The organism is Idiomarina sp., assembly GCF_048260185.1.
In the GTDB taxonomy this organism is placed as follows: domain Bacteria; phylum Pseudomonadota; class Gammaproteobacteria; order Enterobacterales; family Alteromonadaceae; genus Idiomarina.
Genome location: NZ_JBLXHB010000005.1, coordinates 1 through 57,099 on the forward strand (window position 1 = coordinate 1; position 57,099 = coordinate 57,099).

The 57,099-nt window shown below is 47.8% G+C and carries 58 protein-coding genes (1 of these 58 only partly in view); 42 read left to right on the forward strand and 16 right to left on the reverse strand.

Annotation, left to right across the window (positions count from 1 at the left end):
- Positions 1 to 70: hypothetical protein (locus tag ACN0RF_RS11135; protein WP_317498017.1), on the forward strand; the 70-nt coding region annotated here is incomplete at its 5' end.
- A 208-nt stretch (positions 71 to 278) separates the two neighbouring features.
- Positions 279 to 1,034: an amino acid ABC transporter substrate-binding protein gene (locus tag ACN0RF_RS11140; RefSeq protein WP_417439056.1), complete on the forward strand. Its 756-nt coding sequence runs from the start codon at positions 279 to 281 to the stop codon at positions 1,032 to 1,034.
- Here ACN0RF_RS11140 and glsA read toward each other — a convergent pair.
- The 3 genes from glsA to uvrA are packed head-to-tail and all read right to left on the reverse strand — an operon-like array spanning position 1,031 to position 5,221.
- A complete protein-coding gene (gene glsA / locus ACN0RF_RS11145; RefSeq protein WP_011233613.1) occupies positions 1,031 to 1,987 on the reverse strand; it encodes a glutaminase A in 957 nt (318 codons plus the stop codon). The genes ACN0RF_RS11140 and glsA overlap by 4 nt on opposite strands.
- Positions 1,977 to 2,384 (reverse strand): acyl-CoA thioesterase, encoded by a 408-nt coding sequence (locus tag ACN0RF_RS11150; RefSeq protein WP_417439057.1) that lies wholly within the window; start codon positions 2,382 to 2,384, stop codon positions 1,977 to 1,979. The genes glsA and ACN0RF_RS11150 overlap by 11 nt, the downstream gene beginning before the upstream one ends.
- Positions 2,385 to 2,395: 11 nt before the next feature.
- On the reverse strand, positions 2,396 to 5,221 hold the full coding sequence (gene uvrA, locus ACN0RF_RS11155; RefSeq protein WP_417439058.1) for an excinuclease ABC subunit UvrA: 2,826 nt from the start codon (positions 5,219 to 5,221) through the stop codon (positions 2,396 to 2,398).
- 116 nt (positions 5,222 to 5,337) lie between these two features.
- Here uvrA and ACN0RF_RS11160 point away from each other — a divergent pair, with 116 nt between their 5' ends.
- The 5 genes from ACN0RF_RS11160 to ACN0RF_RS11180 all read left to right on the forward strand — a co-directional run bounded on the left by ACN0RF_RS11160 (position 5,338) and on the right by ACN0RF_RS11180 (position 10,088).
- Positions 5,338 to 6,714: an MFS transporter gene (locus ACN0RF_RS11160; protein ID WP_417439059.1), complete on the forward strand. Its 1,377-nt coding sequence runs from the start codon at positions 5,338 to 5,340 to the stop codon at positions 6,712 to 6,714.
- A gap of 44 nt (positions 6,715 to 6,758) precedes the next feature.
- Positions 6,759 to 7,331 carry a single-stranded DNA-binding protein gene (gene ssb / locus ACN0RF_RS11165; protein WP_417439060.1) on the forward strand — a complete coding sequence of 191 codons (573 nt, stop codon included), beginning with the start codon at positions 6,759 to 6,761 and terminating at the stop codon, positions 7,329 to 7,331.
- Between the two features lie 168 nt (positions 7,332 to 7,499).
- On the forward strand, positions 7,500 to 7,988 hold the full coding sequence (locus ACN0RF_RS11170) for a MarR family transcriptional regulator (protein ID WP_034818727.1): 489 nt from the start codon (positions 7,500 to 7,502) through the stop codon (positions 7,986 to 7,988).
- The gene (locus ACN0RF_RS11175; RefSeq protein ID WP_417439061.1) at positions 7,985 to 9,046 is read left to right on the forward strand and encodes an HlyD family secretion protein; all 1,062 of its coding nucleotides are present in this window, start codon (positions 7,985 to 7,987) and stop codon (positions 9,044 to 9,046) included. Before ACN0RF_RS11170 ends, ACN0RF_RS11175 begins: the two co-directional genes overlap by 4 nt.
- Positions 9,047 to 9,059: 13 nt before the next feature.
- Positions 9,060 to 10,088 carry a DUF2955 domain-containing protein gene (locus ACN0RF_RS11180; protein WP_417439062.1) on the forward strand — a complete coding sequence of 343 codons (1,029 nt, stop codon included), beginning with the start codon at positions 9,060 to 9,062 and terminating at the stop codon, positions 10,086 to 10,088.
- Between the two features lie 89 nt (positions 10,089 to 10,177).
- Here the strand turns inward: ACN0RF_RS11180 and ACN0RF_RS11185 are convergent, their stop codons facing one another.
- Positions 10,178 to 11,410 (reverse strand): adenosine deaminase family protein, encoded by a 1,233-nt coding sequence (locus ACN0RF_RS11185; RefSeq protein WP_417439063.1) that lies wholly within the window; start codon positions 11,408 to 11,410, stop codon positions 10,178 to 10,180.
- Between the two features lie 100 nt (positions 11,411 to 11,510).
- Between ACN0RF_RS11185 and ACN0RF_RS11190 the strand changes: the two genes are divergently transcribed.
- The 28 genes from ACN0RF_RS11190 to tldD all read left to right on the forward strand — a co-directional run bounded on the left by ACN0RF_RS11190 (position 11,511) and on the right by tldD (position 43,277).
- Entirely contained in the window at positions 11,511 to 12,092 is a 582-nt protein-coding gene (locus tag ACN0RF_RS11190) for a thymidine kinase (protein WP_011233622.1), read from the forward strand.
- An 86-nt stretch (positions 12,093 to 12,178) separates the two neighbouring features.
- Positions 12,179 to 13,213, forward strand: coding sequence for a dihydroorotase (gene pyrC / locus ACN0RF_RS11195; protein WP_417439064.1), 1,035 nt, complete (start codon positions 12,179 to 12,181; stop codon positions 13,211 to 13,213).
- 130 nt (positions 13,214 to 13,343) lie between these two features.
- Complete coding sequence (locus ACN0RF_RS11200) at positions 13,344 to 14,255, forward strand: Type II secretory pathway component (RefSeq protein ID WP_417439065.1); 912 nt, start codon at positions 13,344 to 13,346, stop codon at positions 14,253 to 14,255.
- A complete protein-coding gene (locus ACN0RF_RS11205) occupies positions 14,252 to 14,860 on the forward strand; it encodes a PilN domain-containing protein (RefSeq protein WP_417439066.1) in 609 nt (202 codons plus the stop codon). The genes ACN0RF_RS11200 and ACN0RF_RS11205 overlap by 4 nt, the downstream gene beginning before the upstream one ends.
- Entirely contained in the window at positions 14,853 to 15,488 is a 636-nt protein-coding gene (locus tag ACN0RF_RS11210; protein WP_417439067.1) for a Type II secretory pathway component, read from the forward strand. The genes ACN0RF_RS11205 and ACN0RF_RS11210 overlap by 8 nt, the downstream gene beginning before the upstream one ends.
- A complete protein-coding gene (locus tag ACN0RF_RS11215) occupies positions 15,481 to 15,822 on the forward strand; it encodes a Type II secretory pathway component (RefSeq protein ID WP_417439068.1) in 342 nt (113 codons plus the stop codon). Before ACN0RF_RS11210 ends, ACN0RF_RS11215 begins: the two co-directional genes overlap by 8 nt.
- Positions 15,819 to 17,495, forward strand: coding sequence for a pilus (MSHA type) biogenesis protein MshL (gene mshL / locus ACN0RF_RS11220; RefSeq protein ID WP_417439069.1), 1,677 nt, complete (start codon positions 15,819 to 15,821; stop codon positions 17,493 to 17,495). The genes ACN0RF_RS11215 and mshL overlap by 4 nt, the downstream gene beginning before the upstream one ends.
- A 10-nt stretch (positions 17,496 to 17,505) precedes the next feature.
- Positions 17,506 to 18,414 (forward strand): ExeA family protein, encoded by a 909-nt coding sequence (locus ACN0RF_RS11225; protein ID WP_417439070.1) that lies wholly within the window; start codon positions 17,506 to 17,508, stop codon positions 18,412 to 18,414.
- Positions 18,411 to 19,484 carry a tetratricopeptide repeat protein gene (locus ACN0RF_RS11230; RefSeq protein WP_417439071.1) on the forward strand — a complete coding sequence of 358 codons (1,074 nt, stop codon included), beginning with the start codon at positions 18,411 to 18,413 and terminating at the stop codon, positions 19,482 to 19,484. Before ACN0RF_RS11225 ends, ACN0RF_RS11230 begins: the two co-directional genes overlap by 4 nt.
- A complete protein-coding gene (locus ACN0RF_RS11235; protein ID WP_417439072.1) occupies positions 19,481 to 21,196 on the forward strand; it encodes a GspE/PulE family protein in 1,716 nt (571 codons plus the stop codon). The genes ACN0RF_RS11230 and ACN0RF_RS11235 overlap by 4 nt, the downstream gene beginning before the upstream one ends.
- A complete protein-coding gene (locus ACN0RF_RS11240) occupies positions 21,196 to 22,434 on the forward strand; it encodes a type II secretion system F family protein (protein WP_417439073.1) in 1,239 nt (412 codons plus the stop codon). The genes ACN0RF_RS11235 and ACN0RF_RS11240 overlap by 1 nt, the downstream gene beginning before the upstream one ends.
- Positions 22,434 to 22,883: a Type II secretory pathway component gene (locus ACN0RF_RS11245; RefSeq protein WP_417439074.1), complete on the forward strand. Its 450-nt coding sequence runs from the start codon at positions 22,434 to 22,436 to the stop codon at positions 22,881 to 22,883. The genes ACN0RF_RS11240 and ACN0RF_RS11245 overlap by 1 nt, the downstream gene beginning before the upstream one ends.
- 76 nt (positions 22,884 to 22,959) lie before the next feature.
- A complete protein-coding gene (locus ACN0RF_RS11250) occupies positions 22,960 to 23,553 on the forward strand; it encodes a prepilin-type N-terminal cleavage/methylation domain-containing protein (RefSeq protein WP_417439075.1) in 594 nt (197 codons plus the stop codon).
- 31 nt (positions 23,554 to 23,584) lie between these two features.
- Positions 23,585 to 24,106, forward strand: coding sequence for a type II secretion system protein (locus ACN0RF_RS11255; RefSeq protein ID WP_417439076.1), 522 nt, complete (start codon positions 23,585 to 23,587; stop codon positions 24,104 to 24,106).
- A 53-nt stretch (positions 24,107 to 24,159) separates the two neighbouring features.
- Positions 24,160 to 24,594 carry a prepilin-type N-terminal cleavage/methylation domain-containing protein gene (locus ACN0RF_RS11260; protein WP_417439077.1) on the forward strand — a complete coding sequence of 145 codons (435 nt, stop codon included), beginning with the start codon at positions 24,160 to 24,162 and terminating at the stop codon, positions 24,592 to 24,594.
- Complete coding sequence (locus ACN0RF_RS11265) at positions 24,584 to 25,105, forward strand: type IV pilus modification PilV family protein (RefSeq protein ID WP_417439078.1); 522 nt, start codon at positions 24,584 to 24,586, stop codon at positions 25,103 to 25,105. Before ACN0RF_RS11260 ends, ACN0RF_RS11265 begins: the two co-directional genes overlap by 11 nt.
- Positions 25,105 to 25,923 (forward strand): prepilin-type N-terminal cleavage/methylation domain-containing protein, encoded by an 819-nt coding sequence (locus ACN0RF_RS11270; protein ID WP_417439079.1) that lies wholly within the window; start codon positions 25,105 to 25,107, stop codon positions 25,921 to 25,923. The genes ACN0RF_RS11265 and ACN0RF_RS11270 overlap by 1 nt, the downstream gene beginning before the upstream one ends.
- 130 nt (positions 25,924 to 26,053) lie before the next feature.
- Positions 26,054 to 26,347, forward strand: coding sequence for a hypothetical protein (locus ACN0RF_RS11275; RefSeq protein ID WP_417439080.1), 294 nt, complete (start codon positions 26,054 to 26,056; stop codon positions 26,345 to 26,347).
- Between the two features lie 2 nt (positions 26,348 to 26,349).
- Positions 26,350 to 30,657, forward strand: coding sequence for a DUF6701 domain-containing protein (locus tag ACN0RF_RS11280; RefSeq protein ID WP_417439081.1), 4,308 nt, complete (start codon positions 26,350 to 26,352; stop codon positions 30,655 to 30,657).
- A 197-nt stretch (positions 30,658 to 30,854) separates the two neighbouring features.
- Positions 30,855 to 32,714 (forward strand): SUMF1/EgtB/PvdO family nonheme iron enzyme, encoded by a 1,860-nt coding sequence (locus ACN0RF_RS11285; protein WP_417439082.1) that lies wholly within the window; start codon positions 30,855 to 30,857, stop codon positions 32,712 to 32,714.
- Positions 32,715 to 32,773: 59 nt separating this feature from the next.
- Positions 32,774 to 33,817, forward strand: a complete 1,044-nt coding sequence (locus ACN0RF_RS11290; RefSeq protein ID WP_011233642.1) for a rod shape-determining protein — start codon at positions 32,774 to 32,776, stop codon at positions 33,815 to 33,817.
- A 3-nt stretch (positions 33,818 to 33,820) separates the two neighbouring features.
- Entirely contained in the window at positions 33,821 to 34,678 is an 858-nt protein-coding gene (gene mreC, locus ACN0RF_RS11295; protein ID WP_417439084.1) for a rod shape-determining protein MreC, read from the forward strand.
- On the forward strand, positions 34,675 to 35,160 hold the full coding sequence (gene mreD, locus ACN0RF_RS11300) for a rod shape-determining protein MreD (protein WP_417439085.1): 486 nt from the start codon (positions 34,675 to 34,677) through the stop codon (positions 35,158 to 35,160). The genes mreC and mreD overlap by 4 nt, the downstream gene beginning before the upstream one ends.
- Complete coding sequence (locus tag ACN0RF_RS11305) at positions 35,160 to 35,756, forward strand: Maf family protein (protein ID WP_417439086.1); 597 nt, start codon at positions 35,160 to 35,162, stop codon at positions 35,754 to 35,756. The genes mreD and ACN0RF_RS11305 overlap by 1 nt, the downstream gene beginning before the upstream one ends.
- Positions 35,746 to 37,215 (forward strand): ribonuclease G, encoded by a 1,470-nt coding sequence (gene rng, locus ACN0RF_RS11310; protein ID WP_417439087.1) that lies wholly within the window; start codon positions 35,746 to 35,748, stop codon positions 37,213 to 37,215. Before ACN0RF_RS11305 ends, rng begins: the two co-directional genes overlap by 11 nt.
- 5 nt (positions 37,216 to 37,220) lie before the next feature.
- A complete protein-coding gene (locus ACN0RF_RS11315) occupies positions 37,221 to 41,090 on the forward strand; it encodes a YhdP family protein (protein ID WP_417439088.1) in 3,870 nt (1,289 codons plus the stop codon).
- On the forward strand, positions 41,062 to 41,859 hold the full coding sequence (locus ACN0RF_RS11320) for a carbon-nitrogen hydrolase family protein (protein WP_417439276.1): 798 nt from the start codon (positions 41,062 to 41,064) through the stop codon (positions 41,857 to 41,859). Before ACN0RF_RS11315 ends, ACN0RF_RS11320 begins: the two co-directional genes overlap by 29 nt.
- On the forward strand, positions 41,856 to 43,277 hold the full coding sequence (tldD, locus tag ACN0RF_RS11325; protein WP_417439089.1) for a metalloprotease TldD: 1,422 nt from the start codon (positions 41,856 to 41,858) through the stop codon (positions 43,275 to 43,277). The genes ACN0RF_RS11320 and tldD overlap by 4 nt, the downstream gene beginning before the upstream one ends.
- A gap of 15 nt (positions 43,278 to 43,292) precedes the next feature.
- Here tldD and yjgA read toward each other — a convergent pair whose 3' ends face one another.
- Positions 43,293 to 43,808: a ribosome biogenesis factor YjgA gene (yjgA, locus tag ACN0RF_RS11330; RefSeq protein WP_417439090.1), complete on the reverse strand. Its 516-nt coding sequence runs from the start codon at positions 43,806 to 43,808 to the stop codon at positions 43,293 to 43,295.
- 54 nt (positions 43,809 to 43,862) lie between these two features.
- Here yjgA and pmbA point away from each other — a divergent pair, with 54 nt between their 5' ends.
- A complete protein-coding gene (gene pmbA / locus ACN0RF_RS11335) occupies positions 43,863 to 45,209 on the forward strand; it encodes a metalloprotease PmbA (protein WP_417439091.1) in 1,347 nt (448 codons plus the stop codon).
- A gap of 12 nt (positions 45,210 to 45,221) precedes the next feature.
- Here the strand turns inward: pmbA and mgtE are convergent, their stop codons facing one another.
- Genes mgtE through ACN0RF_RS11390 form a run of 11 tightly spaced genes read right to left on the reverse strand, consistent with a single transcriptional unit; the run spans position 45,222 to position 53,296 of the window.
- On the reverse strand, positions 45,222 to 46,583 hold the full coding sequence (gene mgtE / locus ACN0RF_RS11340) for a magnesium transporter (RefSeq protein ID WP_051018712.1): 1,362 nt from the start codon (positions 46,581 to 46,583) through the stop codon (positions 45,222 to 45,224).
- Between the two features lie 2 nt (positions 46,584 to 46,585).
- On the reverse strand, positions 46,586 to 46,861 hold the full coding sequence (locus ACN0RF_RS11345) for an HPr family phosphocarrier protein (RefSeq protein ID WP_011233653.1): 276 nt from the start codon (positions 46,859 to 46,861) through the stop codon (positions 46,586 to 46,588).
- Positions 46,854 to 47,705, reverse strand: a complete 852-nt coding sequence (rapZ, locus tag ACN0RF_RS11350) for an RNase adapter RapZ (RefSeq protein WP_011233654.1) — start codon at positions 47,703 to 47,705, stop codon at positions 46,854 to 46,856. Before rapZ ends, ACN0RF_RS11345 begins: the two co-directional genes overlap by 8 nt.
- Entirely contained in the window at positions 47,696 to 48,166 is a 471-nt protein-coding gene (gene ptsN, locus ACN0RF_RS11355) for a PTS IIA-like nitrogen regulatory protein PtsN (RefSeq protein WP_011233655.1), read from the reverse strand. The genes rapZ and ptsN overlap by 10 nt, the downstream gene beginning before the upstream one ends.
- Before the next feature lie 3 nt (positions 48,167 to 48,169).
- On the reverse strand, positions 48,170 to 48,457 hold the full coding sequence (gene hpf, locus ACN0RF_RS11360) for a ribosome hibernation promoting factor (RefSeq protein ID WP_011233656.1): 288 nt from the start codon (positions 48,455 to 48,457) through the stop codon (positions 48,170 to 48,172).
- A gap of 27 nt (positions 48,458 to 48,484) precedes the next feature.
- On the reverse strand, positions 48,485 to 49,945 hold the full coding sequence (locus ACN0RF_RS11365) for an RNA polymerase factor sigma-54 (protein ID WP_417439092.1): 1,461 nt from the start codon (positions 49,943 to 49,945) through the stop codon (positions 48,485 to 48,487).
- 21 nt (positions 49,946 to 49,966) lie between these two features.
- Positions 49,967 to 50,692 (reverse strand): LPS export ABC transporter ATP-binding protein, encoded by a 726-nt coding sequence (lptB, locus tag ACN0RF_RS11370; RefSeq protein ID WP_011233658.1) that lies wholly within the window; start codon positions 50,690 to 50,692, stop codon positions 49,967 to 49,969.
- A 1-nt stretch (position 50,693) separates the two neighbouring features.
- Positions 50,694 to 51,236, reverse strand: a complete 543-nt coding sequence (lptA, locus tag ACN0RF_RS11375) for a lipopolysaccharide transport periplasmic protein LptA (RefSeq protein WP_417439093.1) — start codon at positions 51,234 to 51,236, stop codon at positions 50,694 to 50,696.
- Entirely contained in the window at positions 51,205 to 51,768 is a 564-nt protein-coding gene (gene lptC / locus ACN0RF_RS11380; protein WP_417439094.1) for an LPS export ABC transporter periplasmic protein LptC, read from the reverse strand. Before lptC ends, lptA begins: the two co-directional genes overlap by 32 nt.
- Complete coding sequence (gene kdsC, locus ACN0RF_RS11385) at positions 51,765 to 52,319, reverse strand: 3-deoxy-manno-octulosonate-8-phosphatase KdsC (protein WP_011233661.1); 555 nt, start codon at positions 52,317 to 52,319, stop codon at positions 51,765 to 51,767. Before kdsC ends, lptC begins: the two co-directional genes overlap by 4 nt.
- On the reverse strand, positions 52,319 to 53,296 hold the full coding sequence (locus tag ACN0RF_RS11390; RefSeq protein ID WP_414018941.1) for a KpsF/GutQ family sugar-phosphate isomerase: 978 nt from the start codon (positions 53,294 to 53,296) through the stop codon (positions 52,319 to 52,321). The genes kdsC and ACN0RF_RS11390 overlap by 1 nt, the downstream gene beginning before the upstream one ends.
- Positions 53,297 to 53,452: 156 nt before the next feature.
- On the opposite strand from ACN0RF_RS11390, the gene ACN0RF_RS11395 reads away from it, so the two are divergent.
- From ACN0RF_RS11395 to ACN0RF_RS11420, 6 genes are all read left to right on the forward strand, one after another.
- Positions 53,453 to 54,028, forward strand: a complete 576-nt coding sequence (locus ACN0RF_RS11395; RefSeq protein ID WP_414018908.1) for a TetR/AcrR family transcriptional regulator — start codon at positions 53,453 to 53,455, stop codon at positions 54,026 to 54,028.
- 84 nt (positions 54,029 to 54,112) lie between these two features.
- On the forward strand, positions 54,113 to 54,913 hold the full coding sequence (locus tag ACN0RF_RS11400) for an ATP-binding cassette domain-containing protein (RefSeq protein WP_417439095.1): 801 nt from the start codon (positions 54,113 to 54,115) through the stop codon (positions 54,911 to 54,913).
- A complete protein-coding gene (mlaE, locus tag ACN0RF_RS11405; protein WP_417439096.1) occupies positions 54,910 to 55,689 on the forward strand; it encodes a lipid asymmetry maintenance ABC transporter permease subunit MlaE in 780 nt (259 codons plus the stop codon). The genes ACN0RF_RS11400 and mlaE overlap by 4 nt, the downstream gene beginning before the upstream one ends.
- Positions 55,690 to 55,691: 2 nt before the next feature.
- The gene (mlaD, locus tag ACN0RF_RS11410) at positions 55,692 to 56,159 is read left to right on the forward strand and encodes an outer membrane lipid asymmetry maintenance protein MlaD (RefSeq protein WP_417439097.1); all 468 of its coding nucleotides are present in this window, start codon (positions 55,692 to 55,694) and stop codon (positions 56,157 to 56,159) included.
- Positions 56,160 to 56,176: 17 nt separating this feature from the next.
- Entirely contained in the window at positions 56,177 to 56,848 is a 672-nt protein-coding gene (locus ACN0RF_RS11415; protein ID WP_417439098.1) for an MlaC/ttg2D family ABC transporter substrate-binding protein, read from the forward strand.
- Positions 56,848 to 57,099, forward strand: partial view of an STAS domain-containing protein gene (locus tag ACN0RF_RS11420; RefSeq protein WP_417439099.1) — the 5' portion only. It continues 60 nt past the right edge of the window; only the first 252 of its 312 coding nucleotides appear in the window; it begins with the start codon at positions 56,848 to 56,850; the stop codon falls past the right edge of the window. Before ACN0RF_RS11415 ends, ACN0RF_RS11420 begins: the two co-directional genes overlap by 1 nt.

Sequence of the window (57,099 nt, forward strand, 5' to 3'; positions counted from 1 at the left end):
TCTGCGTTTCGCTATCCGTGAGGGTGGCCGTACCGTAGGTGCAGGCGTTGTATCAAAAATCATGGACTAAGCAGTCCTGTTGATTTTAGGAGCCCGGCTTTGGCCGGGCTTTTTTATGCCTGCTCATAATTTTTCATCAAAATAGCTTATCAAAAGTAAGCGAAGGCTCGCTCAAGTATTGACATTCAAGACTAAAAAATGAACTATTGAGATAGATACTCAACTTATAGTCAGCCAATCAATTGAAATTACTCAGATACTTTTCTGTGTTCGTTTTTATGGGACTAAGCTGTTCTGCTACAGCACAGGTACCGGTCTATGTTGCTGCCTACGATTACCCTCCTTATTTTTCCGATGTACTGCAAACGGATCTTACCCGTGAACTGATAAGTTTGTTGAATGAGCATCAGGACAGCTACGAATTCCGCATTCAGGTGATTCCCCCTGCAAATCGTCATAAAGCCCTGAGTGTGAAAGGGTGCTGTGATGTTATATTCTTCGAATCGTCCCTTTGGGGTTGGGAAAAAAGTGGAGTAGGGTTTCAGCAAACAATGCCTTTAGTCAGAGGACAAGAGCGGCTGGTCGCCTTACAAAAAGCAGACAGAGACCAGACGTTTTTCGATACATACGATGGCAAAACTTTAGGTGGGGTTAAGGGCTATCATTACCTGTTAGGCGGAGAACTTCTGGCCTCAGATGAAGTTCAGGAAAAGTATACGACGTATTTGGCAGATTCCCGAATTATCAACTTGCAGATGATATTGGGCGGTCGAATCGACCTTACTATTATCAATGATGAACTGCTGGCTGCTTTAAAAGGCTCCAATCAAATTAAGGTAGACGGTTTATTGTTATCCGATAAGGTTAGTCTGGAGTACAAGCTGCACTTACTTGTTGGCGAGAATAAGAGTATCAGCGCAGATACATTACAGAGACTACTGCGGGAGCTTGGCCGACAGGGAGAGTTCGAAATACTCTTTAGACGATTTAATATGGAACGATTTCAGTTATATCGGCCGACAATAACGCGCTAGTAAACACTAAGACCCAAGCGGTTTGCCAGCTCGCGCACCATGTACATTCCACGGGCACTGTTACCGTAGCTGTTTAACCTTGGGCTCCATGAACAAATAACACCAAAGTCAGGAACAACTGCAATCATACCTCCGCCAACGCCACTTTTTGCCGGAACACCTACGGTAAAGGCAAATTCACCGCTTTGGTCGTACATGCCGCTGGTTGATAGCAAAGCATTAATGCGTTGTGAGTCTCGTTTTGACATAATTTTCTTTTTAGAAAAAGGACAAATTCCGTCATTTGCAAGAAACGTAAAAGAGCGAGCCAGGTTTTCGCAAGACATGGTTAACGCACACTGCCAAAAGTAATGATCCAACAGTTCATCAACCTCTGCATCAATATTACCAAAGCTTTTCATTAGGTGAGCAAGGGCCGCATTGCGATGGCCGTGCTCTTTTTCTGACTGGTGAACAATGTTATCGGCGTAAACGTTGTCGTTGCCACATAAAGTACGGACCAAACTCAAAACCGCATTTTTACTGGCAGAGTAGCGGCTAACGAGCACGTCACTAACAACAATAGCCCCGGCATTTATCATTGGGTTACGGGGAATACCTTTTTCCCACTCTAGCTGGACTATAGAATTAAAGGCCTGGCCTGAAGGCTCCATTTTAACTCTGTCCCACAAATCTTCTCCAAGGCGCTCCATTGCCAGCATAAGACCAAAAATCTTCGAAATGGACTGAATGGAGAATTGCTCCTGAGTATCACCGACGTTAAACACCTCGCCATCGAGCGTGGCCAGCGTGAGTCCGCAGAGCTCGGGGTCGACCTCTGCTAACGCAGGGATGTAATCAGCAACATGCCCTTCGGTGATCTTCATTGCCTGCTGGTGTATTTCCTCCAGCAAGCTTTTGAGATCATCCGGGGCATGTATTTGCTGCCCGCCACTGACCAGATCACGCGTCAAGAGGGTGCTCCGGATGCGTGATGGTAGACAGACGCTCTTTTAATTCGTCAGATAGCTTCACAGAACGTTCCTGTTGAAAATCAAAGTACACCAATACTGTTTTACCTTTAGCGCACATTTTATCTTTCTGCCAAATTTCGGTAGTGATATCAAACGAGCTGCCACCTAAACGGCTGACGTAAGTATTCACAGTGACGTGACCGCCAAAATAAATAGGAAAGAGGTAATCGACTTCCAGCCGCGCAACAATTAAGCTTTGTGTCTTCGGAGACATTTCTCCAAAGAACTCAAAAATAGGCAACCGTCCGGTTTCTATCCACCCCGGTATAACCGTGTTATTGACGTGGCCCAGGGCATCGGTTTCATAAAATCTTACTTTAAAGTCTTCCGTTAACATACTGCGTCCTTTTAAGATTGTTTAAGCATAGGTTTTAAGAAACGAGCCGTGTGTGAGCGCTCATTTTCACAGATATCTTCTGGGGTACCTTCGCAGAGGATTTCACCGCCGCCAGAACCACCTTCAGGTCCTAAGTCGATGATCCAGTCAGCGGTTTTTATCACGTCTAAGTTGTGCTCAATAACCACTACCGTGTTGCCGTGGTCACGCAGACGATGAATCACCGCCAGCAACTGCTTAATGTCGTGGAAATGCAGACCGGTTGTCGGCTCGTCCAGAATGTACAAGGTTTTGCCAGTATCGCGCTTGGACAGCTCACGTGACAACTTCACCCGTTGCGCTTCACCACCGGAGAGTGTTGTCGCTGACTGGCCTAAGCGAACGTAAGACAAGCCTACATCCATTAAGGTTTGCAACTTGCGCGCAATAGCCGGAACCGGATCGAAGAACTCACGAGCGTCTTCAATGGTCATATCCAGCACTTCGTGAATATTCTTGCCTTTGTACTGTACTTCCAGCGTTTCGCGATTATAGCGCTGACCTTTACAAATATCGCAAGGAACATAAACATCCGGCAAGAAGTGCATCTCAACTTTAATGACTCCATCGCCCTGACAAGCTTCACACCGACCGCCGCGTACGTTAAAGCTGAAACGACCGGGTTTGTAACCGCGGGCACGTGATTCCGGCACACCTGCGAACAGTTCGCGAATTGGTGTGAAAATACCGGTGTACGTCGCCGGGTTGGAGCGCGGCGTACGACCTATTGGGCTCTGGTCAATATCCACCACTTTATCCAGCAGTTGCATGCCATCGACACTTTTGTAAGGAGCAGGCTCCCCGGTCGTTGCGCCATTAAGTTCACGATGCGCAATATGGAACAGCGTATTGTTGACCAGCGTTGACTTACCTGAACCTGATACTCCAGTCACACAGGTCATAATACCTAATGGCAAATTGAAATCGACATTCTTCAGGTTGTTCCCGCTGGCTCCATGAATGGTTAACCGGCGTTTATCCGGTTTGTGGCGTTGCTTGGGAACTTCTATTTCTTTCCGGCCGGACAGGTAGTCGCCGGTTAGTGAATCTTCACTTCCGACAATATCTTCAACCTGACCCTGAGCAATAATTTCACCACCGTGTACGCCCGCGCCAGGGCCAATATCAATAACGTGGTCGGCCTGACGAATAGCGTCTTCGTCGTGCTCAACCACAATGACAGTGTTACCCAAGTCACGCAGGTGAGTCAGAGTGTTCAACAGCCGTTCGTTGTCGCGCTGGTGTAAGCCAATACTGGGTTCATCCAGTACGTACATAACACCAACCAGCCCCGCACCGATTTGGCTGGCCAGACGAATACGCTGCGCCTCACCACCAGACAAGGTTTCTGCGCTACGGGACAAACTTAAATAGTTGAGTCCCACGTTAACTAAAAAGCGCAGACGGTCATTAATCTCTTTTAGAATTTTCTCTGCAATTTGCGCGCGCTGACCTTCCAGACTCAGTTGCTGGAAGAACTCAAGTGCGTCGCCAATGGACTGCTCAACAACTTCCGGCAGGGTCGTGCCCTGAATAAACACATGACGAGCTTCAGTACGTAAACGCGTACCACCGCAGCTTTTACAGGGTTGCGTCGCTACGTATTTGGACAACTCGTCGCGCACAGCCTGTGATTCGGTCTCACGGTAACGGCGCTGCATGTTAGGAATTATTCCCTCAAAGGGGTGCGCTCTGACAACCTTGTCGCCACGGTCGTTCATGTAAGTGAACTTTATTTCTTCTTTACCGCTACCAAACAGAATTTTTTCGCGAATGTCGTCGGGCAACTCGTTAAAAGGCTGCGACAATTTAAACTCGTAATGCTTCGCCAGTGACTGCAGCATTTGGTAATAGTAGAAGTTGCGCTTGTCCCAGCCGCGAATTGCACCGCCTGTTAGCGACAGCTCTGCATTAACAACAACTTTGGCCGGATCAAAAAACTGCTCAACGCCCAGACCGTCACAAGTAGTACAGGCACCGGCCGGATTGTTGAACGAGAACAACCGTGGTTCCAGTTCCTGCATACTGTAACCACAATGCGGGCAGGCAAAGTTCGCTGAGTAAACTTCGGCATCACCGTCGCCTTCCATAGGCACGACTAAAGCCGTTCCGCCACTAAGCTCCAGTGCGGTTTCAAAAGACTCCGCCAGGCGCTGCTCCATGCCTTCACGAACTTTAAAGCGGTCAACGACCACTTCAATGGTGTGCTTCTTCTGCAGCTCTAACGTGGGAGGATCGCTTAAGTCACAAATTTCACCGTCTATACGGGCGCGGATATAGCCCTGCAAGGCGAGGTTTTCTAACACTTTTAAGTGCTCGCCTTTACGGTTCTGAATAATTGGCGCAAGCAACATGCGCTTTTCGCCTTCAGGAGCTGCCAGCACGTTATCGACCATTTGCGATACGGTCTGTGCCGCCAACGGCACGTCGTGAGTCGGGCAACGAGGCTCGCCCACCCGGGCAAACATCAGACGTAAATAGTCGTAAATTTCCGTAATAGTACCGACCGTCGAACGCGGATTATGCGATGTTGACTTCTGCTCTATTGATATAGCCGGTGATAGACCCTCGATACTGTCAACATCAGGCTTTTCCATCAGTGACAAAAACTGACGTGCATAGGCAGAGAGCGACTCAACATAGCGTCTCTGTCCCTCTGCATATAGGGTATCGAAAGCAAGTGATGACTTACCCGAACCGGATAAGCCGGTGATCACAATCAGCTTATTGCGGGGGATGGTCAGATTGAAATTTTTTAAGTTGTGCGTGCGCGCACCGCGTACTTCGATAGTATCCATAATTCCCGTCTGTTGTTCAGTAAATGACTGACGACAAAACGCTATTATCGCACAGTGTTAGGCATCTGGTACAATAACGGCATCATTTATCATGTTACTGATATAAAAGCAGTGAAATGACGCCGCAAAAATTAAATAAAACAGAGAAAAAAGCCGCTTTAGCACTAGCTTCCGTCTTTGGTATACGGATGTTAGGGCTATTTTTGATCATGCCAGTTTTAGCGGTTTATGCACAAGACTACCCTGACTATTCCCCGCTTTGGGTCGGTATTGCTCTGGGTGCCTACGGCCTGACACAGGCACTGTTGCAAATTCCGTTAGGTATGCTGTCTGACCGCCTTGGCCGAAAGCCGGTTATTGTCGGTGGTTTGCTGGTCTTTATTCTAGGCAGTGTGGTGGCAGCTCAGGCTGATACTCTATTGGGTGTATCCATTGGTCGGGCGCTACAGGGGCTGGGCGCTATTGCGGCTGCTATTCTGGCATTGGCAGCTGATTTATCGCGTGACGAACAACGGCCGAAAGTGATGGCCACTATTGGTATGTGCATTGGCCTGGCGTTCGCTATTTCGCTGGTAGCCGGACCTTTATTGGGCAATATTATTGGGCTTTCGGGTTTGTTCTGGTTTACCGCCGCCAGTGGCGCTCTGGGCATTCTGGTGTTGTTGCTGAGCGTCCCCAAAGTGGTGACAACTTCTGCGAGGCGTGAATCCTTACCCGTGTTGTCAGAACTGGGGCATTTGCTTAGACACAAACAACTGTGGTGTCTGAACAGCGGTATTTTTGTGTTACACGCTATTTTAACGGCCTGGTTTGTGACTTTACCCATGCAACTGCAAAATGCAGGTTTTGAAAGTCAGACTCACGCCTGGTTCTACTTACCTACGCTGGCAGCGTCCATTTTGTTCATGGTGCCAATGATTATCAGCAGTTCGCGTAATAATAATTCTGTGCAGTGGCTGCGGTTTTCTATTATTACTTTAATTGTTGCGCTGCTAATTATTGCCATAGCGGGGCAAAACCCCTGGCTGCTGGTTGCTGCTCTGGTTATATTTTTCACTGGCTTTAACTTTATTGAGGCCAGTTTACCTTCGTTACTCACCCGAATTGCGCCAGCGGGAAGCAAAGGCAGTGCCAGCGGAATTTATTCAACAGGTCAGTTTTTAGGCTCTTTTGTTGGTGGGGTCGTAGGCGGCTCAGTCTTACAGTTTTTTGGGACATCTGGCGTTGTTGTTTTCTGCCTGATCTTGCTAGTATGTTGGTTGCTAATCAGTTTAGTCATGGTTAATCCCGCAGGTGTCACAAGCGTGTCGTTATCATTGCCCGGGTTAACTGAAAGCAAGGCTACCAAGCTAAGTGAGCAGTTACTTACCGTAACCGGCGTTACGGAGGCAAGATGGGTTGAAGAAGATCAGGCCACTTACTTAAAAGTTGATAAAAAACATTACGATGAAAAGGCGGTTAATCAGTTGCTTAAAGAAGCATCGGTCGCTTAATAATTTGAAGCAGTTGTAACGCGTACAAGGAACAGGAGAATCTAATGGCCAGTCGCGGTGTAAATAAAGTAATTTTAATTGGTAATTTGGGCGCTGACCCAGAGGTTCGTTATACCCAAAACAGCACAGCGATAGCCAACCTGTCGATTGCTACCAGCGAAACCTGGAAAGATAAGCAAACAGGCGAACCGCGCGAACAAACCGAATGGCACCGTTGTGTGGCTTATCGTCGCTTAGCTGAAATTGCTGGCGAGTACCTGAAAAAGGGCTCTAAAGTTTACGTTGAAGGGCGTTTGCAAACGCGTAAATGGACAGGCCAGGACAACGTAGAGCGTTATACGACAGAAGTGGTCATTAACGAAATGCAAATGCTGGATTCTCGTGGCGGCCCTCAGGGTGGTGCTCCACAACAAGGCCAGGGTTTTGGTGGCGGTCAGCAGCAAGGCGGTGGTTACGGTGGTGGTCAACCACAACAACAATCACAGCAACAATCACAGCAACAACAGCGTCCGGCACCTCAGCCAGCGCAGCAGCAAAATCAGCAGTCACAACAAAAACCGGCAGAACCCGCGCCGTTTTCACCTGACAACGACTTTGATGACGATATTCCATTCTAGTTTGCCAAGTGTAGGACTTACCCGCTCGGGTATCTGTATCATGTGAAAAAAGCCCCTTTTCAGGGGCTTTTTTGTATCTAATTTTTAGCTCAAACCTATCGCTATTTTCATTTTAGTTAGCACGCTAAGTTTGTTATTATACTTAGCGTGCTAACTAAAGAGGTTGCTATGACATTAACACAAGAACAGCTCAGACAGTTATCTGTACCTGAACGACTCGGTCGCGTTGCGCGTCAGTGGCAGGCTATTGCGGATAAGGAACTGGCGCCGCTGGGGTTAACCTACCCGCGCTGGAGTGCTATGTGGAAACTGGCACGTATTGGAGATGGTGTCAGCCAAAAGCAGCTTGCGGAAGCGCTTGAGCTAGAACTTGGTTCACTCATGCGCACGCTCGCGCAACTGGAAGAGCAAGAGTTGATTACGCGCGAAGCAAGCCCGGACGACGGCCGTGCTAAGCAGGTGTTTTTGACGAAGTCAGGTCATGCGCTGGTTAAAAAAATGGAAGCGAAAATTCTAAAAGTACGAAGGGCGTTGCTGGCCAATATCGAAGACGAAGAAATTGAAACGGTTAAGAAGGTTCTGGCGATGATTTCATACAATGCGAATCACATGTCTGAAGCTCAGAAGCTTGACCAAAATAATGAGGAAAAAGTATGACCGCAGACGAAAAGTTTGCCCGTTGGGTTAAGCGGGCATTGGTGCTATTTGTGCTCGTATTTGCCTATTTTCTGTGGGCCGACTTGAGCCTGCCGCTAACCCCGCAGGCAATGGTGACCCGGGTGGTGACTCAAGTTGCACCGCAGGTGAATGGTACGGTAGAGAAAGTCTTGGTTAATAATAACCAGTATGTTGAAGAGGGCGAGCCACTATTTGAAATTGACCCGCGACCTTATCAACTGCAATTACAGCAATCAGAGCTGGCACTGGCTCAGGCGCAACAGTCAAACCAACAGTTTGATGCCCAAATTCGAACTGCTCGGGCAAAGTTAAAGTCAGCACAGGCAAAAGCTCAAGAGCTCAGCCGTGAGGCGCGGCGCATTAAAGATCTGGTAGAAGACGGTAGTTCGTCGCAACAGGCATATGACCGTGCGCAGAGCAGTAAGCTAGAGGCCCTGGCAAATGTTGAAGCCGCCCAGTCGCAACTACAGAGTCTAGAAGTGCAACGAGGTGCCGAGGACGATGCAAACAACTTACTTATTCAACAAGCTGAAAATGCGATAGAAACAGCGAAGCTTAACTTAAGCTACACCACCGTGCGTGCGAAACATGCCGGACGTGTCGGCAATCTAAAGCTCAGCGAAGGCGCTTATGCCCGTCAAGGCACGCCGCTAATGGCGCTGGTATCACCCAATGCCGACATTGTCGCCGATTTTCGTGAGAAGAATTTACGGAACATAAAACCCGGGCAGCAGGCTCTGGTGGTATTTGATGCTGAACCCGGCACGCTTTATGAGGTGAAAGTGGAGAGCATTGATGCCGGTGTCAACGCAGGTCAGTTAAGTGCCGACGGAGCCTTAGCAGCACCGGTTAACTCTAACCGTTGGGTGCGAGACGCGCAGCGACTTCGGGTTCACCTGAGTTTAGCAGAACAACCGGATTCAGAGCGCCCGGCCGGAGCGAAGGCCACGGTACAGATAGTTCCTGAAGGAAGCGTCAAAGCTGCTATCGCGAAAGCGCAAATCCGGTTGCTGGGCTGGTTACACTACATTTATTGATCAGGAAGGAACTATGGCAACTTCAGTCTTGAGTGAAAACGGCCTACGGCAATGCTTACGAATCGCCTTTGGTGGCTCCATCGGTTTTCTGGTCACGGCACTGTTTGACTTGTCTTATGGCGTGTTTTTTACCGTATTACCAATGCTGCTATTGGGGTTAGTGCCAATGATAAACCGGCAGGTCGCCAGGCAAATACTTGCGGCGTCGGTTATGTGCGGACTGGAAGTGGGTATTCTGGCGCAGATACTGGGCGGGCATTCAGTATTAATGACAATGGTCGCCTTTGTCTTATTTCTGTATAGGTTTGCTTTTATGGCGCGCGGGACTGCGTTCCTGTTTGGCGCAAATGGTGTACTGATGTTGAGCATTATGCTGCATTACGCCAGTTACCCGGGCACCGACGTTAATAACTTAATAGCCAGTAACTTCTTTGCGTCGATACTGGCAATAGCCATTGCCTTTGTTATGCATGCGATTATACCCAATAAAGAACATAACGCGGCACCACCGCCTTTGCCGGACAAGTCACCTAACCGCGTGCGCCATGAAGCTATTTTGGGCGCTACGGTGACAACCCTGTCGTTTTTGGTGTTTCAGCTGTTCGATTTGCAGGATTCTATTTCTGCGCAGGCCACTACTATTTTGGTGCTATTTCCCATGAACTGGAACGGGGCATTAACTTACGCGCGCAAGCGAGCGGCAGGGACTCTAATTGGTGTTATGTTTGGTCTTGGTGTGCAGCTTTTGCTGTACGGTTGGTATGACATATTGTGGTTGATTGTGCCGTTGTTCTGGCTTGGGGTGATGTTGTTTGCCCGCATTCATGTACTTGAAGCTTCGGGAGCCGGAGTGGGTTTTGGAGCAATGACCACTATGGGCATTCTTTTCGGTCAGTATTTATCTCCGGCACAAGACTTGGTGTATTCCGGGCTCTACCGTCTGAGCAGTACTTTTGTAGCAATTATTGCGGCTATGATGGTGTGTTATTTGGTACACAAACTCTTGAATCAGTTTGAGGGAACGCGATTTGGCGCTGCTTAAAATTGATACCCATAGTGGCTGGAAGAGCATGCAGCCAATTAATCAGCTGCATGCTTGTCTAAAATATCTAAACTCGAACGGTTTTTTACTTAGCTGGCGTCGTTTAGCCCAAACTGCTTAACCACCTTGTCGAAATACTCCAGGTTTTGCTTGGCATAATCACGTTTTTCTACATAGCGACCCGGGAAGAAGTTCTTCTTAAAGCCGTAGGCGACAATGTCTTTCAGGCGCTTCAGAGAAATATCAAAATTATCCACAGCTAACTGATATTCGTTACTTACCGTGGTACGAGAAACCAGACGGTTATCAGTACAAATAATGGTCGCCAGGCGGTTATCCAGCATGTGCTGGAAGTTGTGGTTTTTAATGTCGCCAATATCGGGGTTAGTTTGCAGGTTACTGGTCAGGCAAACTTCAACGGCAATACGACGGTCAGCAATATAAGAGGCCAGGCTTTCGCCATAAGCTTTCGGGTCTTCAATCGACGGGTCCTGAGTCATTTCCGGAGAGAATAACGAATAACCATGACCTAAGCGGTCGGCATGGCATTTGGTTAAGGCTTCAAAAATACTCTCGGCACCGTAAGCTTCACCGGCGTGCACGGTTTTCAGCAGAAAATTTTCGTGAGCGTATTCGTACACTTCTTTGAACTCGCCTGCCGGGTAACCAATTTCCTGACCGGCAATATCCAGACCAACAATTGGCATGCCTTCTTCGTCACGCATGCGAACGCTGGCGCGAACCAAATCCATTGCAGCCGTTTTAATAACCTGCATAGGTTCAAAGTCACGCATTAACTGGAACATTTGCGTGTAATAAGGGGAAAACCCTTTTTTACCAAACATCCGCATAGCGCAGTTGATAATGCCGTAGTCAAATGGTGGCTTATCGCCGTTTTTAACGTCTGCGCTGTTATTGTACTCTTTCTTTGCGCGCAAAAGGCCGTCGTTTACTACGTGCATTATGGTGTCAAAAGTAACACCTTTACCTGGGTCCATGAGTAGCTGAGGAGCAAAACGTACCTCAATGTAATTAACCCCTTCGTTTTGATTATCGACGGCTAATTCATAAGAGGCTTGCTCCAGGTTTTCTAAATCGCGCAAAGCGGCACAGGTGTACTGAAACCCATTTAGGTATTCACCCAAATTGTTGTAATGCGATTTAAATACCAGATCAAACAGGCCTTCTTCGGTATAGCTTGGAAGTTCGATATCAGCGCGCTTAGCCATATCAATTAAGCTGCTGGCACGAAGGCTTCCATCAAGGTGCAAGTGCAAGTCAGCTTTAGGAATGGCTTTGATAAATTCGGGGGAATATTGCATTGAGAACTCCTGCCTTAAGGTTGCTTTGTCCCATAATGCCATAAAATCGTGCTAATCTCTGCCAGGATCTGACCACATTAACTTAAAAAAATAGAACAAAATGGCTTCTCTATATTTCACTTATTCGGCAATGAATGCAGGCAAAAGCACGTCGTTATTGCAAGTGGCGCACAACTACGAGGAGCGCCAACAACATGTCCTGCTGATGACGCCAGCTTTAGATGACCGGGCAGGTAAAGGGCGTATTGCTTCCCGATTAGGTATTGGTCGCGATGCGGTGTCTTTCACACACCGGACAGATTTAGCTGCCGTAGTCCGGGCTCGCTACATGCAACAGGCAATTGACTGTGTGTTAATTGATGAAGCACAGTTTTTAAGTGAAGAGCAGGTGTGGCAACTGTCCAGTCTGGCTGACACCGACAATATTCCGGTAATGTGTTACGGCATTCGCACCGACGCTTTTGGCAATGCCTTTCCCGGCAGTGCGGTGTTGTTAGCTATAGCCGACAAACTGGTGGAAATGAAAACCATCTGCCACTGCGGGCGCAAAGCAACCATGTCATTGCGTGTTGACGAACAGGGCAATGCGATACGCATGGGGCAACAAATAGCCATTGGTGGCAATGATCGTTACGTTTCCTGTTGTCGTAAACACTGGAAAGAAGCCATGGGGCTGCGCTAAAACGGTCAAATAGAGTAAGGAATGTGGGTTTTAGCGAAGGCACTTGATGGTATACTGAGTTTCTCATTTTTTAGCCAGAAGTGACTATGCAAAGCTTAACAATTCCAAGACCTGATGACTGGCACCTGCATTTACGCGATGGTGCTATGTTACAAACTACCGTACCTGCAACCGCAGCAGTGTTTCATCGTGCTGTGGTTATGCCAAACCTGGTACCCCCGGTAACAACCGTAGCGGCCGCTACGGAGTATCGTGAGAGAATTTTGGCGGAGATTCCTGCCGGTATGAGTTTTAATCCACTCATGGCTTTGTATCTCACGGCAGACACGACTCCAGAAGAAATTGCTGAAGCTGCTGCGAACGAGCATGTTATTGGCTTCAAGCTATATCCGTCAGGAGCCACCACAAATTCTGCCGCTGGTGTAAAATCGGTAGAAGCTCTTGCTCCGGTGCTGGCTGCTATGCAGGAGCATCAGGTGCCTTTGCTGGTGCATGGTGAAGTAACCGACAGTGACGTTGATATCTTTGACCGCGAAAGAGTCTTTATTGATCGGCATTTAATTCCGATAACCGAGCGCTTCCCGCAATTAAAGCTGGTGCTGGAGCACATTACCACCGCCGACGCGGTTAAGTTTGTCGAAAATGCCAACAGTAATGTCGCAGCAACAATGACCCCGCAACACTTACTGATGAACCGCAACGACTTGCTGGTCGGTGGTATTCGTCCACACAACTATTGTTTGCCAATTTTAAAACGCCAGTCACACCAGCAGGCTTTGCAGCAGGCGGCCTTGTCCGGTAACCCTAAGTTTTTCCTCGGAACTGACTCAGCTCCGCATGTGCAGGCAAGTAAAGAGACTGCCTGTGGTTGTGCCGGTTGTTATTCAGCTCCAGCAGCAATTGAGCTTTATGCCGAGTTTTTTAGTCAGCATAACGCGCTGGATAAACTGGCAAATTTTGCCAGTGTTTTTGGAGCTGATTTTTATCAGTTACCCCGCAACACGGAGACCATTGAACTGGTTCAACAACCATGGACTGTTGCTGAAACGGTAGACACGGCAACAGGGCCTATGGTGCCTTATTGGGCAGGGTCTGATTTGCAATGGAGACTGCGCGGCTAGCCATTAAAGTTGTAGTGCGACAAATGGGTTATGACGAAGATCATAAACTGTAGCGAACCCGCGCTTTTTCTGATGAGCTTTGCAAAGTTTCTGTTAACATGGTTGAAAATAAAATAAAGGATGTTGTTGAGTGCTAAGATTTTCAAAGCAAAAACAAAATGATCACCGTATTTGCTTTCAAATAACGCAAAACAGCGTCCGTCTTCTTGTTGTTAAAGGTTCAGCTAAAGCCCCCGAGTTGATCGTTAATGACTACGAGCCGGTGCAACGAGGTTCGTTACTTAAGCACGCCGACACTCTTTTGGGTAAATATTCCCGCTTGTCGTTAAAGCATGCGCAAGTCACCCTGGTGTTGGGAACGGACTTATACGAGTCGGTTCAGGTGGACAGACCCATGCTGGATCCGGAAGAAATTTCGGAAAGCCTAAAATACAGTTTAAGCGACTTAGTGTCTTTTGCGGCTGATGAAATCATTGCCGACTATTATGAGTTTCCCGAGCAACCATCCGGTCAGGATAAAGTGGTTGCGGTTGCGGCGAATAAAAACGATTTAATGCCCTGGGTTGAGCTATTCAGTGAACATGACCTGAGCTTAACGGATATCGCCATTACTGAACTGACGTTACCGCGGTTAGCTGAAACTCAGAACCACGCTGAACTCACTTTATACCAAAACCCTGCTGGCAATTACCTTGCACAAATTAATACCCCCAAAGGGCTTATGTTTACTCGCTTGCTGCGCGGTGTGACCGATGTGTCTAAATACACAGAGAGCGAAATAGCAGCTGGTGCTTTAGAACCTTTGGCAACAGAGCTACAGCGCTCGGTTGATTATTTCGAAAGCCATTTGCGACAGGCCCCTATTAGTCGAATTATTCTCGCCGTAGAACATATGACGCCGGCGTCCCTTGAAAAGAGCCTGGCTGAGCTGTTAGCAGTAGAGTGCACTATGTATCAGTACCCGCAATGGTCCGCTGACTTACGCGAGGGCGACTACTCCGATCTTGCCGGTTTAGGTGCGTTAGTTGAGGGCGATTTATGAAGCAATGGGTAAATCTGTACCGCAGTGAGCTGAAGCCGGTAAAGCAGAGGCTCACACTAACAAAGGTAAGCTCTGTTTTGGGTGTTTGGCTGGCGCTGTTGCTCATTGTGGTAGGTGTTACTCAGTGGCAAAAGGCAACAGTTGTGCAAAAGAATGAACAGTTGTCAGCTACTCTGACTAAGCTCAACAATAATCTGGACAGCAGTCGCGAGAGAATGTCCCGGCGACAGCCAAGCCCGCAACTGCAGGCAGAAAAAGAGCAGTTGCAACAAGAATTGCAGGACGCCAGAAGTTTCAGTCAGCAAATTGCAGAGTTTCGGCAAAACCAGTCTTCATCCGTTAGTGAGTTTTTACAGGAACTTGCAGATATCACCCCGGAAGACATTTGGTTAACCGATTTTTCAATGTCTGGTGAAAATATCCGTTTACACGGGCAAGCTCTAAACAGTGAAGCCTTAGTGCTGTGGATGGATAAATTTGGTCAGTCGAGCTTACTGGCAAATAAACGTTTTGCGGTTGTAGAACTTAAGCGCAGTGAGCAGGGTTATCAGCAGTTTTTGCTGCAAAGCGTCAGAAGCAGCGAGGGCGAATCAAACAATGAATAACTGGTGGTTACGCTTACAAGAAACCTTTAATTCTATGCCCGGAAGACAGCGAGCGCTGCTGTCGTTGGCCGGTTTTTTAATTATTACCCTGCCAATTATGAGTTACGTTATTTTCCCAACGCTGGAACAAAATAAAGTTCTTTCAGCGGATAACCACCGTATTGCTACTCAAATAGAACAGTCTGAGCAATTAGATCAGGACTTGCAGGCGCAGTTAGCTAACGACATTGATGCTCCGGTCAGGGCTGAAATTAAGCAGTTGAAGCAGCGGTTAACGCAGGCAAAAGGCGATTTTTCGGAAAGCGAGGTTTTATTGCCTGCACAACAGCGAAAGCAGTTTCTCAACAGCGTGTTACGTCATGCCTCGGAACTGGGAATGGATAGTTTAGAAGCTAAAGAGCCGACCGTCGTATTTGAAACCGGGTCTATTAAACTCTATCAGCATGCTGTGCAGGCGGAATTTACAGGGCGTTTTTTCGCGGTATCCGACTTTGTGGATACGCTGCAAAAAGAGTACCCCAATGTCCAGTGGGCCCGCTTTGATTATCAGGTAGGCGACTACCCGACAGCGAAGGTGACGATAGTCTGGTATCTGCTAAGTACGGATAAGGAGTTTATCAGTGCTTAAAGGAATTGCGTTGTTATTACTTATGGTCGCGGTCTCGGCTTTTTCGCAAGAGCGGGATCCGACCCAGCCGCCGTTTACAGTAAGTCAGCCCACAGTGGAAATGGATAGCTGGGGACAGAATATAAAACTGTCTCAAATTTTTTATTCAGAGCAGGGTCAGTCAGCGCGTATTAACGGTGAATGGGTTAAGCCTGGTGAAAATATTGATGGGTTTCGGGTTAATTCAGTTAATCCGAACAGTGTTATTTTAGAGAAGAACAACGAAAGAGTAGAGATTACTTTGTTTAAGCCGATAAAGCAGAACGAGAAAGGCAATTCGGGGGCCGTACAATGAAAAAAGTTGCAGCAGGAGCGTTATTGTTGGCACTAAGCGGCTGTGCTTATCAACCGAGCTATTCTCCGGATGAAGCCAATAAAGCAATGAAACCGGAAGCTTCTGAAAAGAAAAAAACAGAGGCAAAGAAAGAACTGCCAGCAGAAGTCAGTAACTTCTTAAATCAGACGGCAAATAAAGAACAGGAAGACGGACTCGCCTTACTCGAGGAGCCCCGGTTTGTGCTGCAGGCTGATGATGTTGATGCGAAAGCTTTCTTTTATGGGCTAGCGGCAGATTCTCCTTACAACATTCTGGTACACCCCAATGTCAGTGGCGAAATCTCGCTAAGCCTGAAAGACGTTACCTTAGACGAAACGCTGGATGCTGTGCAGAACATGTATGGTTTTGAAGTTCGTCGTTCCGGCCGTACTATTCAAATATACCCTGCCGGGGTAAGAACTCAGACGTTCTCGCTGGACTACCTGTCACTTCGCCGTTTTGGCATGTCTCAGACTGAAATTTCAGGTGGTGGCGTGAGCGAGGAGCGCAATCAAGGCTCTCGGAATAACTCTGGAAGCAGAAATAGTAATACTCGTTCCGAAGGAACTCCTCTACTTGGTAACAACGATGGCGAGTACCGTAGAGACAGTCAGCAAAACCAGCTGCAAGGCAACGGTTCTAGTATTAACACCCAGTCAGAAACCGACTTATGGGGCGGCCTGAAGGACGTTATTGAAGGCATTATTGGCGACGGCAATGTGGTGCTCTCGCCACAGGCGGGCATTGTTAGTGTAACAGCGTCCCCGGGCAAATTGAGGGCTGTGGACGATTTTATTAATACTCTGGAAACACGCCTGCAAAGACAAGTCATTTTGGAAGCGCGTATCATAGAAGTGACTTTGAATGATGGTTACCAGCAAGGTATCGAGTGGGAGAGTCTGGCATCTGGAAATGTCGGTTTTGATGTCGACTTTAGTTCTGTTACACCCAGTAATTCGACGTCAGCCACCATTGGGGGCTTGTTTGGGCTAACTTATCGCGATTCGAATAATGGCTTTGAAAGCGCAATAAAAATGTTGCAGACACAAGGTACTGTTCAGGTTCTTTCTAACCCTCGTGTCAGTGCCTCGAATAATCAAAAAGCCGTGATAAAAATTGGCGAAGATGAGTACTATGTTACTGACGTTAACTCAACGACTAATTTAGGTACCAATGGTAGCTCGGCTGTTTCGAATTCAGACATCGATTTAACGCCATTCTTCTCTGGTATTTCATTAGATGTAACGCCACAGATTAGTGATGATGGCGAAGTCATCTTGCATGTACACCCATCGGTAGTAGAAACCGAAGAGCAACAAAAAGTCATTACCTTAACAGAAGGTGAACTGGTGCTGCCGCTGGCGCGAAGTAATATTCGTGAGTCAGACACCATAGTTAAAGCTCGCAACGGCGAAATAGTGGTTCTCGGCGGCTTGATGCAGACGACTAACTCCGAAGAAGTCAGTAAAGTACCGCTATTAGGTGATATTCCTTTGTTGGGCGAGTTATTTACTAACCGCCGCAACCTTAAAGAAAAGAAAGAGCTGGTTATATTACTGAAACCGACTGTGGTGGGTGTTGATACCTGGCGCGATGAACTGAAACGATCTCGCGAACTGCTGCAAGAATGGTTCCCGGATATAGAGCAATAACTAAGGTAGTATGTACTTATACCATTACGGCTTACGCGAACTGCCCTTTACTATAACGCCGAACACTCAGTTCTATTACGACTTGAAAAGCCATCACGAGGCTTTCGAGGTGGTTTTAACGGCGTTAAAAACCGGTGAAGGCTTTATTAAAATTACCGGAGAAGTCGGAACCGGTAAAACTCTGCTGTGCCGACGGTTATTAAATGATATCCCTGACTTCTTTAAAACCGCTTATATTCCGGACTCATACCTTGAACCTGCTGAGCTGAGGCTGGCCATTGCCCAGGAACTGGATCTGGAAACCGAACAAATGACCAACCAGCAGCAGCTGGCGCGGGCATTGCAACAACGCTTGCTGGATATTAATAAAAACGGGCAGGCCGTGGTGATACTCATTGATGAGGCACAGGCGCTTCCGGAAGAGAGTCTCGAAGCTTTGCGCTTACTATCCAACTTAGAAACTGAACGGCGTAAGTTGGTACATATTATTTTACTGGGTCAGCCGGAACTGGATGAGCGTTTGTCACAAAAAGCCTTTAGGCAACTTCGTCAGCGGATCAGTTTTTCGCATAAATTAACCGCCATGAACGCGGATGAAACGGCCGAATATATAGCACACCGGATGGATGTTGCCGGCTATCAGGGGACTCCGATATTTGACTGGAAGTTAGTCCGGCAATTACACCGTTGCAGCCGTGGTGTGCCCCGCCTGATTAATATGCTGTGTCATAAAATGCTGTTGCTGGCTTATGGTGAAGGGCGTCATCAGCTGTCGACGCGGGACTTAAAGCTAGCGGTTAATGACACCGAAGACGCGGAATTGAATCGTTCCGTATGGCTTCCCGTAACGGTGTCTGTGTGCGTGTTTTTTATGGCTGCAGCCGCGCTCAGTTATTGGCAAATGGGTGGTTCGCTATGAGCGTTATTAATAAAGTTTTAAAAGATTTGGATCGTCGGGGGCAACAGCCCTTCTCGAAAAGAGCGGCAAGTAGCGCGGTAGAGCGCCGCAGCAGCCATCGTTTAGCCCTGTGGTTGTTAGCGCTTATGCTGGTAATTGTTCTGGCCTTAGTTATCTTCTGGTGGCAGTCGCGTTCAGAAAATACGATGACGGTAACAGAGAGTGGACCCGCAGAAATGCCAAAACTGCAAGAACGGGTCGAGCCATTCATTGATACCGCAGTGATAGAAGTGCCTGCTGAGCGCACCCCTCGCGCTGAAACTGACTCGCGGCAATCTAGTGAAATAGTATCGCAAGATTTGGCTTCGGTTACGGTTCCGGAAACCGAACCGGAAAAGGCCAAAAAAGCAGAGCCCGTGCCAGAAGAGCCTGTTGTTGCCGCTGAAGAAACCGAAAATGAAGCACAAAAAGCTGGTGAGTTTAGCAAGCAAGCCGTGCAGCTCTCGCCAGCAGAAATTTCCACACAACATATTGAGAAAGCGCAAAAAGCTCAGCAACAAGGGCGTTTAACCTCGGCAGAAGACCATTGGCGTAAGGCGCTTGCTGTTACACCGGAAAATAAAGAGGTGAGAAAAAAGCTGGCAGCTTTGCAGTTTGGCCGGAATAAGGTATCGCAGGCATTAACAACGCTAGAGGCCGGTTTTAAGCTGAACCCGGACGACTTTGAGTTTCGTCTGTTAAGTGCCCGTATTCTTGAGAAAGAAGCGCGGCCTGCCGCGGCGCTGAGTTTATTGAAGCAAGCGACACCAGACGCCGGAGCTTATCCAGAATATGTCCAGAAACAGGCGTTGTTGGCCCAGGCGCAGGGTGACTACAAAGCCGCTGCTGATGCCTATCAGCGCCTGCTTGAGTCTGAACCGGCGCAAGGCCGCTGGTATTTAGGCAAGGCGGTGGCTCAACAAGAGTTCGCGCCTGAGGCCGCTATAGCATTGTATCAGGAGGCTTTAAACCGGATACGACACCAGCCGACACTGGACTTTATTGAACAGCAAATTGCGTCTTTACAGGCAACTGAAGCAGGTGAGCAATGAAGCGTCCTCGTCTTAAAATGCGACTGGGTGATTTGCTGGTTCACGAGCAAATCATTACAGAAGAGCAACTGCAGAAGGCGTTAGAACAGCAGCGTATTAGCGGACGTAAGCTGGGCGCGACCTTAACCGACCTGGGCTATATTTCCGAACAACAGTTACTCGAATTCCTGGCGCAGCAACTTAAACTGCCGCTTATCAGTATTTCTGAACGTAAAATTCCGGCTGAAGCCTTTAAATTGCTGCCCGAAGTTCAGGCGCGTCGGCATAGGGCGTTGGTTATAGAAGCCAGTGAAGATCAGGCTTTAGTTGGCATGAGTGACCCGGCCGACTTGTCCTCTATTGATGCGATAAACCAGTTGCTTGCTCCGCGTCAGGTCGAACTTGCCGTGGTTCCCGAAAGCGAGTTGATGCAGGCTTTTGATAACCTGTATCGACGCACCAAAGAAATTGAAACCTTTGCCAGCCAGCTGCAGGACGAATACGAAGACACCAGCGAGTTTGAGCTGGGGCAGCTCAGCCTCGATGACGATACCGATGAAGCCACGGTGGCTAAATTACTTCAGTCCATTTTTGAGGATGCAGTGCAAGTGCGGGCTTCAGATATTCACATAGAGCCGGACGATCGTAAATTAAGGATTCGTCAGCGTGTTGACGGCGTTTTGCAGGAAAATGTACTGGAAGAAACCAACATCGCCAACGCACTGGTTCTGCGTTTGAAGCTTATGGCCGGGCTGGATATTTCTGAACGACGCCTGCCGCAGGACGGCCGGTTTAATATTAAAATTCGCAAACACAGTATCGACGTGCGGGTATCAACCATGCCGGTGCAATACGGCGAGTCCTGCGTGTTGCGTCTGCTGGACCAGTCTGCCGGGCTGTTGTCGCTGGAACAAACCGGCATGCCTGCTGCTATTGTTAAGCGTATACGGGCTTTAATTAAACGTCCGCATGGCATGTTGCTGGTAACCGGGCCTACCGGCTCAGGTAAAACTACGACGCTTTATGGTGCGCTAAGTGAACTGAATACCGAAGGCAAAAAAGTGATTACGGTTGAAGATCCGGTTGAGTACCGTTTACCACGTATCTCGCAAGTGCAGGTGAACAGTAAAATTGGCCTGGATTTCTCAAGGGTTCTGCGCACCACCTTACGTCAGGACCCCGATATTATTATGGTTGGTGAGATGCGCGACCATGAAACCGTTGAAATTGGTTTACGTGGCTCTATTACCGGTCATTTAGTTTTATCCACACTGCATACCAATGACGCCATTACCAGTGCCATGCGTCTAATTGACATGGGCGCGCCGGCCTATTTGGTGGCTGCTGCGCTACGAGGTATTTTGGCACAGCGTCTGGTGCGCCGGGTGTGTGACAAATGTGCAGAGAGTTATCAGCCGGATGAAGCCGAGTGCCAGTGGCTGGAACATTTACGAGAGGGTAGCTCGGGCTATTCTTTTAAACGCGGAGTGGGCTGCCAGACATGCAACCATACCGGCTACCGTGGGCGTATTGGTGTGTTCGAACTATTGGAGATGAATACACCAATGATGGACGCCCTGCGTGATGGCAATACACGAGAATTTGCGGTGGCAGCGAAAGCGCATCCGGGGTATCAGTCTATGGCTACGGTAGCACTGGACTATGCCCGTGAAGGTATTACCAGCGTCGACGAAGTCTTATTTCTGGCTGAAAGTGTTGAGGACAGTATCTGATGCAGTTTCGGTATCGTGCACGGGACAAAACAGGGCAACTGCAGCAGGGCTCACTGGATGCCAGTGATGAGCGCAATGCTGCCGATGTACTGATGCGTCGTGGTTTGGTGCCGTTATCGATTAATTCGGTAAAAAGTCAGAGCTTTTCCTTCTTGAATAGTGGCTTTGGGGAAAGTTTAAAGTCTGCGTTTCAGCAAAAAGTATCGCTGGACGAGCTGATTATATTCTGTCGCCAAATGTATTCGCTGACCCAAGCTGGTATTCCTATGCTGCGGGCTATTGAAGGGTTGGCAGATACGACCCAGAACAAGCGGTTACGTAAAACTTTGCAGGATGTGCATGAGCAACTGGAGCGGGGACGAAACTTGTCGTCAGCCATGGCAAATCACCGGGGCGTTTTCCCGCGGCTGGTTATTGCTATTGTGCATGTGGGCGAAAATACCGGGCAGTTGGAAGAGTCTTTCCAACAACTGGCGGTTTATTTAGAAAAAGAGCAAGACACCAGAAAGCGGATAAAAGCCGCCACTCGCTACCCAAGCTTTGTTCTTATTGCGCTTGTCATTGCCATGTTTGTACTGAACATTTTTGTGATCCCAACGTTCGCTTCTATGTTCAGTCGGTTTAATGTTGAACTGCCATGGGCAACCCGTGCCTTGTTGGGCTCGTCTGAGTTTTTCGTCGCCTATTGGCATGTGTTATTGCTTGCAATGGTCGGTACTTTTTTCGGCATCAGGTATTACATAGCGACCGACAACGGAAGACTGAAATGGGACAGTCTGAAGTTAAAAATACCCATTATTGGCTCCATTTTAATGCGCTCCATGTTAGGTCGTTTTGCCCGCAGTTTTTCGGTCATGATAGGGGCCGGTGTTCCACTGACACAGGCTTTATCTTTGGTTGCCGAAGCGGTGGATAATGCCTGGATGGAAAAACGCATTATTGAAATGCGCCGCGGTATTGAACGAGGCGAGAACTTGTCGCGAGTTGCCCGTCAGTCAGGCCTGTTTACGCCATTAATTTTGCAAATGATATCGGTGGGTGAAGAAACCGGCCGGGTTGATGTTTTGTTGTTAGAAGTCGCGGAATATTACGAGCGTGAAACCGACTACGACCTCAAAACCTTAACCGCTCGTATTGAACCAATAATGATAGCCGTCGTAGCCGTTATGGTACTGATTCTCGCGCTGGGCATATTTACCCCAATGTGGGACATGATGAGCGCGTATCAGGGACGATAATGACCAGAGCCGCAACGGATGAGCGCAAGGGTATTCAGCGGCTGCAGAATATTCTGGTGGTATTACTGTTGTTGGTCTTGGCTGCCGTAGCGGCGAGAATGGTTTTGGTTGAAGAGCCGCAAAAATGGCGGCAGACCGAGCTAGATATTGCGGTTTCACGTTTTATTGACTCGCTTTGGCTGGCCAGAACTGAGTGGATGCGGCGCGGTAAGCCAAAAGAAGTTGCTTTGTTGTACGAGAATAAAGCGCAGCAAACGAATGTAGTAATGAATGAGCAAGGCTGGCCGTCGGTTGAGCCGGGTTGTTTACAGTTGTGGCAGCATCTGGGCAGTAACGTGCCGGGCAGCGCTTTAGATACGGAATTAGAGAACGGGAATTGTCATTACAGAATTAACCAAAAACCTTGGTTTTCCTATAAAAGTGACCGGGGTCAGGTTGTTCGGAAATAACCCGGGAACCCCGGTGTTAAGTGTTAAGGAAATGTAATAAAATGGATTCTATTAGAGTTTTAGTATGAGAGCTAAAATGAGTAAAAGACAGCAGGGTTTTACCATCATCGAGCTGATTATTGTCGTGGTCATTCTCGGCTTGTTGGCCGCCGCCGCTATTCCGCGCTTCACCGATGTATCATCGGATGCCGAAGACGCCGCCCTTGAAGGCGTTGCCGGTGGTTTTGCCAGTGCGGTTGGCATTGTGCGTGGCGAATGGGAGCTGAGCGGCAGACCGAAAGGCACCAGTGGTACCGGTGCGGGTGCCGAAGTGTCTATGGACCAAATTCAGCTATACGTCGACGGCAGCACCGGTTACCCGGTGAGTGGTGACAATGCAAATGCGCACGACGAAAACTTAGCGGCAACAGACTGCGTCAGTGTTATGCAATCTATTTTGCAGGGCGCACCAACGGTCACAACCAATTTTAATAACCTGAACGAAACACGCTATTTTACTTACGTGACACAAGATAGCGCAGCAGGTAACGATATGTGTGTTTACTATTTAGCGAACACCATAAAAAATGAAACAGAAGCTCCGTCGGGTGATGATTATCTGACAGTGGGCAATGCTTTCGTTTATAATCCACGCAACGGCGGCGTGAGTATTCACAGCAACAACCAGTAAGTTTTTTTTACAACAATTGAGAGTTTTAATTATGCGCAATCAAAAAGGTTTTACCCTGATCGAACTGATCATCGTTATTGTAGTTTTGGGGATTTTAGCAGTAACGGCTGCGCCTCAGTTTATTAATTTTTCTAGTGATGCTCGTGCCAGCGCATTAAAAGGTATGGAAGGTTCAGTTAAAGGCGCTATGCAGCTTGCTTATTCAAAAGCTGCGATTGAAGGAGAGGAGACTAGCGGGACAGCGACTGTTTCAGTAAAAGGAACAGACGTTAATTTAGTATTTGGTTACCCAGATGCTTCTGCAACTGGCATCATTAATGCCGTTGATGCAGGGTTTGCTACTGATTTAGGAAGTGACTGGGTGTATGAGGTTGTAACTGGTACACCGAATACGGTAGTAATGGCTCAATCATCATCAGTAACTGGAACAGGTACTGACGGTGCTTATGATTCTGGTGATATCGCAACTTCCGAGTGCTACTTAACTTATACAGCTGCGGCAGACGAAGAAACGGCTGCAATTATCGCTGTAACAGAAGATTCCGGTTGTTAGAAGTTAATGAAGCCCGCAGAACCTTCTGCGGGCTTTCATAAGTAAGGCTAACTATGAAGTCCAGAGGCTTCACACTAATTGAACTCATCATCATATTGGTGATTATCGGTATTCTTGCCGTATCTGCTGGCCCTGTCTTCTTTGATAATTCTGGTACCCAAAGCCAGGTCTTACGGCAACAAGCAATGAGTATTTTGCGCGGCATTCAGTTACAAGCTATGCAGGATACTACGGGTAATTACTCTTTGGTCGTCTCAGAAAATACCCTCGGCACTCCCCCCTTTAATGAAGAGAACAACCGGCAGATAAGTAATGTCGACAATGTAACCTTTTCATTCTCCGGCTCTTTACCGGCCACTATTGGCTTCGATGGTTTAGGCAGGCCAACCGAGCAATGTAGCGGTGGATGCACTATTACTCTTACTGAGAGCTCAGGCATAAGTCGTGATCTCTGCATCAATAGCGAGGGTTACATTAATGAGTGCTAGGCAGTCAAATGGCTTTACGCTTATAGAGCTCATTATTGGCATTGTGGTTATTGCTATTGTTACTCTTGTGGTCACCGGCGGGCTTGGTCAGCTTTTTCGACAAAGTGTTGACCCATGGCAGCAGGTTCGGGCCACCGAAATTGGACAGAGTTTAATGAATCAAATTTTGTCCAGACGCTTTGATGAAAATAGCCATGCTGGTAACCAGTCTTTACGATGCTCTGAAACAGGAGCCGGAGCTTGTGCTACTTTAAATTCTTGTCCAACGGATGGCAGTTTGCCTAATGCTGAAGAATCGCAACGCATCAACTTTGATGACGTAGATGATTATCACTGTCTGGAATTAGATGGTGAGGAGTTAAGTGATCTTGGAGAAAATCTCTATAAAGGCTTTCAGGCAAAAGTTTTTGTTAGTTACGAAATACCTGACGAAGTTAAGCTTATAACCATTGAGGTACAAACGCCGCAGCAGGAAACCCTTGAATTTAATGCTCAAAAGGGGAATTGGTAATGCGGAACATGCGTGGCTTTACCTTAATTGAGCTAATTATCGTTATAATAATATTGGCTGTCGTCGCTGGTTTCTCCTTTCAGTTTGTTGGTATCGGCGCACAAATGTTCACAACAGGTGCCGAACGTTTACAAACCATAGAGAAAAGTCGCTTTGCAGCGGAACGAGTTACTCGTGAGCTGCGCAACGCTGTTCCCAACAGCATTCGAATACGATCATCCGGCGGCACTCAATGTCTTGAATTTTCACCGGTACGGGCGATGGGGACCTATTACGACGCTCCTATACGGCCTCAGCGCTCTAATCAAATGACGTTGGTTACATTATCCTCTTTAAATGCTCCGTGGGTTGCTGAGCCGTCGGATAGAATTTTCATCTATGCGACCCGGGCCAACTTTATTTACGCCAGTAATGCTCAACGTTACGCTGTTTTGGCAGAGTCCTATGACAGTGCTAGTGCGCCTACGTCAAACCCGGCGACTCACATTCTTCCTTTGGTCGATGACAGCCGGTTCACTCAAAGTTCACCAAGAGAAAGAACGTATATCGGCAAGCAGCCGGTCAGCTTTTGTCTGCAAAACGACGGTTTGTATCGAGTAGGAAATTATGGCTGGAATCAATCCCAAACGGTTCCGCCGGTTACCTTAAGTGAAAGCCAGTTGTTGGCTGAAAGACTCAATATGGATAATTCGTCATTTGTGTTGGAACCAGGCGCTTCACAACGTAATAATGTTATTAATATTCAGCTTGAGTTTGTAAGCCGGAGTAACGAGTCGATATTTTATAATCAAAAGGTTCATATTCCTAATGCGCCATAATGACAGCTTTCAAAGTTCACTAAATAAACAACGGGGTAATACCCTTGTCATTGCGATCTTTGTTATCGTCGTGCTTGGGGCTCTTGTAGCGGCTCTGTCAAACTTAGTAAGAACGACATCGGAAAGTGTTGTGGCTGAAGTTTTAGGAACGCGCAGTTTTATGGCGGCTCAGTCAGGAATCGAGCAGGGTATGATGGGGCTTTATCCTATAGGCGGCCCTCCTGCTACCGCATGTCCCGACTTCAGCGAGAACATAGCGGTCGACAATTGTGAGGCTGTTATTATTTGTAAAGATGAGCCTTATCCTCCACCCCCAAACGAAAAATATATCCATTTCAGACTCGAAGCTACCGGAGTCTGTACTGCCGGAGGGCAAACGGCTTCGCGGAAGTTGGCCATTGAAACCCGAGTGAAGGAGCAATGAGTATGTCTGGATGGCTCAGGGGGCTTGTTGTCATTTTCCTTTCGGTTATTTCTTTTTCCATTGCGGCTAAGAACTACAGTTTGCCGCGTGACAAGCTGCCTGGCTGTTCTTATGACGTTAGCTCTAACTCTTACCAGTGCAATTCTAACCTGAATATATCTAACGATGATGTTATTGAACTGCGGAGTAGTGCATCAAGGCCTATTTTTATCAACGTTACAGGAAATGCTTTCTTTGGCGATCGAGTCAAAGTTAACCAGAACGGCAAAGCGAACGACTTGCAGTTTTTCGTGAGAGGAAATTTTTCCGTCAATAATGATGCGACAGTCCGTTCGGTTATTAGAGACGCTAATCGGGTTTCAATCGGTTCAAGAACATCAGGCCTGGGAAGCATAACCGCGAATGAAATTTTAATAGGCGATGAAGCCGGTGTGAACGGAAACCTGACATCTTCATCCGCCATAAACTTGGGGAATCGTGCGACTATTCAGGGAGCTGTCTCGGCTGCAACCCGAATTCAAATTAAAAATGGCACAGTTGTTCAGGGAAATCTAAGTTCAGGTCAAGAAATTACAGCTGGTGAAGATGTCTTTTTGGGCCGGACAGTCGAGTCAGACAGCTTTATTCAATTTGGTAACAGAATAACAGTAAGTGGAGACATCACAAGTTCGGGAAATTTCAGTGCTGGCGAAGATACACAATTCGAAGCAGATATAAAAAGTTCTGGTAATGTGAGCTTGAACAATCGTACCCAAATGGAAGGATCTATTGATGCGGATGGAAATGTAGCTGTCGGATTTGATTCAAAGGTAAAAGGGAATGTGAATGCCCGTGGCGATGTCAGCCTGTCCAGCCGTTCAACTGTCGACGGCTATGTCAATGCACAGAATGGGGGGGATGCAGGAGATTTAGGCAACGGCACGGTTGGCGGCGAAACTTGTAATCAGAATAGTAATTTAGGGCCTTGCAATGGCTCTACCGAAGAACCTTTGTCACCATTAGGTTACTGGGCCTTTGACCAGCTTCAGTGGCGTGGCCAATTTGGTGAAGTTCTGGACGCGTCTGGTAATGGCTTGCATGGGCAGGCATTAAGAGGAGCTAATACCTCAGGGTTTAATTCAGCTATTGCCGGCAGCCCCGGTACCTGCCGTTATGGGAAGTTTAATGGTGATAACGCTGTGCGCGTGGATAACGCTCAGTCAATTCGTAATGCCGAATCTCTAGCTGTAGCGCTTTGGTTTAAAGGTGATGCTTCTCGTCAAAATCAATCTGAGAGCTACCAGAGTTTGTTCATTGTTGGAGACGGTCCAACTGAGGGCCCTTTTGGAAGAGCTGAAGTGTATCGTCAGGATACCGGCGACGGCGGTGGTTTATATTTTGAAGTGCGTAGAAGTAACGGGCAAATTGTTAACGTAGAAATGGGCAACACCCAATTAGGACAGGCTAACCTTCTTGACGATAAGTGGCATCATCTGGCGGCTTCTTTCAATAAAGATAATAACCGCTTAGAGCTCTATATTGATGGTGAATTTGTCGCTCAGAAGTCATTTACTGGTTCCCCGGATTTAAACTCCGTTTCATCCAGAGTTTATATTGGAGGGCAGACAAATGGAAATAATAGCTTTAATGGAGAAATTGACGAGGTATTTGTCGGCAATCGACCTTTTACCGATAATGATGTTAGAACATTAAGGGCAACCACACGCCCTTGCGAGAGCGTCCGTCCATTATGTGAGGACGTCTGGCCAAGTTTCAATAGCGGTAATCGCGTACCTCAACCCTTCGATTTACCTGATCGCTCTCTTAATACCCAGTTGCCAAGGCAATTGCAGCCGGTTGACTATTTACGCACCGGTAACTTTAGCGATATTGGAGAGGACTATATAACTAACGGCCAGACATCACGAGTTTATATTGATGGTGACCTTACAATACAGGCAGGGCGAGACATTAATACTAGCGGTAATGCAAATGAACTAATTCTGGTGGTAACAGGCAACCTTACGTTAGAACAAAATGTTCAGTTCAACGGTTATATTTATGTTTCGGGTAACTTTTATTATGAGCGAGGCTTGCTGTTAGGTGGCCGCACTAAGGTGACAGGTGGCATCAGTGTTGGTGGGCAAAGTTACGCACGGTGCCCTTATTTCCTATGTTTCTCTGACCCCGAATTTGTTTATCAGAAACCGGTAGAACCCATTGCCGGAGGTAACTTCTGCAGAGCGTCCGATACTGCGCCCCCCGTGTCGCCAGTGCACCATTACCAACTGTCCTATAACAGCCCGGCATTGACCTGCTCTGCTGCTGACATAGAGGTTACCGCCTGTGCCAACGCCAGCTGCTCGGAATTGTATGAGGGGAGTAGCGCCGTTCAGTTAAATTCTACAGCCGGGGACTGGTCAACTAACCCAGTTTCGGCTTCTCCTGTGGGTAACACAAGCCTGGAGCAGATTAATGCCGGCACTTATCCTTTAGCCGTTGAAAGTACAGGAACCTTACCGCAACCACAGAACCCGACTCGCTGTTTAGTTAATGGCAACTTGTCAGGGAGCTGTAATATTGAGTTTAGTGATACCGGATTCATTTTCACTAGTGGTAATAACTTTGAGGACACTGATATCCCGTCACAGGTGTCAGCCGTGCCTTTTAGTAACCTGCAACTGCGCGCAGTAGAAACGAACAGTCAGACACTGGCTTGCCAGGCTGTGACGCAGCCTTTGAACTCGGTATCTATGAGTATGAACTGTGTTGACCCTGACCAATGTTTGATGGGGGCGTCTGTTAATGAAACTGAGGTGACAGAAAATAGCACCAGTAATATCAGTGTTAGCTTTACTGACGGAAAAGCGCCTCTGGAAATCAACTATAAAGACGCTGGTGCTATCAATTTAACAGCCCAGGCCACTTTACCGAATGGGAAAACACTAAGGGGAACATCGGAAGCTTTTGTCTGGCGCCCCGCAAGTATTGATGTCGAAGCCAGTCAGGACACCTCAAGCAATTACGACGGAATTATTTTAGCAAAAGCTGGGGAAATTTTTACCGCACAGCTTGCCGCGATTAATGACGAAGGTGAGGTCACACCAAACTTCGGTAATGAGGCCTCTCCTGAAACATTACAGCTTATGGCTCAGACTGAGGCGGTAGAATCTTATAACGGTGAAATAACGAATGCCGATGGGTTTACTAAAGATGGAGCCGGTGTCTATACAAATTCGGGGCTTACGTACACCGAAGTCGGTTCAACTCGGGTAACTGCATATATAAGAAGCCAGAATTATTTGCCTGGCTACCACGCATCCCCAATTATGTTGACAGCTGAGAGTGAAATAGGAAGGTTTATCCCTTACGAATTTCAAATGGAAACCTTCGGTGGTTTCAGCGGTGTCTGTAACCGGAATAATGAAAGCCGGGGCGATGAATTTTATTACATAGGGGAGCGGCAGTTATTAGGAGCAAGCTTTACCTTAACAGCGGTTAATCAAAATGGTGAAACGACTAAGAATTACCCGACAGAGGTTTCTGAAGGTGAGCTGGAGTTTTATCCATTTAATGAGGTAAATGGTAATCCTGAACCGTTGAACTTAAGCCAGCTGTTTGCAACAGACGTTGACCTTGAATGGGGGAAGAATGAGGAAAGCGCAGGAACGGCTTCGTTCAAGTCGCCTGAGCCCTCAGTTACTTACCGTCGAGACGGAGCGGAAGAAGGACCTTACCGAGACTATAAATTGGGAATTCAGTTTAACGATAACGAAAGCGGCAATTACTATTCCATAATAAGAGAGTCGGATCTGCCAGCGGCTGCCGAAGCTCCAGCATTCAAACTGTATGATAGTGTAAAGTTACTGTACGGCCGCTTTGTTTTAGATAATATCTTTGGCGCCGAAGTTGATGACCTTCCGCTGTCTGGTCGAGCCCAGTTTTGGAATGGTGATAATTTCGTCACAAATACCGATGATTCGTGTTTTACTGCGTCGGCAGCCGAATTGAGCGTTCTGTCAGCTTTAGAGCCTGAAACTGAATCGGTTATTAATTTAATCGAGGAACCGATAGAATTGACCGATTTTCCAGATGCGGTCAGTTTGTCGGCAGGTGAATTGCAGGAACCCGATAGCCTTATGGAAGACTTGCTGCGCTGGCAAGCTTATGGTTCTTCAGCCGAATTTACTTTCGAGCTGACTGCTCCTTCATTTTTGCAATACGATTGGGACGGCGACGGTAACTACCAAGACAACCCACAAGCCGAAGGCACATTCGGTATTTACCGGGGCCGCGACCGGCAAATTTACTGGCAGGAAATGGGTTGGTAGAACGAATTATAACGATTAATCGACAATTCGATGACAATGCCTCTTGCTCTTTTGTTAACAAGCAAATAGCATAAAGCAGAGTTTAAACGAAAAATGCGGACGTTGACGAACGTTCATAATTATTACAATAACGATAGTGCGACTACAGCTTTGGCTTTTACGCCGCTTTGTTATTTTTTCAAGCTTGGAATGGAAACATGATGCGATTGGCTCGACTGGCCCTGGTAATGGCCTCTACATTGACATTCGCCTCGACGGCTCTTGCTCAGCAGGAGATGACTGTCGAAGAAATTGCTAACCAAATTTCGACTCTAGAGAGCGATTTTGAAAACTTTTCTGGCACCGTAAACACGCTTCAGCAAGAAGAGCGGGAGCTGCGGGAAAAGTTACAAAACTTGCGTGAGCGCAATAGCGAACTGGAAACGAAACGCGAATCAGCACTGGCGGAAATGAATGACCGCTATCAACGTTTGGTGGAAGACCCAACAATTGATATTGCTGGCGCTCAAGAGGCGTACAAGCAAGCTGTTATGGCTCACCAGCAGAATAAAGCAGACATCAAGCAGCAAGTAAGCCTGGTGAGTGAGAAAGCGCGTGAAGTAGAAGAAGCGCGTGTGAGCAAACATAGCCTTATTAATGAAATTGAGACACTGAAAGAGCAACGCAATTTAGCTCGTGTCGATCGCTTAGAAAATGAATTTAACCGTACTGGCGAACTTGAAGTGAGTCAGTCAATTAGCTGTGACCGCCAGGAGACACTGGGACAGTGTGAAAATCGCGGCAAACTCATGGCTAAGCAAAAAGCATCGAAACAGTATCTTGATACTATTCTGGATGGTTTAAGTGAGGCTTCTCTGGCTCGCGAAAATATTGAAAAAGCCAGTCCAAATGTACAAATTTTAGGTTCTAAAACGGTCAGTAATGGCTTTAGCGGTGCCGGTAACTACGGTGTTAAACTGGCGGTTGAACTGCGTGGTCAGTTGCCGAAAAGCCAAGCTTGTACGTTGCTAAATGTCGATATGCGCTATTGTGCATCGGAGCAACGGCCGGGGGAGCTGCAAGCGGGTGATGAGGAAACGGTTGATAGCTCCGTCATGCACCCGTTAACCATACGCTCTAATGTGTATGATGATGAAGTTGTTATCGATGGTGTTAGCTATGGTTCGACTCCGCTGGAAGTTATGCTGCCTGGCGGCGAACATCAGATTGAAATTCTTAAGTATGGCTATTCAGCCTATGCAGAGAAAATCCTACTGAAAGACGCTACCTCTATCCGCGCCGAGTTAGAAAAATCGGATTACTCTTTTACCAGCGGTGAAAAAATTCAGGACATTCTGTATCGCGATGTTCGCGGTCCTGAACTGGTTGTTGTTCCTGCGGGTAAATTTAAAATGGGTGACTTGGTCGGCAATGGTTTACCGAATGAACGTCCGGCCGAAACACGTGAAATTCCAACCGCACTGGGTATTTCCGATACTGAAATTACGGTTGAGCAGTTTGGCAACTTTGTAGAAGATACCGCTTATGTCACAGAGGCAGAGAAAAACGGTACTTGCGCAAGCCTGAGTAATGGTCGTCCTCAGTTTAATGAAAAGCTGAGCTGGAAAAATCCCGGGTTCAAACAGTCTGAAAGCTCTCCGGTGGTTTGCGTCAGTTATAACGACGCACAGGCTTATGCTGAATGGTTAACTCAAAAAAGTGGTTTTAAATACAGCGTTCCCACTGAAGCGGAATGGGAATACGCTGCACGTGCCGGGTCGGAAACCGATTTCTGGTGGGGAAATGATGTTGGTTATGGCAAAGCAAACTGCCGTAACTGTGGAACAGATTGGTCAAATACACGTCCAGCTCCGGTAGCTAGTTTTCATCGTAACCCCTGGGGATTATACGATACTGTCGGTAACGTCTGGGAGTGGGCTGAAACCGATGAGGGTGTTGTAGTTAAGGGCGGAGCCTGGAACTTTACACCAAGTTTGGCAAGAGTTTCGACAAAAATGGAACTTCCGTCAGATTTTAACTCCAACTACATTGGATTCCGTGTTGTAAGAGCTCAGTAAGTACTTACTGCGCTCTTTGCTGTCACTCTGTTAGCTTATAAGTAGGGATATACCGCTTCATGTTTAAAAAAATTCGCGGCCTTTTTTCAAACGACCTTTCTATTGACCTGGGAACAGCGAACACGCTTATCTACGTCAAAGATGAGGGTATCGTTCTGAACGAGCCGTCTGTTGTTGCCATTCGTCAGGAACGCTCAGGCGGGCCAAAATCTATCGCCGCCGTTGGTGCAGCAGCAAAACAAATGCTGGGTCGTACGCCAGGAAACATTCGTGCCATTCGTCCTATGAAAGACGGTGTTATCGCAGACTTCTATGTGTGCGAAAAAATGCTTCAGTTTTTCATCAAACAAGTGCACGACAGTCATTACTTCCGTCCTAGCCCTCGTGTTCTGGTTTGTGTTCCATGTGGTTCAACCCAGGTAGAACGTCGTGCTATTCGCGAATCTGCATTGGGCGCTGGCGCTCGTGAGGTTTATTTAATTGATGAGCCAATGGCCGCTGCTATCGGTGCAGGTTTACCTGTGTCTGAAGCTACAGGTTCTATGGTGGTCGATATTGGTGGTGGTACAACCGAAGTCGCCATTATTTCATTAAACGGTGTGGTTTATTCATCATCGGTTCGTATTGGTGGTGATAAATTTGACGAAGCCATTATTAACTATGTTCGCCGTAACTTCGGCGCACTTATTGGTGATGCAACTGCCGAACGTATTAAGCACGAAATTGGTTCGGCATTCCCCGGCGAAGAATTGAAAGAAATTGAAGTTCGAGGTCGTAACCTTGCTGAAGGTGTTCCGCGTTCATTTACTCTTAACAGTAATGAAATTCTGGAAGCTTTGCAGGAACCTTTAATGGGTATTGTCAGTGCCGTGATGGTTGCGCTGGAGCAGTCTCCACCAGAGCTGGCGTCGGATATCTCCGAGCGCGGCATGGTATTAACGGGTGGTGGTGCGTTATTGAAAGACATCGACCGTTTGCTCCTGGAAGAAACCGGCATTCCGGTTATTATTGCTGATGATCCGTTAACTTGTGTTGCACGAGGCGGCGGTAAAGCTCTGGAAATGATTGATATGCATGGTGGTGATTTATTCAGTTATGAGTAATTCATGAAGACGCTGTTTGCCCGCGGTCCATCCTTACTCTCCAGGCTAGTGCTCGCACTAGCCTGTTCGTTTCTGCTGATCTTTATTGACCATCGTCTTCAGGCTATGAAGCCTGTTCGGTTATTTCTGAATTCTCTGGTGGCTCCGGTTCAGTATTTGGCTATTTTGCCAGAACAGCTACTGGACAGTGTCTCCGAATCATTAAAAACCACGTCGCAGTTAAGCGATGAGAATAAGCGGTTAAAGCGGGCTATTCTCGAATTACAGGGTGAGCAACAGCAGCTTCGCTTTCTTCAGAACGAAAATAAACGGCTACGTGAACTTCTTGGCTCCGACGCCCGCGATTCAGTCCGACGTATGGTTGCCGAGGTCATCGCCGTTGCCTCTGAGCCGTTTTCACAGCAACTGGTTATAAATAAAGGTACGCTTAGCGGAGTCTACGAAGGCCAGCCAGTACTGGACAGCCATGGTATTATTGGCCAAGTGCAAGACGTAGGCGGTAATACCGCGCGCGTATTACTGTTGTCGGATCAGAGCCATGCGATATCTTTGCGTTCAGAGCGCAATGATATTCGTGTACTGGCGCAGGGTACCGGCGATATAGGGCGACTGGAGTTGATGTTTATTCCTCACAGTACTGAGCTAAAAGAAGGGGATCTCTTAATGTCTTCGGGGTTAGGGGGCATATTCCCCGAGGGCTATCCGGTGGCAACAATTCGACAGATTGTCAGAGATGAGTCTCTCCCTTTTGCTAAAGTTGTAGCCGACCCTGTCAGCGCGCTAGACCGCGTGCGTAATGTTTTATTGTTGTGGCCAAGCGACGGTGAGCAACAGCCCATTTTTGATGAGGACGAGGAATGATAGTGATAAAACCCGGCTTCATCACTTTATTGGTTACCTACATTATTGCGCTGACTCTTATGGTTATGCCAATGCCGGCTGCATTCGATACCTTTCGGCCTGACTGGCCAACTTTGGTTATGCTGTACTGGATAATTGCCTTGCCGCACCGGGTAAACATGGGAACCGCTTTGGTGCTCGGCGTGCTGAGCGACATATTGCTGGGGTCTATTGTCGGTGTTCATGCTTTAGGTATGGTCGTTGTTACTTATTTTGCTGCACGTCATTTTCAGCGGATTCGTAATTTTGCGTTAATACAGCAAGCACTGGTTATTGCCGTACTGATTTTTATTAAACGCTTTGTTGTGTTTGAAGCCAATGTGTTTCTACACGACGCTGAGTTCACTTTTTCTTACTTCTGGCCAGTGCTCACCTCAGCTGTTTTCTGGCTGTGGGTGTTTCCGTTACTGCGAAAAGTTCGTCGTCAATTCGGAGTGGTTTAATGCGTCTGCTGCTCGCTTCTTCTTCTCCCCGTCGGCGAGAGTTGCTGACGCTATTGCATCGCCCCTTCGATTGCGAAGTTCCGGAAATTAAGGAGCTACGAGGAGCTAATGAGAATGCTATTGATTATGTGACCCGCCTGGCTGAAGAAAAAGCTCAGGCTGTGGCACAACGACAGCAAACTCCCTGCTTGGTGATAGGCTCTGATACTCTGATAAGTTTTCAGGGACAGGTGATGGAAAAACCTGAGAGTTATGAACATTTCAGTCAAATGATGAAACAACTTTCTGGTCAGACACATCAGGTTCTTACATCGGTGAGTGTTTGCCGCTGGAATGGTCGCAGCGTGGTTGCCAGCGAAACAGCGCTAGTAACGACTCAGGTAGAGTTCGCTGCGCTGAGCCAGGAAGAAATAGATGCTTACTGGGAAACCGGCGAACCCCATGATAAAGCCGCTGGCTACGGTATTCAGGGCTACGGTGGAAAATTTGTAAAACGTATTGAAGGTAGCTACTTTGCTGTTGTTGGCTTACCTTTATATGAAACTGAACAGTTGTTGCGGATGTTTGAAATGACAGGTGAAGTCGATGAGCGTTGAAGTCCTAATGAATGTGACCCCCACAGAGACTCGTGTAGTGCTTGTTGAAAATGGCATCTTGCAGGAAGTCCATATTGAACGTCAGGCGAAGCGTGGCTTAGTTGGCAATATTTACATGGGAAAGGTATCGCGGGTGTTGCCGGGAATGCAGGCGGCGTTTATTGATATTGGCCTCGACAAAGCGGCTTTTTTACATGCCTCGGATATTGTTGTTCAGGTGGAAGGTGATGACTTACCCCGACCTGACGAAAAGCCACAGCAAAACATCACGGAACTGGTGCATCAGGGGCAGCATATTATGGTACAGGTGGTTAAAGACCCTCTGGGAACCAAAGGAGCGCGTTTAACCACTGACATCACCCTACCATCACGCTATCTGGTCTTTATGCCTAAGAGCGACCATGTAGGCGTCTCTCAGCGCATTGAAGAAGGCGAGGAGCGGGAGCGCCTGCGGCAGTTGGCAGAAGAAGTCAGTAAAAGCGACGGAAAATTTATTGTTCGCACAGCGGCAGAAGGTGCTTCAGAACAGTCGCTGCGGGGCGATGCTGACTTTCTGTTCCGGCTGTGGGAGAAAATAAAAGCGCGGAAAAAATCTCAACGAAAAGTGGGCATGCTGTACGAAGATTTGAATCTTTCCTGTCGTGTATTGCGTGATTTTGTCGGCGAAGAAATTGAGCGCATTCGGGTCGATTCCAAAGTCACCTTCGACACGCTTAAGGTATTTACTCAGGATTTTATTCCCGAACTAACGAAAGTACTTGAGTATTACACCGGTGAACGGCCTATTTTTGACTTATTCGACGTCGAAAATGAAATGCAGCGAGCGCTCGATCGTCGGGTTGACTTGAAATCCGGTGGCTCACTGATTATTGACCAAACCGAAGCGATGACTACGGTCGATATCAACACCGGGGCGTTTGTTGGTCACCGCAATTTAGAAGAAACTATATTTAATACCAATATCGAAGCGACGCAGTCTATAGCTCGTCAATTGCGGTTACGGAACCTTGGCGGCATTATCATTATCGACTTTATTGATATGCAGGACGAGGAGCATAAGCGACGGGTATTGCACAGCCTTGAACAGGCGTTAGGCAAAGATCGCGCAAAAACAACCATTAATGGTTTTACCTCGCTTGGGTTAGTGGAAATGACCCGGAAACGCACCAGAGAAAGCCTGGAGCATGTTTTATGTTCGGAATGTCCGGTTTGTCTGGGGCGCGGCAGTATGAAAACGGTTGAAACCGTCTGCTATGAGATTATGCGTGAAATTGTCCGGGTTCATAAAGCTTACGAAGCCGATAAGTTCGTTGTTTATGCCTCTGCACAGGTAAGTGAAGCCTTACTTAATGAAGAATCTCATGCACTGGCTGAACTTGAGCTGTTTGTTTCGCGTCAAATAAAAATACAAACCGAACCTCTGTATAATCAGGAACAATTCGACGTAGTAATGATGTAAGACGCATGCGGACTCTGTCGTGGATTTTGAACAAACTCTGGCTAACGCTGGCTATTGTGCTGGTGCTGGTTGCTGTCGGCCTGAGTTTATTGCGTTACAGTCTGCCATACCTGCCCGATTTGACCGAACCCCTTGAAGAGCAACTGGAAGCCCGTTTCCAGCAACCCGTTAGCATTAGTGACTTATCAATGGCCTGGACCCGGCAAGGTCCTTCCATTGTTCTGGATAATTTAGTGTTGCTGGAACGTGAGCAGTCGCCTGTGCAGGTGCGTGTTGGCAAGGTGCATGTGGTGCTCGATTTCTGGAAAACCTTACTGGACCAGCAGCTCATTGCGAAGCAGTTTATTCTTGACGACGCCCGTATAGCGGTGGATATACGTAAATTCTCGGCGACTAGCGAAGCCGAAAAGTTAGATTTAGATTACGTGAACCGCTTATTTCTGCAGCAATTAGAAAAGTTTTCACTGAATAACGGTGAGTTGTTACTGACAAACTTACGTGGCGTAACGCGAGAGATTGATATTGACCGGCTGTCCTGGACTAATGAAGGCAAAAAGCATCAGGGGATTGGCCAATTCCGGATGGAAAACTTTGCGACCAATAGCCTCGATTTCATTATCGATTTACGCGGCGACCGTTGGTCCGAGTTTAATGGTCAGTTTTATGTCAATTCGCAGAACGTTGACATCAGTCCCTGGCTTGAAGAGCAACTGGGCGAGATTGACGTACAAGCTTCAAACGTAAACTTTACGGGTTGGCTCGATGTTCGTAATGGTCAGTTATTTGAAGGGTTAGTTAAGTTAAGAGACAACCGCATTACCTGGCTAGACAGTAATTCAGAAGAACTCAACTGGTTGCAGTTACCTGAAGGTGAAATTGTGCTGCGGCCGGAAGAAAACGGCTGGCTGCTAAACAGTTTGCCAATGACGGTGAACACCTCAGTAGGTCATCTGGAGCTACCGCGTATTGCCTGGCAGCAGCTTGATGAAATCCATGATATCAGTGTGGATGATATCGCGATTGATGAGGTTGCCGGATTACTCCCACTGCTGCCTTTTAAGAAACCAGCTGAGCCGGTCAGGAGTCTGGGTTTAAAGGGTAAAGCGAATTTGCGCTATCGTCTTCATCCTGTCTCCGGTCAGCAATGGTCTGTAAAAAGTCGTAACTTGTCGGCGGACGGGAATGAGCGCTGGCCGGGCTTTAATGGCCTGGATGTCAATATCAGCAGCTTGTCGAATCACGGTATATGGCAAATAGAAGGCGACAATGTTCGTCTCACGGGAAATAGCCTCTCCAGCAAGCAAGCGTGGGATATTGATACTCTTAATTTTTCGGGCTCCTGGTTGTTACAAGCTGACAACTGGCGGGTAGATTTAGAGCAGCTACAACTCCAGCGAAACGACTTTCAGCTTACAGGTAACGGCGGTTTGTCCGGTGACAGTGAAACAACACCACAAATTGATTTATTGCTTTCTACCGCCCAGGGTTTTTCTGTTGACACCGCCCGTAAGCTACTGCCGTCAATTATGGGGCAGGGAGTAAAAGACTATCTTTCCGGAGCCCTGGTTTCCGGTCAGGCGCGTGGTATGGAGTTACTGTGGCGCGGACCCGTTACTCAGTTTCCGGGGGAGGACAATCAAGGTGTCTTCAATGCGCGGGTAGAATTCGATGATTTAACTTACAAGTTTCAGCCAGACTGGCTTCCGCTAGCCGACACTCCGGTAAAACTCGATTTTTATAACAGAAGCTTGTTCATGTCGACGGATGCAGGGCATATAGAAGATGTGCAGGTAACCCGGGTTGATGCACAGATTAAAGATTTAACCGATGCCTCACAGGGGTTGCAAATTCAGGCCGGTGTTAGTGGAAAGGGGGAGTCGCTGTTACCGGTGTTTGAACAGTCTCCGCTGGACAGCGTAACCGAAACGCTCATGCAAATTAATCCGGGCGGAGAGGTTGCTGGTTCTTTTCAGTTGGATATACCGTTAAATAAATCGCGAGATGTCGATGTTTCTGTTGAAGCTCCGTTAGCCGGGCTTTCTCTTGATATTGACGCCATACAACAGAATTTTACGGTTGTTGAAGGTCTTCTGAAAATTGAAAACAGTAAGATAACGACCGAAGGGCTGCGTCTGCACTGGTACGGTATGCCGATACCAACCGAAGTATCAGGAGAGCTCAGCGGTGAGGATTATTTACTGAATGTGAATACAACTCTGGACTGGCAAAGCGAACCGTTATTTAAGCGATTGCCTTATCCACAGTGGAAACCGTTTTTCTACGGAGCGGTAAATGGTGAAGCTAATCTCCAGTTAACCCTTAACGCTGACGATGTCGGCGTCGCGCTGGAGTCGCAGTTTGACCTGACCGGCCTTGAGACATCGCTACCAGCGCCGTTGCAAAAGGATTTTGGCGATGGCTGGCAATTGGCTGTTCAGCTTAATGGTACTGGAGAAGAGCTGCGTTTACAGGCGAATATCGACCAACGCCTTAACTGGGATAGTCGCTGGCGACCGGGTAGCGGGGGCTGGCAACAAGCGAGGCTGAATATTGGAGAGGTGAGTTCTGTAAACGAGCTGGTTAATGGCTTTGCGATTAACGCGCAGTTACCGCACGCCGATATCGGCCAATGGTACTCAGTACTTTACGCATTAGCCGGGGACTCAAACGTTGATGCTGAAAGTGGCAGCAACGAAGGGTGGCTGCCCGATTCCATTCGTGTCGAAACGCCGCAGTTGCAGTGGGGACAGCAGAAGTTTGATCAGGCGGATATTCAGGTATGGCCGGAAGGCTCGGCCTGGCAAGCCCGGGTAGATGCTAAAAACGCCGTGCTAAGCGCGACCATTCCGGAAAGCTTTGTACAGCAGGGAATAACGGTAAGAGCTGATTATCTGGCGTTAAGCAGCGACGTTGAGCTTCCGGAAAACACCGAGAAGACCGACTGGAGCTGGCTTGAAAAAGTACCGGCTCTTAACTTTTTCTGTCGCAGTTGCCGTATTGACGAGCATGAGTTAGGCGAAGTTGAGTTAGTGCTTGCTCCGCTTGAAGACGGCTTCAGTATAGAAAAAATGACCCTTAAAAAGGGTAGTGATGAGTTGGCTGTAACTGGTTATTGGCGCTACACAGACGAACAGGCTTCAAGTGCGCTTTCCGGACGTCTGGAGGCTGGAGACCTTGGTGATTTATTACGTGACTATGGTCTGGAAACGGCAGTAAGAGACAGCGCTGCGGTTATCGACTTTAACTTAAATTGGCGTGATCATTTGTATCAACCAGACTGGAGTTCGCTGAGCGGGGAAGTGGTCTGGGATTTAGAAAAAGGCTATCTGGCCGAAGTGAGTGACGGCGGCGCGCGTATTTTTTCACTGCTGAGTCTGGACAGCATCCTTCGAAAGCTGACTTTAGATTTTCGTGATATTTTTTCACAGGGAATGTTTTTTACAGACCTAACCGGCAGTGTCCAGATTGAGGAAGGTGTTGCTAATACTGAAGACGCAAGGTTACTAGGGTCAGCCGGCGATATGGATATTCGCGGCTGGACCGATATGAAAACCGGCAAGTTAAACTATAATTTGACCTATGCGCCGAAGGTTACCTCCAGCTTGCCAATTATTCTTGCCTGGATGGTGAATCCTCCTAGCGGCCTGGCTGCGCTGTTCATCGACAAAGTATTGCACGATGCGAAAGTGATTTCGCGTCTGCGTTATCAGGTCACCGGGACTATTGATGAACCGGTGGTTGAAGAAATAGAACGTGACAGCCGCCCGGTTGATTTGCCAGAATTGGAAGAGAACTCAACCGATTCAGAGGCAGACGATGACACAAGTGCAACTGACGGCGCTGCAAATGAGCAGTCGTCCGGATCCGCAAGATAATTTAGCCATTGTTGCTAAACTGCTGGAACAACTTCCTGCCGCACGTCCGCAACTGGTGGTGCTGCCTGAAGCCTTTAGTTGCTTCGGCGCCGGTGACCGCGCTCAGTTAGCGATGGCTGAACCATACAAGGATGGTGAGGTGCAGAGACAGCTGGCCGCCTTAGCGAAAAAGCACGAGGTTTATCTGGTCGGCGGTACACTGCCAATAGATGCCGGTGAACGATTCTCCGCGGCGTCCATTCTTTTCGGCCCCGATGGCGCCATTCTCAATCGCTACGACAAAATTCATTTGTTTGATGTTGATGTGGCTGATAATACTAAGGAATACCGCGAATCAAAGTGGACGCAGCCGGGCAGTAAAGTGATAACCACAGAAACGGACTTTGGTGTGGTTGGCATGGCAGTGTGTTATGATCTGCGCTTTCCAGAGTTATTCAGCGCATTGCGTCAGGCTGGCTCCCAAATCATTGTTTTACCCTCTGCATTTACTCAGGTTACCGGAAAAGCTCACTGGCATGCATTGGTTCGCGCTCGTGCCATTGAGCAACAGGTTTTTATCGTGGCACCGGGTCAGGTAGGGGAGCATGCAAATGGTCGCGAAACTTTCGGCCATTCAATTATTGTCAGCCCCTGGGGTGAAATACTGGCAGAACAGGAACTGGATGAAGGTGTTGTTTCTGTCAGTGTTGACGTAGCGGATATTGAACCCATACGAAAACAAATGCCGGTGGCGCAACAAAATCAATTTGAGGTTGTACAAAAGACATGACACTAACTGACTACGAATTGTCACAAGACGACATAAGCAAAGCCTTATCCACGCTATACAGCGGTGATATCGATTTTGCCGATATCTATTTACAACATAGTGTCAACGAATCGTGGGTGCTGGAAGACGGCATCATTAAAGACGGCGCGTTTCATATTGAAACGGGTATGGGTGTGCGCGCTGTACAGGGTGAGAAAACTGGCTTTGCTTATGCCGATGAAATTACGTTAAAGGCGCTGCAGCGCACCAGTGAAGCAGCTCGCGGTATTGCACGTCAGGGCCAAAGCAAAAAGGTTGAAGCCCTGAAGTCGGTGCAGGTTAAGTCGCGCTATGACGCGCTGAATCCACTGGATACTTTATCTGAAGACGAAAAAATTGAGTTACTGAAAAAAGTTGATGCGCACGCGCGGGCGCAGGACTCACGTGTAAGCCAGGTGGTGGTGAGTCTGAGCGGCAGTTACGACGAAGTTTTAGTGGCCGCTACAGACGGTACTTTAGCTACCGATAAGCGCCCCTTAATTCGTCTGAACTGTTCTGTTATTACCGAGCAAAACGGTCACCGCGAGCGCGGCAGTGCCGGTGGTGGCGCGCGTGTAGGATATGAGTTTTTCCTTGATGATGCGTCCGGTAATGCCCGCTGGCAACGGTTTGCGGAAGAAGCCGTACGTCAGGGACTTGTAAATTTAGAAGCGAAACCTGCGCCTGCAGGCAATATGCCTGTGGTACTGGGCTCCGGCTGGCCGGGCGTGCTGCTGCACGAGGCGGTAGGACATGGCCTGGAGGGCGACTTTAACCGTAAAGGCTCATCTGCCTATTCCGGTAAAATTGGTGAACAAGTGGCTTCACCGCTTTGTACTATTGTCGATGACGGTACACTGAGTGATCGTCGTGGTTCAATGAGTATTGACGACGAAGGCACACCCAGTGGCTACAACGTATTGATAGAAAACGGCATATTGCGTGGCTACATGCAGGATAAAATGAATGCGCGTTTAATGGGTCAGGCAACGACCGGAAACGGCCGCCGTGAAAGCTTCGCTCACTTACCTATGCCGCGAATGACTAATACGTATATGTTAGCCGGAGAAAGCAGCCCGGAAGAGATCATTGGCAGTGTGAAAAAAGGTATTTACGCACCGCAGTTTGCCGGTGGTCAGGTCGATATTACTTCCGGACAGTTTGTGTTCTCAGCATCTGAAGCCTATTTAATTGAAGACGGTAAAATTACCACACCGATAAAAGGCGCAACTCTTATTGGTAACGGACCAGAAGCTATGGCTCAGGTGTCTATGGTGGGTAACGATTTGTCGCTGGACGAGGGTGTTGGAGTTTGCGGTAAAGACGGGCAGAGTTTACCCGTAGGTGTTGGGCAACCGACACTGAAACTGGATTCAATGACGGTTGGCGGTACCGAATAAGTGAGTTGCCCGGTATTAACCGAGCAGTTCACGTAAATAAACAAACAACTGACGGGCCGCGACCGGTGGTTTTTCTTCGGCCCGTTGTTTTTCGGCAAGACGAATAAGCTGACGCAGTTTTTGGCGGTCAGCATGAGGGTGCTCTTCAATAAATGCTTGCAGAGCATCGTCGCCTTCATGCAGCAGTTTATCGCGAGTTGTTTCAATCTCGTGAAAAATGGATGTTTGCTGCTGATGTGCATTTTTTAAATTATTTAAGGCTTGCTCAATAGGCGCGATATCACGTAAGCGCATGAGCTTGCCAATAAATTGAAGCTGACGACGGTAGCCTTCGTGTTTGTTACGAATTTTACGGGCAAGCAAAACGGCATCGCGCAGCTCATCATCCAGTGGCATTTTTGTTAACTGGCTGTCAGTTAAATTGACAAGTTGAGTCCCTAGCTCCTGGCGTTCAGCCATTTCGCGTTTTTTTTGGGACTTGCTGACGAAGTCGTCAGATTGTTCAGGATTTTCGGCTGGGCGTTTCGGCATAAGTTCGATTCATTAGCGCTACAAAGCCGTCAGTTTAGCAGTGAGGAGAGTTTTTTGATAGTACAACTGAGTGACTTACAGGTTCAAATGAAGCAGGTAGAAAGTGCTGTTAAAGAAGCACTGCGACTGGCTGAAGCAAAAGGCGTCAGTTCTGCTGAATGCTCAATCAGTCACAGCTCAGGTATTTCGGTTGGAACCCGCCTGGGCGAAGTCGAAACCGTAGAGTTTAATCAGGATGGGGCACTGGGCATCAGCGTCTACCGTGGTAACCAGAAAGGTTCGGCATCAACTACAGACTTGTCGGAACAGGCCATTAGTGCTGCGGTCGACAAGGCTTGTGACATTGCCCGTTTTACCTCTCCGGATCCATACAATGGTTTGGCTCCGGCAGAATTAATGGCAACCGATGTACCCGATTTAGACTTGTGCCATCCGGGTGACCAGAGCGCAGAGTATGCCATAAAGCAGGCCTTGGCCTGCGAGAAACACGCGCTGAACCTGGACGAGCGCATTGTTAACTCTGATGGTGCACATTATGGCAGCCACACAGGTTTTCGTGTTTATGGTAATAGCCATGGTTTTATTGGCGGTTACTTGCAGTCGCGGCATAACCTCAGTTGCGTTTTGATAGCCAAAGAGGGCGACAAAATGCAGCGCGACATGAGTTATTCTGTTGCCCGCAAAATGCACGAATTAAAATCTGCCGAGAGTGTTGCCGAAGAGGCCGCCGCAGAAACCTTGTCGCGCTTAGGAGCACGCAAAGTACCAACGGCTAAAGTGCCGGTTATTTTCCGGGCTGACGTGGCAGGGAGTTTGTTTGGACACATGGTCAGTGCCATAAGCGGTGGTAATTTGTATCGCAAGTCCAGTTTCCTGCTTGATCATTTAGGCAAATCGGTTCTGCCAGAATGGCTGAGCATTCAGGAGAAACCGCATATTATCGGTGGCCTGGCGAGCTCACCGTTCGATGCGGAAGGTTTGGCGACAAAGGATAGAGAAATTATTACCGACGGGGTGCTGCAAACCTACCTGTTAACCAGCTATGCCGCACGTAAATTGGATATGCAGCCTACGGGTCACGCAGGTGGTATCCACAACTGGCGGGTAACACAGCAGGACAACTCGTTAGCGCAGTTATGCAAAAAAATGGGTACAGGCTTGCTGGTAACCGAATTGATGGGGCAGGGCGTGAACATGGTTAATGGTGACTATTCGCGTGGAGCGGCCGGCTTCTGGGTTGAGAACGGTGAAATTCAGTATCCGGTAGAAGAAGTGACCATTGCCGGTAACTTAAAAGACATGCTGGCGAACATTGTTGCTATAGGTAATGACACCGACGAACGCCATGCGCTGCATACCGGCTCAGTGTTATTAGAGCAAATGAGTATTGCCGGCAATTAAAAAGACAGGAAGTTAAGACAGTAACAAGGTTGCTGAGCCAAGGAAGGCAAAGATACCGACCACGTCAGTGACTGTGGTCAGAATGACCCCGCCAGCCAGCGCGGGGTCAATATTAAAGCGCTTCAGAACCAGCGGTATGGTCGCACCGGCCAAAGCTGCCGCGACTAAGTTCATCATCATGGCAAAGGCAATAATACCGCCAACCAGCCAGTCTTGTTTCCACAGCGCCACGACAGCCGCAATCAGTACCGACCAGATAATACCGTTTAAGAAGCCAATGGCCAGCTCTTTACCGATAAGCCATCGGGAGTTACTGGTGCCTATGTGACCCAGTGCCATTCCTCGTATCACCAGAGTTAATGTCTGGCTACCGGCTATGCCGCCCATACTGGGTACAATGGTGTTTAAAATAGCCAGCACCGCCATTTGTGCCAGTATGTCTTCAAATAATGAGCTGACCATAGCAGCCAGTAAGGCTGTAACCAGGTTCACCGCCAACCATACCGTACGGCGTCGGGTACTTTTTAATACCGGAGCGAAAGTATCTTCGTCATCTTCCAGACCCGCCATGCTCAACATGGAGTGCTGGGCTTCTTCGCGAATAATATCGACCACGTCATCGATGGTTATACGGCCCACTAGCTGCTGTTCATTATCGACGACCGGCGCAGATACCCAGTCATGACGTTCGAACAGTTTTGCGACTTCCGTTTCATCCATAGTCACGGGTATGGTGGTAATATCGGCCGACATAATCTCGTCAATGCGACGGCTGGGGTCAATAGTCAACAACTGGGTTAAAGTAATTTCACCAATCAGTTTTTCATGACGATCCACGACGTAGAGTTTATCGGTGGCTTCAGGGAGCTCACCTTTAAGGCGTAAATAACGCAGTACAACATCGATAGTGACGTCCGAGCGCAAGGTGATGGTATCGGTGTTCATGATTCCACCGGCGCTGTCTTCGGCGTATGAGAGCGCGGTTTCCGCACGTTCCCGGTCGCTTTCGTCCATGGACTTCAGAACTTGCTGATAGACTGGCTCAGGTAAGCCCCGCAAAACGTAGGCAAGGTCATCGGTGTCCATGCCTTCGGTGGCCGCGGCAAGGTTCTCCGGCGCCATTTGGCGGATAATATCTTTCTGAACCTCTTCGTTCAGTTCCTCAAGGATTTCACCGTGTTCTTCTACGTCAACCAGTTTCCAGACAATGGAACGGCTTTTGGGCGGCGAGGATTCCAACAGCAATGCCACATCGCATGCCGGCATATTATGCAGCATACGGCGGGCAGCAACGAACATACCATCGGACAGCGCGGAGTTAACCTCCTGAATGCGCTGCATGGCATATTCTTTGTCGGAAAGCTCTGCAATCATGCTTACTCGTCTTCCTCGAAGCGATCTTCAAACAAAGCACTAACGGCATCCAGTGCTGCTTGTGCGTCTTTTCCTTCGGCACAGACTTCAACAGTTTTACCCTGTTGACTGGCCAGTAGCATCAGGCACATAACGCTGGCAGCGTTAACGCATTGCTCACCCTGAGTCACCGTGATGTCCGACTCAAACTCCTGCGTTAATTGCGCTAACTTTGTTGCTGCACGTGCGTGCAAGCCTAGTTTATTGCGAATAATTAACTTTCTGCAAACTTTATCCATGGGTTTTTAGTTCCCGGTGTCTGACCTGAACCTTTACGGCTTTTTGTTCAAAACGCTCGGCTAACTGCTGAGAAATATAAACCGAACGGTGCTGACCGCCAGTGCAGCCCGTAGCTATGGTCAGGTAGCTGCGATTGCTGCGCTGAAAGTGCGGCAGCCAGGTATCGAGAAAGTTTTCCAACTGATAAATAAACTTAGTCACCAGGGGTTCCTGGCGAAAGAAAATCTGCACGTCGGTATCCAGGCCGGTGAGCAGCTTGAGCTCGGGCTGCCAGTGCGGATTGGGTAAAATGCGCGCATCAAAGACAAAGTCAGCGTCTTTGGGTAAACCATACTTAAAGCCAAAAGACTGAAACACAATAATCAGCTTTTTATCGGCTCTTCCCAGTACCCGTTCAGTGACCTGTTCACTTAACTGATGCAGTGATAAGTCACTGCTGTCGAGGCGCCAGGTTGCTCTCTCCATAATGGGTTCAAGCATTTTATGTTCGGCCTGAAGCGCTTCCAGCAAAGGCAGTTCTTTTTGCGACAACGGATGCAGACGCCGAGTTTCGCCAAAACGCTTTAGTAAGGTGTTGTCATCAGAGTCAATAAACAGAATTTCCGGTTCAACACCTTTGGGCAAAAAGCTCAAAGAGTCCAGTAACTCTTCGGAGTGCTCCGGTAAGTTGCGAACATCAATGCTAATGGCTATTTTTTGATACTGCTCGATGACCGCATGTACCAGCGTTGGCAGCAGGCTTATGGGTAAATTATCAACGCAATAAAAGCCTAAATCCTCCAGTACGCGCAGAGCAATTGTCTTACCTGAACCGGAGCGACCACTAACAATGATCAGTTGCATGGCGACTGTTCACCTTCGCCCACAAATAATTGATATAACGCTTTATCAGAATCTGCGTGGCGCAGTGCGCGGGTACAGTCTTTGTCGTTCATTCTTCTGGCCACCGTGGCCAATGTTTGTAGATGGTTCTCGTGCTCTGACTCGGGTACCAGAAGCGCGAAGATAATATCGACAGGCTGATTGTCAATAGAATCGAATTCGATAGGTTCGTCTAAAGTCAGTAATACCGCTACCGGATGATTCGCATTAGGTAAACGGCCATGAGGAATTGCGATACCTAAGCCAATTCCCGTACTGCCTAAACGTTCACGGTTTAACAGGCTCTCAAAAATGTCATGACGGGTAATGCCAGACAGCTTAGGGGCTACGATTTGACTAATGGTTTCAAGTAGTCGTTTTTTACTTGCGCCCTCGACTGCACACTTGGTGCAGTCGGGGCTTAACAATTCACTCAGTTGCATGGATTAATGTTGTTTCATTTTCTCTTTGTGTTTAATCACCTGACGGTCCAGTTTATTAATTAAACCGTCGATGGCCGCGTACATATCTTCGTGTTTTGCATCGGCGAAAAGCTCACCGCCATTCACGTGCAGCGTAGCTTCCGCTTTTTGAATCGTTTTTTCAACATTTAGGATGACGTGAACATTAGTTATATGGTCAAAATGTCTTTCCAGCTTGGCAAATTTTGTGTCCACGTAGTCACGCAGAGCTTCGGTAATATCGATGTGATGACCGGTCAAATTAATTTGCATAACGTCTTCCTTCTGCAGTTAACAAAGTTACAAAAGACTTTTGCGTTGGCTCGATGATGGAATGTTTAACGATTCCCGATACTTCGCAATTGTCCTTCTTGCTACTTGGATACCTTGTTCGGCTATCAGTTCAGCAATCTTACTGTCACTTAACGGTTTACTGCGATTTTCAGCAGCGACCATCTTCTTAATTAAAGCACGTATTGCCGTACTTGAACACTCGCCACCACCCTCTGTACTGACATGACTTGAGAAAAAATATTTCAACTCAAATACGCCACTTGGGCAGTGTAAGTATTTTTGCGTCGTTACGCGTGAAATCGTACTTTCATGCATATCCACGGCTTCAGCAACATCGTTCAGGACCATGGGCTTCATCGCTTCTTCACCATGCTCAAAAAAGCCCTGCTGGCGCTGTACTATGCAATTGGCCACTTTCAGCAGCGTGTCGTTTCTGCTTTCCAGGCTTTTTATGAACCAGCGCGCTTCTTGCGTATGGTTCTTTATGTACTGGCTGTCGGCTACTGACTTCGCTGCTTTGCTTAAAGCTGCGTATTCTTCGTTCACTTTTAACTTAGGTACGCTGTCCGGGTTTAATTCGACCATCCAGCGACCATTTTTTTTTGTAACGGCCACATCGGGAATAACATATTCAACAGGTTGCTGTGCAACTTGCTCGCCCGGGTGCGGATGTAACTGTTGAATTAACCGCATAGTCTGGCGTAAATCGTCTTCCGATAACTTCAGTTTACGCTGAATGGTGCGAAAATCGCGACTGCCGAGTAAGTCCATATGTTCAGTTACTAAGCATAAAGCAACTTCTTTGTATTCAGTGTCGTCGCTCAGTTGGCGTAATTGAATGGCAAGGCATTCGCTGACGCTGCGAGCGCCGACGCCAATGGGGTCAAAATGTTGAATACGCTTAAGCACCATGCAGACTTCTTCTGCTTCAACTTCGGGCAGTCGCACGGCCTCAATAATTTCATTAACATCAACCATCAGATAGCCGTTGTCGTCTATGGCCTCGATAATGGCTTCAGCTATGGCGGTGTCTTCTTCTGAAAAATGAGAAAGTTGCATCTGCCAAAGCAAATGATCTTGCAAAGATTCGCTGGTAGAGCCCTGGTAAACTTCAAAGTCGCCGTCGAAGGATTTACCTGAAGAGGCCGCGCCGTTGGCTGGGGTATGACTGGAGTAGGTGTCGTCCCAACTGCTGTCGACCGGTAGCTCGTCAGGCATTTCCTGAGTTTTTATAACGTCGGATGTTTCCCGCTGACTGTCGTCTCTTTCTTCAATGTTGCGGGTTTCGGGTTGGTCGGCGTCGCTACTGGTTTCACCTTCAACCTCCAGCAATGGGTTGCTGTCTAACGCATCCTGAATTTCTGACTGAAGATCGAGCGAGGAAAGCTGCAGCAGGCGAATGGCCTGTTGGAGTTGTGGCGTCATGGTCAGGTGCTGACCAATTTTTAGCTGCAGACTTTGCTTCATAATGACTGTCCCGGTATCACGTTATAGGGTGAACTGCTCACCGAGGTAAACGTCTCTAACCTGTTGATTCGATAATATACTTTCTGCATCCCCACTGGCAATAAGCTCACCATGACTGACAATATAAGCGTGTTCACAAACAGACAATGTCTCGCGCACATTGTGGTCGGTAATAAGTACACCAATACCACGTTGCTTCAAATGTTCAACAATCTTTTTAATATCAATAACCGAAATAGGGTCAACACCGGCAAAAGGCTCATCCAGCAAAATAAACGTAGGCTCTGCGGCTAAAGCGCGGGCAATTTCAACCCGGCGGCGTTCACCCCCGGACAGACTCATGCCCTGGCTGTTTGCTATGTGCCCAATATGAAACTCTTCCAGCAAAGCATCAAGCTGCTCTTCACGTTCGTTGGTTGAGAGTTCTTTACGAGTCTCCAGAATGGCCATCAGGTTATCGCGCACGGTTAATTTGCGAAAAATGGAAGCCTCCTGCGGCAAATAACCAATACCTCTGCGTGCTCGTTCATGCATTGGCAGCAAGGTAAGGTCATTGTCGTCCAGCAGAATTTGACCTTTATCGCTATTAACCAAACCGACAATCATATAGAAGGTTGTTGTTTTGCCTGCGCCGTTGGGGCCCAGTAAACCAATAACCTGCCCTTGGCTGACTTCCAGACTGACGTCCTTAACGACTTGTCGGCTTTTATAGCTTTTGGCTAAATGTTTGACTCGTAAAGTTGCCATATTAAGGGTTCTCGTTATTTTTTTCGTCGGTGTCAGTTTTTGGTTTAGGCGTGAAAATAGTGATAACACGGCTGTCTTCTTCGTCTGAGCTACTTGCCGTTACCGTTTGTTTATCTAAATCATAGGTAATTAAACTGCCGCTTGAGCTACTACTGCCTTGAGATATGCGTGCGTCGCCGCTCAGCTCCAGTCGCTGTTCTGCTTGAAAGTAGGTTATTTTTTTTGCTTCGGCATTAATTTCGTTGCCGTCGTCCAGCGTCTGGCTATAAGTAGCAGGAGTACCCTCTGCAATAAAAATGTCTGCCTGCTCAGCGCTCTCGCTGGCGGACGCCTCCAGCCTATCTGCACGAATCAATAAGGTGCCTTGACGAATAATAACGTTGTCCGTTAAAACCAGACGGTTATTTTTAATATCAAGTTCTTCCTTACTCGACTCAACTTCCATTGGCTTACTAAAGTCAGACTTACCCTGAGCCATAACTGCTGACGGTATTAAGGCAACCAGGATGAGTTTACTCAGCAGGCTGGAAAATCGTTTTAACATGTCTTTTTAGCTCCATTCGTTCAGCTTTCAGGTCCGCAGTCATACCGTTACCCCGAATTAATAGTCGTGGTCCGTGAATGCTTACCGGATGTTCGGTGCTCATTGATTCATTTTTTAAATCAACAATCAGGTATTCGGTTAACACTTGCTCGATGTGAGTATCCGGCTCTAACGCAAGGATTTCAACATTGTGCTCCAAAATCAGGGTTTGATCGTCATAGAAAGTTCCTTGCGTGGCACTGACCTCCCAAAGTTCTTCACCTTGTTCAGAAAATACCGTATAAACCGGACGCTTAAGTTCGGTCAGACCAATCTGGTTATAGTGAGACATCTTCTCAGACTTGATCTTGTGAGCCAGTAAGCCGTCACTTTTGAAAATCCGCGTTTCCAACCCAAAAGCGGTAAAATCAGGCTGCATCGTACGTGTCGTAGCCGCTTTGCTACCGTCAGCGTCATCGCTAAAAGGGCGCCAGACAAGCAATAGCCCGGCACCGAATAATAAAATGAGAATGACAGTAACGCGTCGGCTCACACACTGGCTCCTGTCGCCAGGTGCAGTTGTCCTTGACTGAGCATGATTAAATCACAGACTTCGCGCACGGCACCATGTCCGCCATGACAACGTGAAATATAATCGGCCTGCTGTTGCACCGATGCGTGAGCATCCTGGACTGCAATACCCAGACCCGCAGCTTTAATTAAAGCTAAGTCGGGGGTATCGTCGCCAACATAAGCAACTTGTTCTGCGCTAAGACCTAGCTTTGTCAGAAGCTCATCGAAAGCGGCTGTTTTATCGTTCTGCCCTTGATAAATAAAGCCGACATCTAAATGTTCCATGCGATGTTCAACAATGCGTGAGGTTCGTCCGGTAATGACTGCTGTTTCGACTCCTGACTTTTTCAACGCTTTCATACCAAAGCCATCCCGGGTGTGAAAGGCTTTCAATTCTTCACCATCATTGCCTAAATAAATGCGGCCGTCGGAGAACACTCCGTCCACGTCCAGCACCAGCAGCTTTATCTCGGAAAAGCGTTTAAACAGGCTTTTTTCAATGTCGCCGTACCAGGTATTAATACATTCCATCAGAGCACTCCCGCCTGCAGTAAATCATGCATGTTCATTGCGCCACAAGGCTGTCCATCGTCGTTGGTAATAATCAGCCCATTTATTTTTCGATCCTGCATGAGTTTTAATGCCTCAGCGGCCAGCATATCCTCGTTCGCTGTAATACAGGAACGGGTCATAACTTCTGCTATTGGAGTCTTATGAACATCAATTCGGTTATCTAAAATTCGACGTAAATCTCCGTCTGTAAAAATACCGGCCAGGCGCTGGCTTTCATCAACTATCGCGGTCATACCTAAGCCTTTACGCGACATTTCCAGTAACGCATCACTAATAATAGCGTCGGCTGGAATAACCGGAACGCGTTCGCCAGTGTGCATAACGTCATGTAGCCGCAGTAACAGGCGTTTACCCAGCGAGCCGCCGGGGTGTGACAGCGCAAAATCGTCGGCGGTAAAACCGCGGGCATTAAGCAGCGCAACCGCCATAGCATCGCCCATAACCAGCGTTGCTGTTGTGGAAGCCGTAGGGGCCAACCCGAGCGGACAGGCTTCTTGCTCAACCGCGATACAAACATGAGTATCAGCCAGTCGGGCCAGAGTGGAGCCGGGCTTGCCGGTCATTGAAATTAAAGGTACGCCCAGACGCTTAATGACCGGAATAATGTTCAGCACTTCTGCCGTTTCACCGCTGTTCGATATCGCAATGACCACATCCTGAGCCGCAACCATGCCTAAATCTCCGTGGCTGGCTTCGCCCGGATGCACAAAAAACGCTGGTGTGCCGGTAGAGGCAAGTGTTGCTGCTATTTTCCCACCTATATGGCCGGATTTCCCCATGCCGGTGACAATAACTCGGCCTTTGCAGTTAAACAGGGTTTGGCAGGCGGCATCGAAATTATCATCCAAATATTGATACAGGCCTTCAATAGCCTTCTTTTCGATATCCAGTACTTGTTCGCCCAGTAGCCGAAAGTTCTGGGTGACTTGTTTCATTGTCATGCCTCTGGCGTTGTGCTTTTGCCCTGTATAATACGTCATTCGGTACAACTCTGCCTACCGTACACAGGTAAATCTTGTATTTTATTACAAAAATAATTACTATACCAACCAGACGGTTGATAAAGTCAGTGCAGGTAAAGTGAATACACCATGATAGAGAAAAAAGGCGCAGGGCGACCCAGCAACAGAGACGCTATTCTGGATGCCGCTGATCAGTTGGTCGCTGCAGAGGGTGCAGGGCATCTGACGTTTGACGCCTTGAGCCAGACGACGGGCATCAGCAAAGGTGGTTTGCTTTATCATTTCAAGAGCAAAGACTGTTTGCTTCAGGCTATGTTAAAACGCCGCGTTGAACGTTATGAAGCACTTCGCGAACAATATCACCATCAGTATGCCGATGACCCAAAAGGCGAATTAAAAAGTATTTTATTAGCAGCGCTTGATACGGACGCTGAATGTTCACGGCTAGGCAGTGGCATGCTGGCTGCCGCCGCGACTAACCCGGAGTTGTTAGGTCCGTTAAAAGAACATGTCGCACTGACTTTGCAGCGGCTGGAACGTATTGCCGGAAGCAAAGTTGGTAAAACTTTGTTTTATGCCGTTCATGGTGCGCGGTTGTTTGAGCAACTCAATTTGTGTGACGCCTGCGTGCATGAACGTGAAGATTTTGCACAATATTTACTGAAGCTTGTCGACGAATTGACAGAAATAGAATCAATTCGCTGATAAAATTTGCAACACTTTTTCGGTATCAGACATTACCGACAGTCGTTAAAATAAAGGCTGATAAACTCGTAACAGGAAACTGTCGTGACAAACTTGGTAGAACTTAAAGATCTGACTTTTGCGCATGGAAGCCATAGGGTCTATGACGGCCTGTCGTTAGATGTTCCGAAAGGCAAAATGGTTGCGGTCATGGGCCCGAGCGGTATTGGTAAAACGACGTTGTTGCGCCTTATCGGTGGGCAGCTTAAGCCTGATAGCGGCAGTATCAAAGTGGCCGGAGAGGAAGTCCCGCAGTTAAAACGCGATGCGTTGTATCAGTTACGCAAGCGCATGAGTATGTTGTTTCAAAGTGGTGCGCTGTTCACCGATATGTCGGTTTACGAGAATGTCGCCTTTCCACTGCGCGAACATACCGACTTACCCGAAGAAATTATTCGCAGTGTGGTTTTAATGAAGCTGGAAGCGGTGGGCTTGCGTGGTGCGCGCCACCTTATGCCGTCAGAACTGTCTGGTGGTATGGCTCGTAGAGCTGCTCTGGCAAGGGCAATAGCTTTGGATCCCGACTTAATTTTGTACGATGAACCTTTTGCTGGCCAGGATCCCATCTCGATGGCGGTAATCGTAAAGCTTATTAAATCTTTGAATGAATCTCTGGGTTTAACCTCTATTGTTGTATCGCACGACGTAAAAGAAGTGTTGTCGATTGCGGATTACGCTTATGTCATTGCTGACAAGAAAGTGGTTGGCAAGGGAACTCCGGAAGAGCTCCGTAATAATGACACGGCAATTATTAAGCAGTTTTTAAACGGTGCGCCAGATGGCCCCGTAGCATTTCATTATTCAGATGATGATTTTACAACGGACTTATTAAGGGGCGAGGGATGATCCAATTTATACGATCTGTCGGTCGCCAGGTGCTGGATAGCCTGGCGGGTATTGGATATGCCTTAGCCATGTTAATGGGTGCCATTATTGGTAAGCCGCAACCGGCTAAGTCCTGGCCGCTCTTTATTAAACAAATGTATGTTGTCGGCGTGTTGTCGATGCTTATCGTTACTGTCAGTGGCTTATTTATCGGTATGGTGCTGGGCTTGCAGGGCTATACTATTTTAGTTGATTACGGCGCAGAGCAAAGCTTGGGTCCTATGGTTGCGCTGTCGTTATTGCGTGAGTTGGGGCCTGTAGTGACAGGGCTTTTATTTGCCGGGCGAGCGGGTTCCGCATTAACTGCTGAAATTGGCCTTATGAAAGCCACGGAACAGCTGTCCAGTCTGGAGATGATGGCGGTTGACCCGTTGCGTCGTGTGATAGCCCCTCGGTTCTGGGCTGGTGTGGTTAGTATGCCGTTGCTGGCGCTGATGTTCTCAGCGGTCGGAATTTACGGCGGTTACTTGGTCGGCTCTGGCTGGCTGGGTGTCGATGAAGGGGCCTTTTGGTCAGTCATGCAGTCGGCTGTCGATTGGCAGGATGATCTCCTGAACGGCATTATTAAGTCTATTGTATTTGCTTTTGTTGTTACTTGGATAGCTTTGTATAAAGGTTATCGTTCGGTACCAACCTCTGCGGGAATCAGCGCTGCGACAACGTCTACGGTAGTGACCGCGTCGTTGGCAATTCTAGGACTCGATTTTATTCTTACAGCTATCATGTTTGGTGGATAACCATGGAATCAAGAAAAACACAGTTATGGGTAGGCGTTTTCGTTGTCGTCGGTATTTTGGCTTTGTTCTTTATCGCATTAAGAGCAGCCAGCGGCACTATGACGACATCGGGTGACAGTTACACCCTGTACGCTAAGTTCGACAATATTGGTAGTCTGAAAGTCCGCTCGCCGGTGAAAGTCGGTGGCGTCGTTGTAGGTCGTGTTACCGATATTTCATTGTCGGGCGACTACTATGAACCACGGGTGGCAATGAGTATTAGCAAAGATTACGATAAGTTTTCTGAGACCAGCACATTATCGGTGCTGACTTCGGGCCTGTTGGGTGAGCAATATCTTGGGCTTGAACCCGGCTTTATCGATGACAGCGTTGATACGCTGGAAGACGGCGATACCATTACTGATACTAAATCAGCATTGGTTTTAGAGAACCTGATAGGCCAATTCCTGTTCAGTCAGGGCAATGATTAAGTGGTAAGGAGAGCACCATGGCAGTAAAACAATGGATAATGGCAGTTGCGGCGACCTTAGTATTGGTTGCATCCGCGTCAGCCGATTTAATTCGTAACGATGATCCGCAGGAATTGCTGAAAGCCGTTGCAGAAAAAACTTTTGATAGAATAGCTTCGGACAGAGATAAAATTGACGCTGATCCTAATTACTTAAAGGAAATCGTTAAAGACGAGATGATGCCATACGTCGATAATATGTATGCGTCGAAGAAAGTATTAGGCCGTTACTTGCGTGACACGACAAAAGAACAGCGCGAGCGTTTTTATCGTGCATTTTACGATTATTTAGTTGCTACGTATGCTCGTGCCTTTACACAGTATGACGAGGACAAGCATAGCGTTTCTTTTGAACCGAGCGCAGACCTTGCGGATGATGCGCGTTCAGCAGTAGTGCGCACTAGAGTAAAAGAAGAAGGGCGTCCTGAAATTCGCCTGGATTTCCGTATCCGTTACGATTCTGATGAAGAAATTTGGAAGGCTTACGATTTAGTTGTTGAAGGCGTTAGCCTGCTGAACAGTAAGCAAAGTGAAATTTCTTCAGTTATCCGTGCCAATGGCATTGATAAAACCATCGAGCTGATTGAAAAGAAAGCGTCTGATCCTATTAAAGCTGATGAAGAAGTTGAAAATCCAGCAGAGGGACTCTAATGAGTGCTCAGCAGACAGACTTAACATCGGTTAAAGTTAGCGATGATAAAACACTGGTGTTCAGCGGCTCATTGACTCGCCACAGTGTTGCTAAACTGTGGTCTCAGCGCAAAAGTTGGTCGGTGGGCAGCGAAACCAAAGTTGACTTAACCGATGTTGAGGTTATTGATACAGCAGGCGTTGCTTTTTTGCTTGAAATTCTCAAGTTGATTGGCGACGGCAAAGGGCCGTTAACCTGCATTGGGGCATCT

Bases quoted from the DNA above. Each gene is read 5' to 3' on its own strand.
- ACN0RF_RS11140 (WP_417439056.1), top strand. From the start codon at position 279: ATGGGACTAAGCTGTTCTGCTACAGCACAGGTACCGGTCTATGTTGCT.
- ACN0RF_RS11150 (WP_417439057.1), bottom strand. From the start codon at position 2,384: ATGTTAACGGAAGACTTTAAAGTAAGATTTTATGAAACCGATGCCCTG.
- uvrA (WP_417439058.1), bottom strand. From the start codon at position 5,221: ATGGATACTATCGAAGTACGCGGTGCGCGCACGCACAACTTAAAAAAT.
- ACN0RF_RS11160 (WP_417439059.1), top strand. From the start codon at position 5,338: ATGACGCCGCAAAAATTAAATAAAACAGAGAAAAAAGCCGCTTTAGCA.
- ssb (WP_417439060.1), top strand. From the start codon at position 6,759: ATGGCCAGTCGCGGTGTAAATAAAGTAATTTTAATTGGTAATTTGGGC.
- ACN0RF_RS11170 (WP_034818727.1), top strand. From the start codon at position 7,500: ATGACATTAACACAAGAACAGCTCAGACAGTTATCTGTACCTGAACGA.
- ACN0RF_RS11175 (WP_417439061.1), top strand. From the start codon at position 7,985: ATGACCGCAGACGAAAAGTTTGCCCGTTGGGTTAAGCGGGCATTGGTG.
- ACN0RF_RS11180 (WP_417439062.1), top strand. From the start codon at position 9,060: ATGGCAACTTCAGTCTTGAGTGAAAACGGCCTACGGCAATGCTTACGA.
- ACN0RF_RS11185 (WP_417439063.1), bottom strand. From the start codon at position 11,410: ATGCAATATTCCCCCGAATTTATCAAAGCCATTCCTAAAGCTGACTTG.
- ACN0RF_RS11190 (WP_011233622.1), top strand. From the start codon at position 11,511: ATGGCTTCTCTATATTTCACTTATTCGGCAATGAATGCAGGCAAAAGC.
- pyrC (WP_417439064.1), top strand. From the start codon at position 12,179: ATGCAAAGCTTAACAATTCCAAGACCTGATGACTGGCACCTGCATTTA.
- ACN0RF_RS11205 (WP_417439066.1), top strand. From the start codon at position 14,252: ATGAAGCAATGGGTAAATCTGTACCGCAGTGAGCTGAAGCCGGTAAAG.
- ACN0RF_RS11210 (WP_417439067.1), top strand. From the start codon at position 14,853: ATGAATAACTGGTGGTTACGCTTACAAGAAACCTTTAATTCTATGCCC.
- mshL (WP_417439069.1), top strand. From the start codon at position 15,819: ATGAAAAAAGTTGCAGCAGGAGCGTTATTGTTGGCACTAAGCGGCTGT.
- ACN0RF_RS11225 (WP_417439070.1), top strand. From the start codon at position 17,506: ATGTACTTATACCATTACGGCTTACGCGAACTGCCCTTTACTATAACG.
- ACN0RF_RS11230 (WP_417439071.1), top strand. From the start codon at position 18,411: ATGAGCGTTATTAATAAAGTTTTAAAAGATTTGGATCGTCGGGGGCAA.
- ACN0RF_RS11235 (WP_417439072.1), top strand. From the start codon at position 19,481: ATGAAGCGTCCTCGTCTTAAAATGCGACTGGGTGATTTGCTGGTTCAC.
- ACN0RF_RS11240 (WP_417439073.1), top strand. From the start codon at position 21,196: ATGCAGTTTCGGTATCGTGCACGGGACAAAACAGGGCAACTGCAGCAG.
- ACN0RF_RS11245 (WP_417439074.1), top strand. From the start codon at position 22,434: ATGACCAGAGCCGCAACGGATGAGCGCAAGGGTATTCAGCGGCTGCAG.
- ACN0RF_RS11250 (WP_417439075.1), top strand. From the start codon at position 22,960: ATGAGTAAAAGACAGCAGGGTTTTACCATCATCGAGCTGATTATTGTC.
- ACN0RF_RS11255 (WP_417439076.1), top strand. From the start codon at position 23,585: ATGCGCAATCAAAAAGGTTTTACCCTGATCGAACTGATCATCGTTATT.
- ACN0RF_RS11260 (WP_417439077.1), top strand. From the start codon at position 24,160: ATGAAGTCCAGAGGCTTCACACTAATTGAACTCATCATCATATTGGTG.
- ACN0RF_RS11265 (WP_417439078.1), top strand. From the start codon at position 24,584: ATGAGTGCTAGGCAGTCAAATGGCTTTACGCTTATAGAGCTCATTATT.
- ACN0RF_RS11270 (WP_417439079.1), top strand. From the start codon at position 25,105: ATGCGGAACATGCGTGGCTTTACCTTAATTGAGCTAATTATCGTTATA.
- ACN0RF_RS11280 (WP_417439081.1), top strand. From the start codon at position 26,350: ATGTCTGGATGGCTCAGGGGGCTTGTTGTCATTTTCCTTTCGGTTATT.
- ACN0RF_RS11285 (WP_417439082.1), top strand. From the start codon at position 30,855: ATGATGCGATTGGCTCGACTGGCCCTGGTAATGGCCTCTACATTGACA.
- ACN0RF_RS11290 (WP_011233642.1), top strand. From the start codon at position 32,774: ATGTTTAAAAAAATTCGCGGCCTTTTTTCAAACGACCTTTCTATTGAC.
- mreC (WP_417439084.1), top strand. From the start codon at position 33,821: ATGAAGACGCTGTTTGCCCGCGGTCCATCCTTACTCTCCAGGCTAGTG.
- mreD (WP_417439085.1), top strand. From the start codon at position 34,675: ATGATAGTGATAAAACCCGGCTTCATCACTTTATTGGTTACCTACATT.
- ACN0RF_RS11305 (WP_417439086.1), top strand. From the start codon at position 35,160: ATGCGTCTGCTGCTCGCTTCTTCTTCTCCCCGTCGGCGAGAGTTGCTG.
- rng (WP_417439087.1), top strand. From the start codon at position 35,746: ATGAGCGTTGAAGTCCTAATGAATGTGACCCCCACAGAGACTCGTGTA.
- ACN0RF_RS11315 (WP_417439088.1), top strand. From the start codon at position 37,221: ATGCGGACTCTGTCGTGGATTTTGAACAAACTCTGGCTAACGCTGGCT.
- ACN0RF_RS11320 (WP_417439276.1), top strand. From the start codon at position 41,062: ATGAGCAGTCGTCCGGATCCGCAAGATAATTTAGCCATTGTTGCTAAA.
- tldD (WP_417439089.1), top strand. From the start codon at position 41,856: ATGACACTAACTGACTACGAATTGTCACAAGACGACATAAGCAAAGCC.
- yjgA (WP_417439090.1), bottom strand. From the start codon at position 43,808: ATGCCGAAACGCCCAGCCGAAAATCCTGAACAATCTGACGACTTCGTC.
- mgtE (WP_051018712.1), bottom strand. From the start codon at position 46,583: ATGATTGCAGAGCTTTCCGACAAAGAATATGCCATGCAGCGCATTCAG.
- ACN0RF_RS11345 (WP_011233653.1), bottom strand. From the start codon at position 46,861: ATGGATAAAGTTTGCAGAAAGTTAATTATTCGCAATAAACTAGGCTTG.
- rapZ (WP_011233654.1), bottom strand. From the start codon at position 47,705: ATGCAACTGATCATTGTTAGTGGTCGCTCCGGTTCAGGTAAGACAATT.
- ptsN (WP_011233655.1), bottom strand. From the start codon at position 48,166: ATGCAACTGAGTGAATTGTTAAGCCCCGACTGCACCAAGTGTGCAGTC.
- hpf (WP_011233656.1), bottom strand. From the start codon at position 48,457: ATGCAAATTAATTTGACCGGTCATCACATCGATATTACCGAAGCTCTG.
- ACN0RF_RS11365 (WP_417439092.1), bottom strand. From the start codon at position 49,945: ATGAAGCAAAGTCTGCAGCTAAAAATTGGTCAGCACCTGACCATGACG.
- lptB (WP_011233658.1), bottom strand. From the start codon at position 50,692: ATGGCAACTTTACGAGTCAAACATTTAGCCAAAAGCTATAAAAGCCGA.
- lptA (WP_417439093.1), bottom strand. From the start codon at position 51,236: ATGTTAAAACGATTTTCCAGCCTGCTGAGTAAACTCATCCTGGTTGCC.
- kdsC (WP_011233661.1), bottom strand. From the start codon at position 52,319: ATGGAATGTATTAATACCTGGTACGGCGACATTGAAAAAAGCCTGTTT.
- ACN0RF_RS11390 (WP_414018941.1), bottom strand. From the start codon at position 53,296: ATGAAACAAGTCACCCAGAACTTTCGGCTACTGGGCGAACAAGTACTG.
- ACN0RF_RS11395 (WP_414018908.1), top strand. From the start codon at position 53,453: ATGATAGAGAAAAAAGGCGCAGGGCGACCCAGCAACAGAGACGCTATT.
- mlaE (WP_417439096.1), top strand. From the start codon at position 54,910: ATGATCCAATTTATACGATCTGTCGGTCGCCAGGTGCTGGATAGCCTG.
- mlaD (WP_417439097.1), top strand. From the start codon at position 55,692: ATGGAATCAAGAAAAACACAGTTATGGGTAGGCGTTTTCGTTGTCGTC.
- ACN0RF_RS11415 (WP_417439098.1), top strand. From the start codon at position 56,177: ATGGCAGTAAAACAATGGATAATGGCAGTTGCGGCGACCTTAGTATTG.